Annotated in this window: 55 protein-coding genes, 1 tRNA gene and 1 pseudogene (1 of these 57 cut by a window edge); 30 read left to right on the forward strand and 27 right to left on the reverse strand. The window is 72.1% G+C overall.

The window, feature by feature from the left end; all coding sequences use genetic code 11:
- The first annotated feature begins 228 nt into the window (after positions 1 to 228).
- From ABZ272_RS24420 to ABZ272_RS24430, 3 genes are all read left to right on the forward strand, one after another.
- Positions 229 to 600: an SCP2 sterol-binding domain-containing protein gene (locus ABZ272_RS24420; protein ID WP_355052240.1), complete on the forward strand. Its 372-nt coding sequence runs from the start codon at positions 229 to 231 to the stop codon at positions 598 to 600.
- The gene (locus ABZ272_RS24425) at positions 600 to 2,660 is read left to right on the forward strand and encodes a glycogen debranching N-terminal domain-containing protein (RefSeq protein WP_355052241.1); all 2,061 of its coding nucleotides are present in this window, start codon (positions 600 to 602) and stop codon (positions 2,658 to 2,660) included. The genes ABZ272_RS24420 and ABZ272_RS24425 overlap by 1 nt, the downstream gene beginning before the upstream one ends.
- Positions 2,661 to 2,755: 95 nt before the next feature.
- Positions 2,756 to 3,508: a lysophospholipid acyltransferase family protein gene (locus tag ABZ272_RS24430; protein ID WP_355052242.1), complete on the forward strand. Its 753-nt coding sequence runs from the start codon at positions 2,756 to 2,758 to the stop codon at positions 3,506 to 3,508.
- Between the two features lie 368 nt (positions 3,509 to 3,876).
- Here ABZ272_RS24430 and ABZ272_RS24435 read toward each other — a convergent pair whose 3' ends face one another.
- The 5 genes from ABZ272_RS24435 to ABZ272_RS24455 form a co-directional block, all read right to left on the reverse strand.
- Positions 3,877 to 4,584: a hypothetical protein gene (locus tag ABZ272_RS24435; protein WP_355052243.1), complete on the reverse strand. Its 708-nt coding sequence runs from the start codon at positions 4,582 to 4,584 to the stop codon at positions 3,877 to 3,879.
- 71 nt (positions 4,585 to 4,655) lie between these two features.
- Positions 4,656 to 5,369: a response regulator transcription factor gene (locus tag ABZ272_RS24440; RefSeq protein WP_355052244.1), complete on the reverse strand. Its 714-nt coding sequence runs from the start codon at positions 5,367 to 5,369 to the stop codon at positions 4,656 to 4,658.
- On the reverse strand, positions 5,342 to 6,487 hold the full coding sequence (locus tag ABZ272_RS24445; RefSeq protein WP_355052315.1) for a hypothetical protein: 1,146 nt from the start codon (positions 6,485 to 6,487) through the stop codon (positions 5,342 to 5,344). Before ABZ272_RS24445 ends, ABZ272_RS24440 begins: the two co-directional genes overlap by 28 nt.
- Positions 6,488 to 6,530: 43 nt before the next feature.
- The gene (locus ABZ272_RS24450) at positions 6,531 to 7,709 is read right to left on the reverse strand and encodes an ATP-binding protein (protein WP_355052245.1); all 1,179 of its coding nucleotides are present in this window, start codon (positions 7,707 to 7,709) and stop codon (positions 6,531 to 6,533) included.
- Between the two features lie 119 nt (positions 7,710 to 7,828).
- Complete coding sequence (locus tag ABZ272_RS24455; RefSeq protein WP_355052246.1) at positions 7,829 to 8,224, reverse strand: VOC family protein; 396 nt, start codon at positions 8,222 to 8,224, stop codon at positions 7,829 to 7,831.
- Positions 8,225 to 8,349: 125 nt separating this feature from the next.
- On the opposite strand from ABZ272_RS24455, the gene ABZ272_RS24460 reads away from it, so the two are divergent.
- Positions 8,350 to 9,381 carry a hypothetical protein gene (locus tag ABZ272_RS24460; protein WP_355052247.1) on the forward strand — a complete coding sequence of 344 codons (1,032 nt, stop codon included), beginning with the start codon at positions 8,350 to 8,352 and terminating at the stop codon, positions 9,379 to 9,381.
- 6 nt (positions 9,382 to 9,387) lie between these two features.
- Here ABZ272_RS24460 and ABZ272_RS24465 read toward each other — a convergent pair whose 3' ends face one another.
- The 4 genes from ABZ272_RS24465 to ABZ272_RS24480 form a co-directional block, all read right to left on the reverse strand.
- Positions 9,388 to 10,281, reverse strand: a complete 894-nt coding sequence (locus ABZ272_RS24465) for a septum formation family protein (RefSeq protein ID WP_355052248.1) — start codon at positions 10,279 to 10,281, stop codon at positions 9,388 to 9,390.
- Between the two features lie 108 nt (positions 10,282 to 10,389).
- A complete protein-coding gene (locus tag ABZ272_RS24470) occupies positions 10,390 to 11,412 on the reverse strand; it encodes a hypothetical protein (RefSeq protein WP_355052249.1) in 1,023 nt (340 codons plus the stop codon).
- A complete protein-coding gene (locus tag ABZ272_RS24475) occupies positions 11,412 to 11,909 on the reverse strand; it encodes a SigE family RNA polymerase sigma factor (protein WP_355052250.1) in 498 nt (165 codons plus the stop codon). The genes ABZ272_RS24470 and ABZ272_RS24475 overlap by 1 nt, the downstream gene beginning before the upstream one ends.
- Positions 11,910 to 11,956: 47 nt before the next feature.
- On the reverse strand, positions 11,957 to 12,187 hold the full coding sequence (locus ABZ272_RS24480) for a GntR family transcriptional regulator (protein ID WP_355052251.1): 231 nt from the start codon (positions 12,185 to 12,187) through the stop codon (positions 11,957 to 11,959).
- A gap of 509 nt (positions 12,188 to 12,696) precedes the next feature.
- Here ABZ272_RS24480 and ABZ272_RS24485 point away from each other — a divergent pair.
- The 5 genes from ABZ272_RS24485 (at position 12,697) to ABZ272_RS24505 (ending at position 15,325) form a co-directional block, all read left to right on the forward strand.
- Positions 12,697 to 13,002 carry a hypothetical protein gene (locus tag ABZ272_RS24485; protein WP_355052252.1) on the forward strand — a complete coding sequence of 102 codons (306 nt, stop codon included), beginning with the start codon at positions 12,697 to 12,699 and terminating at the stop codon, positions 13,000 to 13,002.
- Between the two features lie 818 nt (positions 13,003 to 13,820).
- A complete protein-coding gene (locus ABZ272_RS24490; protein ID WP_355052253.1) occupies positions 13,821 to 14,141 on the forward strand; it encodes a hypothetical protein in 321 nt (106 codons plus the stop codon).
- Between the two features lie 442 nt (positions 14,142 to 14,583).
- A complete protein-coding gene (locus ABZ272_RS24495; RefSeq protein WP_355052316.1) occupies positions 14,584 to 14,685 on the forward strand; it encodes a hypothetical protein in 102 nt (33 codons plus the stop codon).
- A 68-nt stretch (positions 14,686 to 14,753) separates the two neighbouring features.
- A complete protein-coding gene (locus ABZ272_RS24500) occupies positions 14,754 to 15,047 on the forward strand; it encodes a contact-dependent growth inhibition system immunity protein (protein WP_355052254.1) in 294 nt (97 codons plus the stop codon).
- The gene (locus ABZ272_RS24505) at positions 14,993 to 15,325 is read left to right on the forward strand and encodes a hypothetical protein (RefSeq protein WP_355052255.1); all 333 of its coding nucleotides are present in this window, start codon (positions 14,993 to 14,995) and stop codon (positions 15,323 to 15,325) included. The genes ABZ272_RS24500 and ABZ272_RS24505 overlap by 55 nt, the downstream gene beginning before the upstream one ends.
- A 20-nt stretch (positions 15,326 to 15,345) precedes the next feature.
- Here ABZ272_RS24505 and ABZ272_RS24510 read toward each other — a convergent pair whose 3' ends face one another.
- Positions 15,346 to 15,909, reverse strand: coding sequence for a dihydrofolate reductase family protein (locus ABZ272_RS24510; protein WP_355052256.1), 564 nt, complete (start codon positions 15,907 to 15,909; stop codon positions 15,346 to 15,348).
- 96 nt (positions 15,910 to 16,005) lie between these two features.
- On the opposite strand from ABZ272_RS24510, the gene ABZ272_RS24515 reads away from it, so the two are divergent.
- Positions 16,006 to 16,266, forward strand: a complete 261-nt coding sequence (locus tag ABZ272_RS24515; RefSeq protein WP_355052257.1) for a hypothetical protein — start codon at positions 16,006 to 16,008, stop codon at positions 16,264 to 16,266.
- A gap of 34 nt (positions 16,267 to 16,300) precedes the next feature.
- Here the strand turns inward: ABZ272_RS24515 and ABZ272_RS24520 are convergent, their stop codons facing one another.
- Together ABZ272_RS24520 and ABZ272_RS24525 are read right to left on the reverse strand one after the other, a co-directional pair.
- Positions 16,301 to 16,681, reverse strand: coding sequence for a VOC family protein (locus ABZ272_RS24520; protein ID WP_355052317.1), 381 nt, complete (start codon positions 16,679 to 16,681; stop codon positions 16,301 to 16,303).
- An 86-nt stretch (positions 16,682 to 16,767) separates the two neighbouring features.
- Entirely contained in the window at positions 16,768 to 17,136 is a 369-nt protein-coding gene (locus ABZ272_RS24525; RefSeq protein WP_355052258.1) for a hypothetical protein, read from the reverse strand.
- Between the two features lie 135 nt (positions 17,137 to 17,271).
- Here ABZ272_RS24525 and ABZ272_RS24530 point away from each other — a divergent pair, with 135 nt between their 5' ends.
- The gene (locus ABZ272_RS24530) at positions 17,272 to 17,853 is read left to right on the forward strand and encodes a DUF4240 domain-containing protein (protein WP_355052318.1); all 582 of its coding nucleotides are present in this window, start codon (positions 17,272 to 17,274) and stop codon (positions 17,851 to 17,853) included.
- 90 nt (positions 17,854 to 17,943) lie between these two features.
- On the opposite strand, the gene ABZ272_RS24535 is transcribed toward ABZ272_RS24530, so the two are convergent.
- A complete protein-coding gene (locus ABZ272_RS24535) occupies positions 17,944 to 18,315 on the reverse strand; it encodes a hypothetical protein (protein WP_355052259.1) in 372 nt (123 codons plus the stop codon).
- 177 nt (positions 18,316 to 18,492) lie between these two features.
- A tRNA-Arg gene (locus ABZ272_RS24540) sits at positions 18,493 to 18,568 on the reverse strand.
- A 157-nt stretch (positions 18,569 to 18,725) separates the two neighbouring features.
- On the opposite strand from ABZ272_RS24540, the gene ABZ272_RS24545 reads away from it, so the two are divergent.
- A complete protein-coding gene (locus ABZ272_RS24545; RefSeq protein WP_355052260.1) occupies positions 18,726 to 19,421 on the forward strand; it encodes a hypothetical protein in 696 nt (231 codons plus the stop codon).
- A 60-nt stretch (positions 19,422 to 19,481) separates the two neighbouring features.
- On the opposite strand, the gene ABZ272_RS24550 is transcribed toward ABZ272_RS24545, so the two are convergent.
- Both ABZ272_RS24550 and ABZ272_RS24555 read right to left on the reverse strand, forming a co-directional pair.
- Positions 19,482 to 20,534 (reverse strand): alpha/beta hydrolase, encoded by a 1,053-nt coding sequence (locus ABZ272_RS24550; protein ID WP_355052261.1) that lies wholly within the window; start codon positions 20,532 to 20,534, stop codon positions 19,482 to 19,484.
- Positions 20,535 to 20,743: 209 nt separating this feature from the next.
- A complete protein-coding gene (locus ABZ272_RS24555) occupies positions 20,744 to 21,163 on the reverse strand; it encodes an HPF/RaiA family ribosome-associated protein (RefSeq protein ID WP_355052262.1) in 420 nt (139 codons plus the stop codon).
- Between the two features lie 305 nt (positions 21,164 to 21,468).
- On the opposite strand from ABZ272_RS24555, the gene ABZ272_RS24560 reads away from it, so the two are divergent.
- The 3 genes from ABZ272_RS24560 to ABZ272_RS24570 all read left to right on the forward strand — a co-directional run bounded on the left by ABZ272_RS24560 (position 21,469) and on the right by ABZ272_RS24570 (position 25,081).
- Complete coding sequence (locus ABZ272_RS24560) at positions 21,469 to 22,185, forward strand: single-stranded DNA-binding protein (protein WP_355052263.1); 717 nt, start codon at positions 21,469 to 21,471, stop codon at positions 22,183 to 22,185.
- A 200-nt stretch (positions 22,186 to 22,385) separates the two neighbouring features.
- Positions 22,386 to 23,543 (forward strand): cobalamin biosynthesis protein, encoded by a 1,158-nt coding sequence (locus ABZ272_RS24565; protein WP_355052264.1) that lies wholly within the window; start codon positions 22,386 to 22,388, stop codon positions 23,541 to 23,543.
- Complete coding sequence (locus ABZ272_RS24570) at positions 23,540 to 25,081, forward strand: cobyric acid synthase (RefSeq protein WP_355052265.1); 1,542 nt, start codon at positions 23,540 to 23,542, stop codon at positions 25,079 to 25,081. Before ABZ272_RS24565 ends, ABZ272_RS24570 begins: the two co-directional genes overlap by 4 nt.
- Before the next feature lie 210 nt (positions 25,082 to 25,291).
- On the opposite strand, the gene ABZ272_RS24575 is transcribed toward ABZ272_RS24570, so the two are convergent.
- On the reverse strand, positions 25,292 to 25,693 hold the full coding sequence (locus ABZ272_RS24575; RefSeq protein ID WP_355052319.1) for a rhodanese-like domain-containing protein: 402 nt from the start codon (positions 25,691 to 25,693) through the stop codon (positions 25,292 to 25,294).
- A gap of 318 nt (positions 25,694 to 26,011) precedes the next feature.
- Here ABZ272_RS24575 and ABZ272_RS24580 point away from each other — a divergent pair.
- The 4 genes and pseudogenes from ABZ272_RS24580 to ABZ272_RS24595 form a co-directional block, all read left to right on the forward strand.
- Positions 26,012 to 26,820: pseudogene (locus ABZ272_RS24580) on the forward strand (hypothetical protein); the annotation flags it as partial.
- On the forward strand, positions 26,813 to 28,156 hold the full coding sequence (locus tag ABZ272_RS24585; protein WP_355052320.1) for a dipeptidase: 1,344 nt from the start codon (positions 26,813 to 26,815) through the stop codon (positions 28,154 to 28,156). The pseudogene ABZ272_RS24580 and the gene ABZ272_RS24585, both read left to right, overlap by 8 nt.
- 71 nt (positions 28,157 to 28,227) lie before the next feature.
- On the forward strand, positions 28,228 to 28,434 hold the full coding sequence (locus ABZ272_RS24590) for a hypothetical protein (protein WP_030333429.1): 207 nt from the start codon (positions 28,228 to 28,230) through the stop codon (positions 28,432 to 28,434).
- Positions 28,435 to 28,543: 109 nt separating this feature from the next.
- On the forward strand, positions 28,544 to 30,136 hold the full coding sequence (locus ABZ272_RS24595) for an ATP-dependent DNA ligase (RefSeq protein WP_355052266.1): 1,593 nt from the start codon (positions 28,544 to 28,546) through the stop codon (positions 30,134 to 30,136).
- Positions 30,137 to 30,162: 26 nt separating this feature from the next.
- Here ABZ272_RS24595 and ABZ272_RS24600 read toward each other — a convergent pair whose 3' ends face one another.
- Positions 30,163 to 30,984 carry an SURF1 family protein gene (locus ABZ272_RS24600; RefSeq protein WP_355052267.1) on the reverse strand — a complete coding sequence of 274 codons (822 nt, stop codon included), beginning with the start codon at positions 30,982 to 30,984 and terminating at the stop codon, positions 30,163 to 30,165.
- A 173-nt stretch (positions 30,985 to 31,157) separates the two neighbouring features.
- Here ABZ272_RS24600 and ABZ272_RS24605 point away from each other — a divergent pair, with 173 nt between their 5' ends.
- Both ABZ272_RS24605 and ABZ272_RS24610 read left to right on the forward strand, forming a co-directional pair.
- Complete coding sequence (locus ABZ272_RS24605; protein ID WP_355052268.1) at positions 31,158 to 32,555, forward strand: cobyrinate a,c-diamide synthase; 1,398 nt, start codon at positions 31,158 to 31,160, stop codon at positions 32,553 to 32,555.
- Positions 32,552 to 33,121, forward strand: a complete 570-nt coding sequence (locus tag ABZ272_RS24610; protein ID WP_355052269.1) for a GNAT family protein — start codon at positions 32,552 to 32,554, stop codon at positions 33,119 to 33,121. Before ABZ272_RS24605 ends, ABZ272_RS24610 begins: the two co-directional genes overlap by 4 nt.
- 66 nt (positions 33,122 to 33,187) lie before the next feature.
- On the opposite strand, the gene ABZ272_RS24615 is transcribed toward ABZ272_RS24610, so the two are convergent.
- On the reverse strand, positions 33,188 to 35,320 hold the full coding sequence (locus ABZ272_RS24615) for a transglycosylase domain-containing protein (protein WP_355052270.1): 2,133 nt from the start codon (positions 35,318 to 35,320) through the stop codon (positions 33,188 to 33,190).
- Positions 35,321 to 35,442: 122 nt separating this feature from the next.
- Between ABZ272_RS24615 and cobC the strand changes: the two genes are divergently transcribed.
- Genes cobC through cobA form a run of 3 tightly spaced genes read left to right on the forward strand, consistent with a single transcriptional unit; the run spans position 35,443 to position 38,871 of the window.
- A complete protein-coding gene (gene cobC / locus ABZ272_RS24620) occupies positions 35,443 to 36,525 on the forward strand; it encodes an Rv2231c family pyridoxal phosphate-dependent protein CobC (RefSeq protein WP_355052321.1) in 1,083 nt (360 codons plus the stop codon).
- Complete coding sequence (gene cobT / locus ABZ272_RS24625) at positions 36,525 to 37,592, forward strand: nicotinate-nucleotide--dimethylbenzimidazole phosphoribosyltransferase (RefSeq protein ID WP_355052322.1); 1,068 nt, start codon at positions 36,525 to 36,527, stop codon at positions 37,590 to 37,592. The genes cobC and cobT overlap by 1 nt, the downstream gene beginning before the upstream one ends.
- 31 nt (positions 37,593 to 37,623) lie before the next feature.
- A complete protein-coding gene (gene cobA, locus ABZ272_RS24630; RefSeq protein ID WP_355052271.1) occupies positions 37,624 to 38,871 on the forward strand; it encodes a uroporphyrinogen-III C-methyltransferase in 1,248 nt (415 codons plus the stop codon).
- 299 nt (positions 38,872 to 39,170) lie between these two features.
- Here cobA and otsB read toward each other — a convergent pair whose 3' ends face one another.
- Together otsB and ABZ272_RS24640 are read right to left on the reverse strand one after the other, a co-directional pair.
- Positions 39,171 to 41,732: a trehalose-phosphatase gene (gene otsB, locus ABZ272_RS24635; protein ID WP_355052323.1), complete on the reverse strand. Its 2,562-nt coding sequence runs from the start codon at positions 41,730 to 41,732 to the stop codon at positions 39,171 to 39,173.
- A 41-nt stretch (positions 41,733 to 41,773) separates the two neighbouring features.
- Positions 41,774 to 43,174: a trehalose-6-phosphate synthase gene (locus tag ABZ272_RS24640; RefSeq protein WP_355052272.1), complete on the reverse strand. Its 1,401-nt coding sequence runs from the start codon at positions 43,172 to 43,174 to the stop codon at positions 41,774 to 41,776.
- A gap of 329 nt (positions 43,175 to 43,503) precedes the next feature.
- On the opposite strand from ABZ272_RS24640, the gene ettA reads away from it, so the two are divergent.
- The 4 genes from ettA to ABZ272_RS24660 all read left to right on the forward strand — a co-directional run bounded on the left by ettA (position 43,504) and on the right by ABZ272_RS24660 (position 47,049).
- Positions 43,504 to 45,180, forward strand: coding sequence for an energy-dependent translational throttle protein EttA (gene ettA, locus ABZ272_RS24645; protein WP_355052273.1), 1,677 nt, complete (start codon positions 43,504 to 43,506; stop codon positions 45,178 to 45,180).
- Positions 45,173 to 45,619 carry a thioesterase family protein gene (locus ABZ272_RS24650; RefSeq protein WP_355052274.1) on the forward strand — a complete coding sequence of 149 codons (447 nt, stop codon included), beginning with the start codon at positions 45,173 to 45,175 and terminating at the stop codon, positions 45,617 to 45,619. The genes ettA and ABZ272_RS24650 overlap by 8 nt, the downstream gene beginning before the upstream one ends.
- The gene (locus tag ABZ272_RS24655; protein ID WP_355052275.1) at positions 45,616 to 46,332 is read left to right on the forward strand and encodes a hypothetical protein; all 717 of its coding nucleotides are present in this window, start codon (positions 45,616 to 45,618) and stop codon (positions 46,330 to 46,332) included. The genes ABZ272_RS24650 and ABZ272_RS24655 overlap by 4 nt, the downstream gene beginning before the upstream one ends.
- Positions 46,333 to 46,464: 132 nt before the next feature.
- Positions 46,465 to 47,049: a YbjN domain-containing protein gene (locus tag ABZ272_RS24660; RefSeq protein ID WP_355052276.1), complete on the forward strand. Its 585-nt coding sequence runs from the start codon at positions 46,465 to 46,467 to the stop codon at positions 47,047 to 47,049.
- A gap of 27 nt (positions 47,050 to 47,076) precedes the next feature.
- Here the strand turns inward: ABZ272_RS24660 and ABZ272_RS24665 are convergent, their stop codons facing one another.
- The 3 genes from ABZ272_RS24665 to ABZ272_RS24675 form a co-directional block, all read right to left on the reverse strand.
- A complete protein-coding gene (locus ABZ272_RS24665) occupies positions 47,077 to 47,508 on the reverse strand; it encodes a globin (protein WP_355052277.1) in 432 nt (143 codons plus the stop codon).
- A 66-nt stretch (positions 47,509 to 47,574) separates the two neighbouring features.
- Positions 47,575 to 48,951: an MFS transporter gene (locus ABZ272_RS24670; RefSeq protein ID WP_355052278.1), complete on the reverse strand. Its 1,377-nt coding sequence runs from the start codon at positions 48,949 to 48,951 to the stop codon at positions 47,575 to 47,577.
- A 237-nt stretch (positions 48,952 to 49,188) separates the two neighbouring features.
- Complete coding sequence (locus tag ABZ272_RS24675; protein ID WP_355052279.1) at positions 49,189 to 50,355, reverse strand: mechanosensitive ion channel family protein; 1,167 nt, start codon at positions 50,353 to 50,355, stop codon at positions 49,189 to 49,191.
- A gap of 159 nt (positions 50,356 to 50,514) precedes the next feature.
- On the opposite strand from ABZ272_RS24675, the gene ABZ272_RS24680 reads away from it, so the two are divergent.
- Complete coding sequence (locus tag ABZ272_RS24680) at positions 50,515 to 51,051, forward strand: HNH endonuclease (RefSeq protein ID WP_074313833.1); 537 nt, start codon at positions 50,515 to 50,517, stop codon at positions 51,049 to 51,051.
- 105 nt (positions 51,052 to 51,156) lie between these two features.
- Here the strand turns inward: ABZ272_RS24680 and ABZ272_RS24685 are convergent, their stop codons facing one another.
- On the reverse strand, positions 51,157 to 52,743 hold the full coding sequence (locus ABZ272_RS24685; protein WP_355052280.1) for a DUF6194 family protein: 1,587 nt from the start codon (positions 52,741 to 52,743) through the stop codon (positions 51,157 to 51,159).
- Positions 52,744 to 52,797: 54 nt separating this feature from the next.
- On the opposite strand from ABZ272_RS24685, the gene ABZ272_RS24690 reads away from it, so the two are divergent.
- Entirely contained in the window at positions 52,798 to 53,577 is a 780-nt protein-coding gene (locus ABZ272_RS24690; protein ID WP_355052281.1) for a TioE family transcriptional regulator, read from the forward strand.
- On the opposite strand, the gene ABZ272_RS24695 is transcribed toward ABZ272_RS24690, so the two are convergent.
- Positions 53,523 to 54,299, reverse strand: a complete 777-nt coding sequence (locus tag ABZ272_RS24695) for a class F sortase (RefSeq protein ID WP_355052324.1) — start codon at positions 54,297 to 54,299, stop codon at positions 53,523 to 53,525. The genes ABZ272_RS24690 and ABZ272_RS24695 overlap by 55 nt on opposite strands.
- Before the next feature lie 156 nt (positions 54,300 to 54,455).
- Positions 54,456 to 54,554: the 3' end of a hypothetical protein gene (locus ABZ272_RS24700; RefSeq protein WP_355052325.1), read on the reverse strand. Its footprint extends 375 nt past the window's final position; the window shows 99 of its 474 coding nt (coding positions 376-474); the start codon falls outside the window, past its right edge; the stop codon is at positions 54,456 to 54,458.

Genomic DNA, 54,554 nt, shown 5'->3' on the forward strand with positions numbered 1-54,554 from the left:
AAGAGGTTCGCGTCACGACACGCCGAGAGCGGTGACGCGAACCTCTTGATCACCGGGGCAGAGGGGGTGGGATGGAGGGGGAGGGGTGAGGGGCGGGAGGCGGGTCACCCCATTTGGGCGAGGTTGGGGTCCTGGGGTCGGGGGACCCGTGCGGGGACGTGCATCGCGGGACGCGTGGCGCGTCGGGTGTGATCGCCGGGGCCCGGCCGACTGGGAGGAGTGGACCCGATGGTGGACGCGACCACGAGGTTCTTCGAGGAGCTGGACCGGCGGGGGTACGAGCCTCTGCTGGCGAAGACCTCCGGGACACTGCGGATCGACCTGCACGAGGGGGCGCAGACCCGGCACTGGCTGCTGAAGATCGACCGTGGGCGGCTCAACGTGAGCCAGGAGGACAGCGAGGCCGACACGGTGATCGGTGCCAGCCCGATGCTGTTCGACGAGATAGCGGCCGGCCGTGAGCACGGCCTGGCGGCGCTGTTGCGCGGGGACATGACGGTGTCGGGGGACGCCCGGCTGGTGGTGCAGGTGGAGCGGATCTTCCCCGGGTCGCCGGACGCCCGTGGGCCGCGTCGCCGATTCGCTGGGGAGGTGCGGTGATGGGGCAGAGCAACACGATTCGGATCCTGGACGGCAGCACGTTCGTCGTCTGCGAGGACACCGGTGACATCGAGGCGACGCCGAGCGAACCAACCGGGCTCTTCTCCCTCGACACCCGGTTCCTGTCGACGTGGGTGCTGAGCGTCAACGGAGAACGCCTCAACTCGCTCTCGTACGACGACCTGCAGTACTTCGAGTCCCGGTTCTTCCTCGTGCCGGGGATGGCCACCCACTACGTGGACGCGAAGTTGTCGATCATCCGCGAGCGCGCGGTCGGCGGCAGCTTCTGTGAACAGCTCACCATCCTCAACCACGACGAGAAGGCGGTCGATCTGGAAATTCGGATGGACGCCGCGGCCGACTTCGCAGACCTGTTCCAGGTCAAGGACGAGATCCTGAACAAGAAGGGCGAGATCTATACCGAGGTCGAGGCCGACAAGCTGCGCCTGGGCTACCGCCGGGGCAACTTCCGGCGCGAAACGATCATTTCCTCGTCGATGTCGCCGCGCTACGACAACCGGGGTTTCACGTACACCATCCGCCTGGAACCGAATGAGCAGTGGGAGGCGCAGATCGACGTGCAGACGCGCGCGGTCGGCCCAGGGGACCGGGACCTGCGGATGGGTCTGCGCGTGCACGGCGGGGAGCGGCTGGCCCTGCAACACGACCTGGAGCAGTGGATCGCGGACGCGCCGAAGGTCAACAGTCAGTACGGACGGGTCGCCAGCACGTACCGGCGCAGTCTCATCGACCTCGCGGCGCTGCGCTTCTCGCCGCTGTCGCTCGGGGGCGCCACCCTGCCCGCGGCCGGTCTGCCCTGGTTCATGACCATGTTCGGCCGGGACAGCATCCTCACCTGCCTCCAGACGCTGCCGTTCACGCCGCAGTTGTCGAAGACGACGCTGCGCATCCTCGCGTCCCTGCAGGGCAGTCGGTTCGACGACTTCCGGGACGAGGACCCGGGGCGGATCCTGCACGAGATGCGGTACGGCGAGACCGCCGCCTTCGAGGAGCAGCCGCACTCGCCGTACTACGGGTCGGTGGACGCGACTCCGCTGTTCCTCGTGCTGCTCGACGAGTACGAGCGGTGGAGCGGGGACGTGGCGCTGGTCAAGGAGTTGGAGCAGGAGTCCCGGGCCGCGCTCAAGTGGATCGACAGTTACGCCGACCTGGTCGGCAACGGCTACATCTGGTACGAGCGCCGCAACACCGAGACCGGCCTGGAGAACCAGTGCTGGAAGGACTCCTGGGATTCGATCTCCTACTCCGACGGCACCCTGCCGCCGTTTCCCCGGGCCACCTGCGAGGTGCAGGGGTACGCGTACGACGCGAAGGTCCGCGCGGCGCGGATGGCCCGCTTGTTCTGGGACGACCCGGAGTTCGCCGACCAGTTGGAGCGGGAGGCGGCGGAGCTGAAGGAGCGGTTCAACCGGGACTGGTGGGTGGACGACGGCGAGTACTACGCGCTGGCCCTGGATCCGGACGGTCGCCAGTGCGACATCCTCAGCTCCAACATCGGTCACCTGCTGTGGAGCGGGATCGTCGATCCGGCGCGGGCCGAGAAGCTGGCGGCGCACCTGGTCGGGCCGCGACTGTTCTCCGGCTGGGGGGTGCGCACGCTCGCCGAGGGGGAGGCCCGGTACAACCCCATCGGTTACCACAACGGCACGATCTGGCCGTTCGACAACTCGTTCATCGCCTGGGGCCTGCGTCGCTACGGGTTCGCCGAGGAGGCCGCCACCATCGCCAACGGCATCCTCGACGCGGCCACCTACTTCGACGGGCGGCTACCGGAGGCGTTCGGCGGCTACCCGCGGGAGCTGACCAAGTTCCCGGTCGAGTACCCCACGGCGTGTAGCCCGCAGGCCTGGTCGACGGGTACGCCGCTGCTGCTGTTGCGCACCATGCTCGGTCTCGAACCGCACGACGGGCACCTGGCGGTCGAGCCGCGTCTCCCGGTCGGGATGGGCCGGATCGAGGTCCTGGACATTCCGGGCCGTTGGGGGCGGGTGGACGCCTTCGCCCGAGGTCGGCTCGATCTGCACAGTCTCGCCGACTGAGCCGCGCGCGAGGCACACCGGCGGCGGCGCGCCACCCGCGTCGCCGCCGGGCCGCCACCCAGGCGATGCCCAGCCGGGCACGGTAGATTCTGCGGATGCCGGAGCTCGTGTACCCGCCCGTTATCGCCGCTGCCAAGACGTTGTTCCGGGTCCTCGACCTGAAGATCACCATCGAGGGCGCCCACCATGTGCCTCGCACGGGCGGGGCGGTGCTGGCCAGCAACCACGTCAGCTACCTCGACTTCATCTTCGCCGGGTTGGGCGCGAACGCCTCGGGTCGGCTCGTCCGGTTCATGGCCAAGCAGTCGGTGTTCGCGCACCGGATCTCCGGCCCGCTGATGCGCGGCATGCGCCACATCCCGGTGGACCGGCAGGCCGGCGCGGCCTCGTTCCGTACGGCCGTCGACGCGCTCAAGCGCGGGGAGGTGGTGGGCGTCTTTCCCGAGGCCACCATCAGCCGGTCGTTCACCGTCAAGGAACTCAAGAGCGGCACCGTCCGGATGGCGCGTTCGGCGAAGGTGCCGGTCCTGCCGGTCGCGCTGTGGGGCACCCAGCGACTCTGGACCAAGGGCCGTCCCCGCACCCTCACCCGTCGGCACACGCCCATCACGATCCTCATCGGCGAGCCGATCCTGCCGGCGGACTTTCCGGACCCGAACGTGCTGGCCGCCGAGTTGACCACCCGGCTGAGCGCGCTCGTGGAGCGGGCCCAGCGCGAGTACCCGGATGCGCCGGCCGGCCCGGAGGACACCTGGTGGCTGCCGGCCCACCTGGGCGGGAGCGCGCCGACGCCCGAGGAGGCCGCCGCGCTGGACGCCGCCGGGGAGGAACGCGCCCCCAGCGTCTGACGACGCTCCGCCGCCCCGGCTGACGGTCCTCCGCGCGTCTCACGTGCCGGCGGTGGGGGCGCGCTCTGCTGTTTGGTGGTCGGGAGCGGATGCCGCAGTGAGCGTGATGCCTCACAGTCATCTTGATGCCTCACAGTCATCACGCTCACTGCGTACCCAACCCGGCGCCGAGCTCACCCGCAGTAGCGATCAACGAGGTGTCGGTGACGCGCCGCTACGGGGCGGGCGAGATGAGCGAGCATCGTCGCCCGCTCTGCGGCAGGCCACGCCCGGCGCACGGTCGGGGCAACGCCCGAGGGCTGCCACCGACGCCGGAGGGACCGGCTCGCCGAGGCCCGGCCTGCGCGGCCGTCGAAGCGGAGTCGGCGTCAGTGTCGTCCGGACGTGCCGTCGGCGAAGCCGTCCCAGGAGCTGGGTTCCGGCCCCGAGCGGTAGTAGTCGTCGCGGGAGCGGAACTCCACCGGTAGCGAGCCGGGCAGGGTGATCCGGGTGTCCCCGGCGAGCAGCGCGGGGCCGGCCCGCAGCAGCAGGACGTCGCGCTCCTGGGCGGAGAGGTCCACCAGTTGCGGGCGGGTGAGGCGGAACATGGCCACCGCCCGGCGGACCTGCTGGGCCAGCGCGACGACCTCGCCCGGTGACCCGCCCAGGGCCAGCGCCGGCTGCTGGATCGTCCGCAACGCGTCGCAGACGATCATCAGTTGTGGCGGCTCGGCGGGCAGTTCCAGCCGGGACGGCCACTGCCAGCGGATCTGGCCGGTCATCAGGCCGGTCACGCGGCCGGTGGGCCGGGGCCGGGGCGTGTCGTCGGCGACCAGCGAGAGCTGCGAACCGGTGCCGACCCAGCAGATCCGCTGGTCGGTGACGGTCACCGAGACCGGCCCGGGGAGCTGCCAGGCGCATCGTGTCTCCGTCGGCCCGAGCAGGTAGCCCGCCACGAGCAGCCGGTGCCGCCCGAGCACCTTCTCGCCCGGCAGCGGGCGCATGTCGTACCGCCGGTCGAGGGTGGGGCCGGCGTCGTCGTCCGGCGCGTCGAACCGGTGCGGGCCGATGAAGAAGGGGGACGCGTCGGCGTGCATCGTCACGACCTCCCGGTGAACTGGCTGTGCGTTGAGCTTCGCCGATTCGTCGGCCACTGTCATGACGCCCGTTAGGGGGTCGGCCGGTCGTGCGTCGCCTGTGACCGGTAGATGCCGATCTCCTCCGGGCGGACGAGGCCGTCCTCGATCGCACGGGCGAGCAGCGCCGCCTTTGTGGCTGCCGGCCGCCCCGCGCGGGTGTACTTGATCCGCGCGCGGTCGACGTACTGCTTCACGGTGTGCTCGCTGATCTGCATGCGACGCGCCACCGACGCCTTGGACATCGACTGGAACCAGAGCAGCAGGGCCTCCCGCTCCTTGTCGGACAGTGCCGGTCGGTCCGGTCTCGGGTCGCCGACCATCGCGCCGGCCAGCGCCGGAGGCACGTACGGGCGGTCACTCGCCGCGGCCAGCACGGTCGCCACGCAGTGTTCGCGGCCCTCGTGCTTGGCCAGGAATGCCACGGCCCCGGCGTCCAGCGCGGCGAGCATGGTCTCCGGGTCGGTGTGCTCCGAGTAGACCACCACCCGCCGCCCGGTGGCGCTCAACTCGGCCAGCTTGTCCAGCGCCATCCGGCCGTGCAGCCGCAGATCGAGCAGGACGACGTCGGCGTCCGGCGCGGCGCGCAGCACCTCGTCCGGGTCGTCCCCGGTGGCCAGCACGGTCAGTCGCGGTTCGCTGGCGAGCCAGGCGCGTACCCCGTCGACGACCACCGGATGGTCGTCCACGATCGCCACCCCGACCGGCCGGTCACCGGTCACCCCGACCACCGGGTCTGCGCCCATCTGATGTCCCCGTCCCGTTCGTAAAGGTGCTGCACCGGCCCGTCCAGGTGTTCGGTGGGCGGGCCGGTCGCGTCCGGCCCCTCCCGATCCGGCGTGACGAGGCTGACCACCACCTCGTCCGGGCCGGACACCACGGTCAGGCGGGCCCACCCCCCGGCGTCGGCGAGCAGGCTGGTGAGCGGGTCGGCCAGCCGGCGACGGATCTCCACCGGCAGCGGCGGCGGGTTGCCGATGGCGACCAGGTCGATCGGCAGCCCGTTGCGTTCGGCCAGGTCCACGGCGGCCCGTAGCTCGTGCAGGAGCGGGTCGGGCACGTCGTCGGATTCGGCGATCAGGCGACGCAGCCGGGCCGCGGCCAGTACACACCGGCGCTGCACCTCCGGGTCGGCCGGGTCCGCCTCCCCGTCGGCCAGCTCGCCGAGCACCCGCCCGGCCGCCGCGCCCACCAGGGCGAGCCGGTCACGGCGTTCCTGCCGGCCCTGCTCGGCGGCGGCCCGCTCGGCGGCGATCGTGTGCATCGCCGCGGCTGCGGCGGCCCGGTCCCGGGCCAGGCCGACGATCACCGCGCTGCCGGCGAAGACCGCCACCGGCAGCGTGAAGGTGCCGTAGACGTACATGGTGTAGCGGGCCAGGTCGGCCGCGCTCGGCGCGTACGCGAGGACGGCGGCGAGCGCGATCGTCGCGTGGGTGGTCAGCAGCGCGACGAGACCGCCGACCCGCCGCCCCCACATGGCGAGCACGAAGAACCAGCCGAGCGTGCCCCACACCCAGTTGGCGGCGGTGAACAGGTGTCGTTCGCCGACCGCCGCGAAGACCGCCGCGTCGACGGCGATCAGCAGCCCGGCGAGCGGCCACGGCGGCAGTGGCGTGCCGCGCAGCAGCCGGACGCCGGCCACCGCCCCGGCCACGGCGACCAGCACCCAGCCGCCGAGCACGACCGTCGGTGCGGAGAACTGCGCGCGGGTCGCCAGCACCGCGGGCAGTCCGATCGCGACGTGCCAGGCCAGCGCGATGGCGACGGAGACGATCCGGGCACCCCGGTCGGAGGCCTGGGCCACGGCGGCGGGCGCGGCGAGCACCGCCTGCTCGGGCCCGTCGACCGGGCCGGGTCGAGGCACCGGTAGGGCACGAATGCCGGCCCGGTCCGCCGTCGCGCCGAGGTCAGCCGCCACCGGGCCACTCCAGTCGAATCCGGGTGCCGGCGCCGGGCGCGGAACACACCTCGGCCCGCCCGCCGACCGCCGCCATCCGCCCCTGGATCGACTCGCGCAGACCGTACCGGTGCGTGGGGACGGTGGCCGGGTCGAAGCCGGGGCCGTCGTCGACCACCTCGGCCACGACGGCGACCGCGCCGCGGCTCAGCCGCAGTGTGGTCCGTGCGCCCGGGGCATGTCGGACCACGTTGGACAGCGCCGCGTAGGCGCTCTCGGTGATCGCGTCGGCCACCCCGGCGGGCACCGCGCAGGCGGTCAGCTCCAGGCTCACCGGCAGCTCGGGCAACCGGTCGGGGACCGTGCGCAGCCGCTCGTCGAGCGGCACCGGGCCGTCGCCGGGCGTCGGGCCGCGGTCGGTCAACGCGACGAGGGTACGCAGGTCGGTGGCGCACCGCTCGCGGAACGTGGCCGACGGGCCGGGCACCGCGCCCAGTCCCACCATGGTCAGGGTGCCGAGCACCGTGTCGTGCAGGTCCCGGTTCTGCTGGCGCTCCGCCTCCCGGGCGGTCCGGGCGACCAGCGCCTCCCGGGTCAGCCGCTGGTGCTCGGCGAAGGCGTGGTCGGCCCGACCGATCCGGCGGCGCATGACCCCCGTCATCATCGCGGTGCAGGCCGTCTGTACGAGCAGGGTGGCGGCGTGTGCCCGGGCCTCGGTGACGTCGCCGGCCGCCTGCGCGCCCGCCACGTAGGCGGCGGTGACCAGCAGCCCGGCCGGGATCGACCAGCGGGCCCTGGCGGTGGCCTGCGCGTTGATCACCGTGGTGCTGGCGAGCACCGCGATCCAACTGCCCTCGCCGGGCAACACCTCGGGCGCCACCAGGCGGGGGATGAGCAGGCAGGCCACCGCGGTGATCGCGACGTCACCGGCGACCAGCACCGGCGTGATCCCGTGGCGCAGCGCGCGGACCGCGTACCAGAGCGACCACCCGGTCAGCGCGGCCACGCCGGGCAGCAGCAGGGCCGCGTCCACCGGTGGGGTACGCACCGACAACGCCACAGCGGCGCCGACCAGCCCGCACGTCAGCCGCAGCAGGGCCGGCAGGGTGGTGAAGATGAAACTGAACGCCCCGCCGGCGGGATTGTCCAGGGTGGGCGGTGGCACGGTCGGGGCGGCAGTCGCCGGCATCGGGAGGTGTCCTTCCGACAACGACCCGGTCCCGGGTCCGCACGGCGGAGATCGACATCGGAGAATAGCATGGCGGATGCCGAGCGTTCACCCATCGTGCGCGTGGTGTCGCCTTGTCGTCACTCTGCGCTGCGGGGCTGGATCAGGTCCCAGCGGTTGCCGTACAGGTCGACGAAGACCGCCACCGACCCGTACGCCTCGTGTCGCGGCTCCTCCAGGAACCGCACGCCGGCCCCGACCATGCGGGCGTGAGCTGCGGCGAAGTCCTCGGTGTGCAGGAACAGGCCGACCCGGCCGCCGGTCTGGTCGCCCACCCGTGCCCGCTGTTCGGCGTTGCCCGCCCGGGCCAGCAGCAGGGCCGTCTCCCGAGCCCCGGGAGGCCGGACGACCACCCAGCGTGAGCCGTCCGGGCGAGGCGTGTCCTCCACCAACTCGAAGCCGAGCCCGCCGACGTAGAAGTCGATCGCCTCGTCGTACTCGTTCACAAGCAGCGCGACCAGTCCCAGATGTGCCATCCGGCCATTCTGCCGACGGGCGCTCCGGCCCCGGCGGGCAGCGTCGCCCATGGTCGGCGGCGTCACGCTGGAACCGCGCCGGGTTCCCACTCGTCTGATCCGACGGCAGAGAGGTGGTGAGCGGGATGCGCTCAGGCGGAACGACACTGGTGGCGACGCTGCTCGGCCTGGGGCTGTGCGGCCTGGTGCTGGCCGGCTGCGCGGGCCCGGCCGACACCGGGGGCTCGGGCACCACGTCGAAGGATCCTGGCCCGGCCGAGATCGCCGAGAAGTGGACCTCGTGCGCCAAGATCGCGCCGCAGGCGGGCGCCGTGCTGCCCGTACCCCCGGGGGCGGGCGGGTCGGCGACGCCGGCCGGGGTCGAGCCGCGCGTCGGACGGATCGACGGGGATTTCGTCCCGGCCACCGCCGTGCTCTGCGGCCGTGACGTCGTGCCGAAGGCCGGTGGTGGCCGCGAGCAGGTGGCCACCGAACGCCGCGCCGACGACATCGGCCCGCTCGTCGCCGCGCTGGGCCTGGCCGACCAGGAACGGGGTCGGGGGGAGGTCGCCTGCACCGCCGACATGCTCGTCCCACCCTGGCTGGCGCTGCTCGACGACCGGGGTCGGTGGCTGCGGCCGTACCTGCCGACGGATGCCTGTGGCAAGCCTCGCCCGGAGGTCCGCGCGGCGCTGGACGGGCTGCGGCTGACCACTGTCGACAGCCGTACCCTCGGGGTTGTCGAATCCTCGGAGGCCGAGGCCGCCGGGTGCGCGCAGCGCTGGTCGGACATGGTGTGGGTCGAGGCCACCCTCGGCCGTCCCGGCCGCGTCGCGCCGGGCGCCGGCCCGAAGGCCGGGCCGCTGCGCCTCTGCGTCTACCAGGTGCCACCGTCCGAGCGTGGCAGCGGCAAACCGGGGGGTGACTTCGTGTACGGCCGGCCGCTGCCACCGCAGCGACAGGCGGACGTGCTGCGGGCGCTGGCCGGCACCCGACCGGCGGCCGAATGCGCCACCCCGGCGTCCCGCTTCGCGGTGCTCCGGGCCGTCGACGAGAGCGGGCCCGAGTGGTACGTCGAACTCGACGCCTGCCGGCGCTTCCTGGTCGTGGCACCGCCCGGCGGGTCGCAGCTCGGGCAGGGCGACGCCGCGCTGGCGGCGCTGCTGGGACCGAGCTGACCCGGCTCAGCGGATCGGCAGCGCCTTCGTGCCGCCGCCGGCGATCGATCGCTTGACGTTGGTGCCACCGGACCAGTAGTAGCAGCGCACGCCGCGATCGCCGCGCTCCCACAGCAGGCGGTTCGGGAAGCGGTACGAGGTGCCGGTGCGGTAGATCAGATCGCCGTCCACCGGCACCTTCGCGTAGCGGGCGATGACCTTCCGGCAGGCCGCGTGGATGGAGTCCTCGTCCCGGGTCGCGTCAGCCCACGAGCGGTCCGGCGCCATCCAGGTGCCGGCGTACTCGAACTGATGTCCGGCGGTGCAGGCGACCGGCCGCAGCATCTGCCACTTGTCCTCGTTCATGCACCCGTAGTGCAGCGGGGAGCGGCTGGCCAGGGCGTTGCGCAGCGATCCGCCCCGCTGGATCGCCGCATCGCTCTCGCCGTTCGGGCCGTTGACCTCGTCCAGCTCGAAGATGTCGCACCGGTACCAGCGCGCGCCACCCGACCAGGCGGCCGGCGATGCTGGCGCGACCTGCACCGACAGGCGGGCATCGCGCCAGTCGCCGCCCACGAACTGCTTCGCGCGCTTGTCACAGTCGGCGAAGGTCGACCGCATCGTCGCCGACTCCGTCTTGGGCGGAGCGGTACGGGTAGCCAGAGCGCCGGTGAAGGTGCCGACGTGGAAGGTCTCCACCTTGTGCGTCTTCGCGCAGTCGACGGGGGAGTAGCTGCTCAGGTACGACGTGGCCTCGTCGATGAGGTGGCACTCGTCGGCCTTCGGGACGAACTGCTGCGCCGCCGCCATCGGTTGCCAGTCGTCGAACAGGTCACCGTCCGTGCCGGCCGGCGTGCCGCAGCCCGCCAGCGCCAGCGTGAGGAACGCAGCCGTGAGCGCCGCCCAGCCGTACCGTCGCATGTGTTTCTCCCCGTGCCCCCGTGTCGAACGCGGGCAGCATATGGCACCGCCGCGACGGACCGGCACCGACTTCCGGTGCCTTCTGCTTGGCCGTACCGCCACGTGTGGTCACCAGGTGTCGGGGTGGTCGAGGTCGGGGGCGGGACGGTACCCGCCGAGGATCGTCAGCGCCTCCGCCTCGGTGTAGCCGCTTCCCCAGCCCCTGTGGAACGCCTCGACGAAGCAGGGTTCGACGGTCATCTCCAGGACGTCGCTGCCCTGCCGACGTACCCGGTAGGGGCCCGCGACGAGGTCGGCGGACCTGACCTGGTGGCCCGGAGCGGACTGCGCCCGCACCGTCAGCCAGCGGCCGGCGTCGTCGCCGACGACGAGCGAGCCCTCGGCGAACGCGCCCTTCTCCGACCGGCCGAGGGTGACCGAGCATTCCAGCAACCGTGCGCCGGCCGGCAGCGACTCCAGGCGGAACGGCACCACGCAGCGGCGGGCACCGTCGAACCGCACCCGGCCCGCCGTGCCGGTGGCCTCGTCGCTGGTGGCCGCGTAGGTGTCCAATTGCGCCCAGAGCCCGTCGGCGGGTTGCCAGCGGACGAACCACAGCTTCTGGTCGCCGGACGGATCGAACCAGGCGACCCCTGGCCGGTCGCCGACCCGCACGTCGGTCCGGGGCTGCGGCCGGCCGGACGAGGACAGGGTCTGCGGCAACGCGTCCAGCGCCGCGACGCTGCGCGCCAGCGCGAAACGCGCCGCGCCGTCCGGGCCCCGGAACTCGACGCTCTCGGAGCCGCGCCCCGCCCGCCACGTCGCGTATTCGGCACTGTTCAGCAGCGCGTCCGCCGAGAAGTGCACGGTCGTCGGGTCTGCGCCGACGGCCCGCCCGTTCTGCACGGTTGTCTCCGGCAGCAGGAGCGTTGTGGCTGGCGGCGTCGGGTCGTCGGCGCCGGGGACGGTCAGGCCCACCGCGGCGAGGGCCACACACACCGCCGCCGCGCTCGCGGCGAGCAGCCCACGGCGACGCCGCCGCAGACGACGACCGTTCTGCCGGGCCTGCTCGACGATGGGCGTCGGGTCGATGTCACCACCGGCGCGATGCGCGAGCGTGGCGGCGAGCCGCCGATCGAGGTCGCTGACCATCAGAGGTCTCCTGCCCGTGCGGGGGTTGGTGCTTCCTGCCGTTTCCGCAGCGCCGTCAGGGCGCGCTTCGCGTGGGTGCGTACCGTGCCGGTCGAGCAGGCGAGGATCCCGGCGATCGCCGTGTCGTCGAGATCCTCGTAGTAGCGCAGGACGATCACGGTGCGCTGACGCGCCGGCAGGTCCGACACGAGCCGCCACAGCGCGTCCCGCTCGGCGACGCCGGCGGCCTCGTCCACGTCACCCGCCCGATCGAGTACGGCGGCGACGGTGACCTCCCGGCTGCTACGACGACGCCACCACGAGTGGTGGGCGTTGACCAGCATGCGTCGGACGTAGGCATCCGGCTGATCCGTTCGCGAGATGCGCCCCCAGCGGGCGTACGCCCGGGCCAGGACATCCTGAACCAGGTCCTCGGCCCGATGCTCGTCGCCGGTCAGCAGCCGCGCGAGCCGCACCAGCGCCGATGTGCGGGCGAACGCGTATTCCTCGAACGTCACGCCCTATTAACGCCGGCGGCCGGGCCGCCCGTAGACACCCGCTCCAACTACTTGTCGCTGACGTAGGTCCCGCGCTGCGGCACGGTCATGACCAGTCCGCGCTCGCGCAGCAGGCGCACTGCCGCCCGGACCGTGCCGCGGGCGACGCCGTACTCCTGCTGAAGCGTGGACTCGCTGGGGATCGGTCGCCTGGGTGGCAGCTCGCCGGTCTCGATCCGTTTGGCGATCACGTCTGCGAGCTGCACGTACATCGGCGTCGGAGACAGCGGATCGATCATGAGCGCAACCTAGGGCACGTCCATGGACGTCTAGACCTCTGGTACGTCTATAGACGTACAGATACGTACAGAACTACGGTGGCGGCAGAGAGGTTGACATTCGGTAGGAGGCCGTATGCGAAGGGTTCGTTTCGATGACTACCTGCTGTCGACGGCACTGACCCTCGCGCGCCGTCACCGTCCGGCCTGGAGCTGGGAACGTTGGCGTTACGTGTGTCGCTGTGGTGCGGACCTGCCCTGCCGCTCTCGTCATCGCATCCCCATCAATCGGGGCCACTGGCCGAGCGAGGACCAGTGACGCGGCACGGGCCGACCCTGCCGCTCTGGCTGTGCGTGACGTGCGACCGGCCCTGGCCGTGCGCAGCGCGACGAGAGGAACTGCGGGGCGAGTACGCGGAAGCTTCGTGCGCGCTGAAGCTCTACATGGGCATGTGCCTCGCCTCTGCCCGCCAGGACATGAGCTGGGCGCCACCGGAGGCCCTTCGGCTCCGCTTCCTCGGTTGGGTGCCGTGACCGCGTTCAAGGCCGGTGATGTCGTGCTTATCGGTTCGGAATGTTCGGTGCAGTTCAGCGGGGACAGAACACTCCGCCTCCGGCTCGTGTCGATCGGCGCACCCGACCCGTACCACGGCTGGGTGTGGCTGACCGGCTACGTCCTCGACGCGAAGGGCATGGCCACCGACAAGCGGGAGGTCTATGTCCGCAGCGCCGGCATCACAGCTTGTATCCCGTCGTCACCTGTCGTAGGACCTGCTCGTTCGTCACGCACCCGGCGCAACGATACAGATCGTCCTGTAACGGTCCTCTCTGGATGATCGACGAGTTGTTTCGCTGCAATCTGCCCCTGCTAGAGGCGAATCCAGCAGCAGATGCTTCCTCGCTTCCGTGTGCTCTCGGCCAGGCCACCAAATCCTGCGAGGCGTGCCAGCGTGACCTTCGGCTGCCTGTCGCGCTAGTGAGAAAGTCTTCTAATGTATGACATTGATCGGCCCGGCCTGGCAGGGAACCTCCCGGGGCCCCGCAAGTACTCGCCTAAGTCCACTCAACGACGGGCCACTCAAAGCGAGGGCCAGGCAAAGAAGCGAATCATTCTCGTTTTTGTGGGAGAGTGGCATGCTGCACAAGTTGTGACGCGTCATGGGTCATCACTAGTCGACGTGAAGTCGGCTCATCTTGTGAAGGGCTGGCGAAATACACTATGGGACGTTTTGTGGCATGGGCGAAGCAGCCGGCTGTTGTGGCGGTAGTCAGCGTAATTGCCGGCGTGTGCACTGTTATCGCACTAATTGTTGCAATAGCCTCACTCACTCGAGATGAGATGCGCGACGCCAGTTCCGGAGTGACTTCTACCCACACGCCAACGCCATCCTTCTTTCCCACGCCCCTCTCGGACCCTTCTAGCTCGAATTTCGAAAGTGGCAGCGTGGATGTGCCACCTCCGTCGTCGGCCGAAAGTTCGTCGGAGGGGCCAAGTATCTCAGCTGGCGAGCCCACGGAGATCTCTCCGAGCCCGTCCCTAGGTTCCAAGGACCTGAGCGAGCACCTAGAGGAAACCGACTGCTGTCCTGACCGTAACGGCGGTTTCGAGAAATTTGCCTCGGTGGTGATGGGCGGACAACCCTACCAACAGTCCGTGCAGTTCACCTGTCGAGGCAAGAACACATATTTCGTAATTCCAGTAGGCGGTTTCAAAACTCTTAGTTTCTGGCTTGGCATCGATGACAATACACCTTACGCCTCCGGGCGGGCGGCCGATGTTAGCTTCTATTCCAACGCGGGTCAGCAGATCGGTGCCAAAAGGACCGCGACCCTAGGAAAGCCTGCAGTGGTGGAGGTTAACCTGCAGGGCGTTGTACAACTTAAGATTCGTTGCGCTGGCCGCGATCAGCGAACTAACGAGCAGCGTGACGTCGAACATGTGGCCTTCGGGCAAGCTGTGCTCATCAGTGAATAGGCGGAGTGGCCTCGACGGCCCGCGACGGTGATCGCCAACCAGTTAGGCGAGGGGCAATATTGCCTGCCGTGCGGCTCGGACCGCATGGCCCGACTCGTCGCGCGGATGGCCGGTCACGTGATGTGGTCGTGACGATGGGCGCCGGAGTTGTCACCGAATTCGGCGTGGCGGATTGAAGGGCCTGAGTCAACGTTCCGGATTCGCGTTGTACGCGTGATTTCATGCTGTAACAGTGCCGGGTCCTCGATGAGCTTCTCCGCGAGCGCGAGGAGCCCGGTGCTGTTCTTTCACCAATACAGAATCGTTTGGCCGAAGATCAGTGCCGAGCAATTCCCACGCTCTACCGGCAGTTGGCTGACCTGCTCGCCAAGCAGATCGAGGGAGGGCAAGCTCCACCGGGCAGCCCTTGACGAGCGAATTTCACTTGCAGCAGACGTATGGCGTGGCGTGCGGAAGCGTTCGGATGGCGATGCGGGAGCTGCGCGAGCGCAGCCTAGTCGTTACGGTGCACGCGCGAGGCACCGTCGTCGCCGAGCATGGCTGACCAAGATCGGGCTCGGTCCCGACGCCGGCCGTAGGGGCACCAGGATCGCGCGGACTACGCTGACCGCCGTGACGACGATCGAGGAGCTTGAGCGGGACGTCTGGCCGGATCCCTCTCCGGACGACGCCTTCCTCATCACGCGTTGCACGGAGCTACGCCGTAAGCCGTTGGCGGAGTTCACGGTCGAAGACCTGAGGATCATGCTCGGGCAGGAGATCGGCGTCTCCGCCCTGCTGCCTCGCGCTGTCAACGTGCTGCTCCGCGATCCGCTGGTGTGTGGTCTGGGTGAGCGCGAGGAGGTGGCGGCATGGACCGCTTCGAGGGCCGCTGCTGGCTGGACTGGTGGGCCAACAGCTCGATGATGCTCGGCCCGGTCGAAGTCGCCGTCGTGGTCACCGCCACCGACGCCGGCTGGAACGCTCGCGGCCACCTGGTCAGCGACTCCGACGACGAACGCGACGGCTTCGCGTTCCTGTGCGATCTCGATCCCGTCTTCACGCTGCGCTTCGAGGACGAGAGCACTATCGCGGTCACCGTTCATCCCTCGGAGGATCATCGTCGGTTCATGCTCACCGAGTACACCGGGCCGGTACAGCGCTCAGTCGAGCGCCACGTCGACCTGGCCCAGCACCGCCCCTGACCCGACAGCGGTCGCGCCGTTCAGCTTTTGGTCTCGTACCTGGTCAGGAGCACGCCGCCAGGGAACGTCCGGGTTTCCACCAGGCTCAGGTTCACCCATTTGTCAATGGCGGCGAAGAACGGTTTGCCACCGCCGATCAGGACCGGGTGGGTGACCAGCACGTACTCGTCGATCAACCCCTCCCGCATCGCCGCCGCCGCGAGGGTGGCGCCGGCGATGTCCAACGATCCGCCGTCCCCGTCCTTGAGCCGGGCGATCTCGGTGACCGCGTCGCCGGTGTGCAGGCGGGCGTTCCAGTCGACCGTGCTGATCGTCGAGGAGAAGACCACCTTCGGCATGTCCCGCCAGCGGCCGGCGAATTCGATCGTCGCTGGTGTGGCAGCCGGCTGCTGGTCGGCGGTCGGCCAGTGGGAACTCATCGCCTCCCACAGCCTGCGCCCGTACAGGGCCGTGCCGGTCGCCGCCACCCGGTCGGACCAGAATTGGAACAGCTCGTCGCTCGGCACACCCCACCCGAGGTCGTCACCGGGCGCGGCGACGTAGCCGTCCAGGCTCACGCTCATACCGAAGGTCAGTTTTCGCATCGTGTCAGCCTGCCGTAAGTCATTCCTCGGCGGTTGTACCGGCACAGTGCAAGAAAGAATCCGCGATGGTGGCGGTGGGATGCAGGGGAGGCGGTCATGGCCGAGGACGACAACCGCCCGCTGAAGCGGGTCGACAGCCTGGACGACTTGGTCACCTGGCTGAGGTGGCTAGCTGATGATATCGCTCGCGATCCAGACGCGGTCGAGAACATGACCACAGACCGCTACCTGGAGGCGTGCGCGGCGTTCCTACAGGACCGAAGCCGCCTGCAGAAGCGTGCCGGCCAACCTCTCCCGGCGCAACCGACCTGGCAACTCCTCGCGGACGCCCTGCATGCCGGCTGCTTCTACGAGTAGACGCTAGGCCTTTCGCCGCCGACGACCGGAGTCGTCAGAGCTGCTGGACGATCTGGATCGGGTTGCCGTCCGGGTCGGCCGTCCAAGCGATCAACAGGCGGTCGAGCCACCGGTGCGGTGCGGCCAGGGCGGGGGCGCCGTTCGTCGTGAGGGCCGCGTACGCGCCGGCGGTGTCGTCGGTCCAGAGGATCACCGCCGCCCGCTGACCCTGCGGCACGGGATCGAGTCCGTGGTCCTCGCGCGTGGAGGCCACCGAGGCGATACCGATCTTGTAGCCGTCGAGCGTCAGGTCGATGTGGATCGGCTCGCCCTCGGTCGGCACCCGGAAGGTCTCGGTGAAGCCGAGACCGCCATAGAACTCGGCGGCGCGAGGGACGTCCTCGCTGAACAGAATCACCTGAGGAGTTCGGAACATCGACACGCGGCGACGCTATCAGCGGACCCGCTGCGCGTCCGCCACAGTCGGCCCGAGCAGCGCTGCGGCGTCCAGGATGCCGAGGGTCAGGTTTCGTGAGCGGCAGCGGGTCGCAGGTGTTCCCCCTGCGGGTCGTAGCAGACGAGCCCATGATCGGCTGCCAGTTGCGCTGCTGCCGTTGAGACCTCGTCGGCCCGGTTGAAGGGGATCGTGAAGTAGACCATCGGGCCGGATGCCTCGTCGACGAGTCCGTTCGACAGCGGGTAGAGCCCGGCGTCGTGGCCGTAGAGGTCGGGCCAGCGTTCCGCGACGGCGTCGACGTAGGCGCGGATCCGGGGCGTCGGCGGCAACTCCTCGTACTCGAAGTACTGCTGGTACAGCGCCTCGTACAGCTCGCCGGCCGCATCGTCGTCGGCGGGCACGTCGCCCTCCCACACCGCCAGGTCGTAACTCATGCGGGGAAGTATGCCGGCCACCGGTGGCTCGTTCCGCCCGCGATGGACCCGGCTGTACTTCCACCTCCGAGCCGCAGGCAGGGTAACCAGCGCTAGATGTGGTTCGACAGGGCCGTTAACGTCCCCGAGGTGGACATGGCGGAATTCTGGAGGTTCTTGGAGCGGTCGGCCGAGGAGACGACCGACCCGGCCCGAAGACTGGACTGGTTGGCATACCGGCTCAGCCGTGTGTCCCTTGAGCACATCGTGGACTTCCAGGTCCACCTGAACGCTGCGCGACGCCCGATCGACACCTACGCCATATGGGGCGCAGCCGACCAGATCATGGACGGCCTGTGTAGCGGCGACGCGTTCTGGTACTTCCAACCATGGCTCATCGGCCACGGGCAGCGCTGGTGGCATCACGTCGCCCAGAACCCCGACAACCTCGCCGACCTGCCCGCCGTTCGGGCGCTCGCAGGCCGCAGCCCGCGGGAATGGGCCGACGCGGATTGGCCGCACTGGGAAGATCTCGCCTACGTGGCACGCCGAGCCTACGACTACAGCACCGGACGTGAAGGCGGCCTCGATGAAGCACTGGACGCCCGGGGGCACCGCATGTACTTCGATCCGGAGCCAACCGATCAACCGTGGGACAGCGACAGCCTCGCCGAGATCGAACGGCGTCTACCCCGCCTCGCGCGCTTGTTCCCGCGCCACCATCGCAGGATCGTGTGAGAGCATCGATCGATGCTGCGCTATGACGAAGCGGACCTGACCGCATCCGGACGAGCCCGAGTGCCCTCAACCCGTGGCCCGCAAAACGGACTACAGCTCCTCAGGAGCGGGCCGAAGCAGGCCTAGCTGCGGGTCGAAGCAGACAAGACCGTGCTCAGCCGCAACGCGTGCGGCGCCGGCCGACACTTCCTCACAGCGGCTGTACACCATGGGGAAGTAAATGAACGGTCCCGATGCCTCCGTGATCAGTGGCCCCGTCGACCACGGGCGCCGCTCATCGTCGTCGTCCTCGGTGAGGTCGATCCACCGCTCAAGCAGGGCTTCAACGTAGGTTCGGATACGCGGCGTCGGCGGGATCGAGCCTTTTTCGACGTACCTCTCATAGAGCGCCCTGAAGGTGGTCAGCGCTGCGGCGTTGTCAGCAGGCCTGTCACCTTCCCAGACCGCCAAGTCGTAACTCATGTGCCGGAGTGTGCCAGCCAGCGCTGACATGTCACGCAGTTCGCGTCTCAGGTCGAGCGGGCGGCCGTCAACGAGGCTGCGAAGCAGCTCTTCGGCCGACCTGGCTGCACAAATGGTGGTACGGGCGCCGTTGATCGACTGGACCGGGAGCGACAGGCCGCTGACCTGGGGTGTCGGTGGTGCGCCCGGCAGGATTCGAACCTGCGGCCTTGGGATTAGAAGTCCCCTGCTCTATCCGCTGAGCTACGGGCGCGCGGCGTGGAAGTCGCGCGAGAAGGGTACCGCCGACCCACCGCGCGTCGGGTCGATGGGTGCCGCCTCCACGTTGCCGTGCAGAGTCTCACGAGGCGGCTCCGGTCGGCATCCGGGTTCCCGCGAGGAGGCCGGTCGTCTCCCCGTACCCTCGGCTGGTGTTGCTGGACCCCGACGCCGAGAGCAGCGTCGCCTACGAGCTGTGCCAGGTCGTCGGTCGGGCGATCCTGCCCTACCGGACGGCCGACGCCTACGGCACCGCCTTCTTCTTTCAGGGTGGCGACGACCCGGTGGGGGAGGCGCTGCTGACGGCGGCCGACCTCGTCGGCGCGGCGGGCGGTGAGCTGGGCCTGCGGGCGAGCGTCACCGAGCCGGCCGGCGTCGCGCCGGACGCTGTCGCGCAGGGCGAGATCGTGCCCGGATGGTCCAGCTTCCCGGGTGACGGGGTCGCGGTGCTGCCGACCGCCGGCCTGCACCGCTACGCGGGCGACGGCGGCTGGCGGTGGCGCGTGCAGCCGGTACCGGCGGGGATCGCCGCCGGGCCCGCGGCCGTCGCCGACCTCGGCGCCGACGCCAGTTCCGCTTTCGTGCTGGCCCATGGGGTACGAGAGGACGGCTCCCGCCCCCTGGAGGTGGCGATCGAGCGCGTGGTCCGCGACGGGGACCACGTGCGGATCACCACGGAACTACCACCGGGGTACGTGGGCGCGCCCGTCTTCGTCGTGCAGGCCGACGCGGCCGGTGACGTGTCGCTGTACTGCCTCGGCCTGGTGCTGCCCGGCGTCGGCGGGCACCCGGTGGTGACCTTCGACCGGATCGGCGCGATCCTGTCAGCCGCGCGCGGCGACACCTGAACCCGGTCCGCGCTGACCGTCCTCGCCCCCGGAGCGTCCCGCTCGGCCCAGTCCGGTCGATCAGTCGCCGACCGCCGTTGCCTCGGCGGTGTCGGTCGACGGGCGGCGGCTGTGCGGCAGCGTGGGCGCGTCGGTGTCGGCATCGTCGTCGGCCGGGGCGGTGGGGCCGGCGGCCAGGAACGCCTCGGCCCAGCGGCCGACCTCGTCGAAGACCTTCGCCCGTACGGCCGGGCCGGAGAGCGTGAGGTCGTGCAACCCGCCGTCGAAGCGGGCCAGGGTGACGTGCTGGCCGAGGCGGGGCGCGTACTTCACCATGTGGCCGACGTCCAGCACCGCGTCGGCCAGGGTGGCGTTGTCGTGCCACTTCTTGCCCCGGAAGGAGCGGGTCGAGCAGGCCAGCAGCACTGGCACCGGGATGTCCAGGCCGGCGCGTAGCCGACGCTGGCCGGTGCGGATCGCGTTCAGCCAGCCGGCCCGCACCGGGAACCCGGCCAGCGGCTTCCAGGCCAGGTCATAGGTCCACTCGCCGCGGTGGTCGGCGTGCAGGCTCTCGCCGTACACCGTGCCCAGGCCCAGCGGCAGGATGCGGTGCGGCGCCCTGCGGCCCAGCCGGGCGACGGCGGCCGCGAGGGGTCGACGGACCGCCCAGGGAGCGTTGAGGTCGAAGAAGGGGCTGTTGAGGACCAGGCCGTCGACGAGACCGGCGTCGCGGCGGGCGTCCGCCCAGAGCGAGATGATCAGGCCGCCGGTGGAGTGGCCCATCACCAGCAGGGTTTCGTGCTCGTCCTCACTGCGGATGATCTCGGCGGCGGCGTCCAGCTCGGGGAAGTAGTCACTGATGTCGCGGCAGAAGTTCGGCGTCTGGTGCGCGAGCAGACTACGACCGTACTTGCGCAGGTCGAGCGCGTAGAAGTCCCAACCACGCTCGGCGAAGAAGTCGGCCAGGTGGGTCTGGAAGAAGTAGTCGACGAACCCGTGCACGTAGAGCACCGCCCGCCCGGTGGGGCGCTCGGCCCGCCGCCGGACCAGGGTCGCGACAACGGGACCTTCGTCGTCGGTGCCCAGGTCGATCGTCCGCCGCTCGTAGGGCAGCCCCAACACGTCCGGTTCCACAACCGCGACGCTACGCCGCCCTGCCTACCCAGCGGTAGCCCCGCCCGCGCCCGTCGCTCTCGCCCGGCCCTCGCCCGTGCCCGCCTCGCCTCCGCCCGCGGTCTTGCACTTTCTGTGGCGGCATAACTACTGGAAAGCCGCATATTGGCGTCCGAAAGTGCAAGATCGCGGGCGCGTCGGGCGCGTCGGGCGGGCCGGGCGGGGGTGGGTCAGACCGTTTCCGCGTCGGCGCGGGCCGGGTCCTCGTCGAGCGGGTCGAGGTCGCCCTGGGGCTGCGGGATGTCGCGCAGGTGCTTGTTGTTCCTCGGCTCCTGGCGGGTCTTGGCGTCGTTGAGCTTGCGACGCAGGTCGTCGCGGACGTCGTTGAGGGCGGCGTGCAGGTCCTCCTCGGTGGAGGTGGTGACGATCTTCTGCCGGCCGGCGATCCAGCACTCCAGCGTGACCTTCTGACCCCGCGCCTCCCGGTCCTTCACCGACACCTCAAGCTCGGTGGCGTCGGCGTGGAACCCGGCCAGTCGGGCGTCGAGGGTGGCGAACTGCTCGGCGATCCAGTTGCGGTCGCCCTGGGAGAACCCCGCGCCGACCCGCAGGCACTCGCCCACGGTCGCCGGGTTCGCCACGGCGCTCATCGCCGCACCTCGGAAACGGTCGCGGAGTCGAAAGTAGTGATCGTCATGGTGCTGACCTCTCGTCGACGTGGAGCCTGTCGGTGGTGCGTTGATCAAATCCATACCCAGTTCGGTCGGCTCCGGAACCGCCCTTGGCCGTTCGAGTGGGTCGGCCGTACCACAGCAGGGGCTTGATCAGGGCGTTGTCCACAGGTGGCCCGTTGTCCACAGGTCCGGGTGGCGGCGCTGGCGGTGGCCGTCGACATCGCACAGGCTCGATGCCGAGTCGACTCGAGCTGGCACACCCCCGATCCCCTGGAGGGACGATGTTCGACACGTACGTCACGATCGTCGGCAATATTCTGACGGCGCCCGAGTGGCGTCGGACCAAGGAGAGCAACACGCTGGTGGCCAATTTCAAGGTCGCCTCCACCGCACGCCGCCTCGACCGCGACAGCGGCCGTTGGGTCGACGGGAATTCGCTGCGCGTCCGCGTCAACTGCTGGCGCAAGCTCGCCGAGGGCGTCGCCGCGTCGGTGATGGTCGGCGACCCGGTGGTGGTCTGCGGTCGGCTCTACACCCGCGACTGGATCGACGAGGCCGGCACCCACCGCACCCTCTACGAGTTGGAGGCGGTCGCGGTCGGCCACGACCTGTCCCGGGGGCGCGCCCGCTTCCTGCGTAACCGGCCGACCATGACCACCAGCATCGTCGAGGACGCCGCGACCGAGAGCCGCGTGCACGGCGAGCCCACCGAGCCGGTACCCGCCGAGGAGGCCCCGGCACTGCCCGACGACGGCCCGCTCGACGACGACTTCGAGCTGCCCGAGTACGCCGCACCGCGTACCAGTCCGCTGGGCCACGGTCCGCTCGACGTCGCCCTGCACGACGACGGGCTCACACTCGCGGCGACGGCGGACGACGCCGACCCGGAGGACGACCCCGACGACGAGTTGGGGCCGGTACCCGACGAGGGCCAGCCGGGTGCCCCGTCGTCCGGTCGGGGCCGGCGGGGCCGAGGCCGGGTGCCGCAGCCGGCATGAGTGTCCGGCCCCGAGGCGGCAGCGCGGCCGCCTGAGGCCGACGGCGTACGCGCCGGGGGCACGACGGGGGTGGGGTGGCGGCGCGGCTCGCGTCGTCACCCCGCGTGAGCGGAGCGAGTGGAGGAGAGTCGGGTGGAGTACGGCAGGCGCGGCTGGCTCATGCGGTGCTCGTCTAGGCTGGCCGGCCGGGGGTGGTGAGCGTGCGACGGACAGCACCGGTGGCGAACGCGGTGGGCCTGGTGGCTGGTTACGCCCTGGACCGGTTGCTCGGCGACCCCCGCCGGTGGCACCCGGTCGCCGGGTTCGGCCAGGTGGCCGGCGCTCTGGAGCGTCGCCTGCACCGCCCGGACCGGACCGCCGGGGCGGCGTTCACGGCACTGGCGGTCGGTGGGCCCGTGGCGCTCGGGGTGGCCGCCACGCTGGCCACCCGGCACCGGCCGGTGAGCCGTGCGGTCCTCGTCGCCGCCGGCACCTGGACCGTGCTGGGCGGCCGCACCCTGCGACGTGAGGCCGCGATCATGGGTCGGACGCTGCGCGACGGCGACCTGCCCGCCGCCCGGGAACGCCTCGGCAACCTCTGCGGCCGGGACCCGTCGACCCTGGACGAGTCGGAGTTGGCCCGCGCCACCGTCGAGTCGGTCGCGGAGAACACCTCCGACGCGGTGGTCGCCCCGCTGCTCTGGGGTGCGGTCGCCGGCCTGCCCGGGCTGCTGGGTTACCGCGCCGCGAACACCCTGGACGCGATGGTCGGGCACCGGTCGGAGCGCTACGCGCGGTTCGGCACCCCGTCCGCCCGGCTCGACGACCTGCTCAACCTCGTGCCGTCCCGGCTGACCGGGCTCCTCACCATCGCCGTCGCTCCGGTGGCGCACGGCGACCGGGACCGCGCCTGGCGGGTGTGGCGGCGGGACCGCAACGACCACCCGAGCCCCAACGCCGGCCAGTGCGAGGCGGCGATGGCCGGCGCGCTCGGCGTCCGCCTCGGTGGCCGCAACAGGTACTTCGGGCGCTCCGAGGTCCGCCCGTTCCTGGGCGACGGCCCCCGTCCCGAGGCGCGACACCTCAAGCGGGCCGCGCGTATCTCCAGTGCGGTCGGCCTGGCAGCCCTCGGGCTGGCCGCGGCCTACCCGCTGACCGTCGGTCGTCTCACCGGGGCGGTCGCGCGGCGGGGCGTGCGAGCGGTGACCGGGCGGGGTGCCGGCCCTGTGCCGGCCCGGGGGACGGTTCAACGCGGCCCGTCGACAAACCGCTCGCTGCCCCTCGGGGCAGAGCGTGGCCGATGGGCAGGCCGCCCAGGGCCCGTCGGGGCGGAGCGTGGCCGGGTCGGCCGAATCGCGGGGCGGGGGAGCGGGCGATGAGCGGCGGGCTGCTGGTCGCCGGCACCACCTCGGACGCCGGCAAGAGCGTGCTCACCGCCGGCATCTGCCGCTGGTTGCACCGGCGGGGCGTGAAGGTGGCGCCGTTCAAGGCGCAGAACATGTCGAACAACTCGGCCGTCGTGGTCGGGCCGGACGGGCGGGGTGGGGAGATCGGCCGCGCCCAGGCCATGCAGGCCGCGGCGTGCGGGCTCGCACCGGACCTGCGTTTCAACCCGGTGCTGCTCAAGCCGGGCAGTGACCTCGCCAGTCAGGTGGTACTCCTCGGCGAGGCGGTCGACACGATCACCGCCGGCACCTTCCGGCAGCTGCGACCCCGGCTCGCCGAGACCGCGTACGCGGCGCTGGCTGAGCTGCGCGCGGCGTACGACGTGGTGATCTGCGAGGGCGCGGGCAGCCCGGCGGAGATCAACCTGCGGGCCGGGGACTACGTCAACATGGGGCTCGCCCGGCACGCCAACCTGCCCGCCATCGTGGTCGGGGACATCGACCGGGGCGGCGTCTTCGCGTCGATGTTCGGCACGGTGGCCCTGCTCGACCCGGCCGACCAGGCTCTCGTCGCCGGTTTCGTGATCAACAAGTTCCGGGGCGACCTCGGCCTGCTCCAGCCGGGGTTGGACATGCTGCGTCACGTGACCGGCCGTCCCACGTACGGGGTGCTGCCCTGGTCGCTCGACCTGTGGCTGGACGCGGAGGACTCCCTCGCCTACGGCCGGGTACTCGGCCGTCCCGCCGCCCCACACGGCACCGAATGGCTGGACGTGGCCGTCGTCCGGCTGCCCCGCATCAGCAACGCCACCGACGTGGAGGCGCTCGCCACCGAGCCGGGTGTCCGCGTGCGTCTCACCGTCGAGCCGGCCGAACTGGCCTCCGCCGATGTGATCGTCCTACCCGGCTCGAAGTCGACAGTCGCGGACCTGGCCTGGCTACGCGAGACCGGCCTCGCCGACGCGGTCGCCGCCCACGCGGCAGCTGGTAAGCCGCTGCTCGGCCTCTGTGGCGGATTCCAGATGCTCGGCCGAGCCATCCATGACCCGGTCGAGAGTCGGCAGGGCAGCGTACCCGGGCTCGGTCTGCTGCCCATCGAGATCACTTTCGATCCCCGCAAGACCGTCCGGCAGTCGGTGGGCGCCGGCCCCGGCGACGTGACGGTCCGCGGCTACGAGATCCACCACGGGTACGTGTCGCAGGCCGACCCGGACCTGCCCCCGCTGCTGACCGGGGCCGACGGCGCGGGCGAGGGAGCGGTGCTCGGCGCGGTGCACGGCACGCACTGGCACGGCGCGTTCGAGTCCGACGGTTTCCGCCGCTGGTTCCTCACCGAGGCGGCACGGCTGGCCGGACGTACCGGCTTCCGGGTCGCGCCGGCCACCAGCTTCGCCGCCGCCCGGGAACGCTCGCTCGACCTGCTCGGCGACCTCGTCGAGGAGCACCTCGACACCGACGCCCTCTGGCGTCTCATCGAGACCGGCGCACCCGAGACTCTCCCCTTCATCCCGCCCGGCGCCCCGCCCACCTGAGCGCCACCCCCGCGACGGACCGACCGCCTCCAGCGCCAACACCGCCACCCCCGCGACGGACCGACCGCCTCCAGCGCCAACACCGCCACCGTCGCGACGGACCGACCGCCTCTGGCGTCGATCATGGAGTCGTGGTGCCTGATACGTCGCTGATGGTCCCCTACGTCCGCCACCACAACTTCATGATCGGCGGGGTGGGTAGCGGGCGGGTCAGAGGCGGATGTCGGCGGGGCGGTCGGTGGTCGGTAGGCCGGCGGCCAGCCACGCGTCGACGCCGCCGATCATGTCGGTGGCCCGGCGCAGCCCGAGGGTCTGGAGGCTGGCGGCGGCCAGGCTGGAGCTGTAGCCCTGGCGGCACACCACGATGATCTCCCGGTCGTACGCGGTGGCCTCCGGGATGCGCCAGGCGCTGGCCGGGTCGAGCCGCCACTCCAGCACCGTGCGGTCGATGACCACCGCCCCGGGAAGGTCACCCTGTTCGCGGCGCTGCGTGTCGGTACGGGTGTCGACAAGCAGAGCGCCACCGCGGACCGCCTCGACGGTCTGCTGTGGAGTCAGTCGGTGCAGCCCGGCGCGGGCCTGTTCGAGCAGGGCGTCGATGCCGGGGCTCATCACGTCTCGGAGCACCACCGAATCATGCCGACTCGGGTACCGGCCCGCGCGGCGAACGCACCGCCCGTCACCCCTCGCCACCCCAATTCCCCCGGACGTGAGAATGGCCGCCCCAACAGGCTCAGCCAGACGTGTCATGCGGCCGAGATCGGCGTGATCGACACCGGTTTCCATGATGTCGGGGCGTCCTGACCGGCACGACACCGCGACATCCTTGAAACCGAGTCGATCATCCGCCCGCCCGCCCGCCCGCCCGCCCGCCCGCCCGCCCGACCGACCGACGGGCGCGGGCCGGAGCGGGCCGCGCATACTGCGGTCGTGTACGGACTCGTCGCCAGGGGACCGCTCGGCCGCAAGGGTCCGCCGCTGCGTGGCCCCGGCGCCGGTGGCCACCGACACGACGCCGGCGGTCCGACGGAGCAACCCTTCGTGCCGGTGGCGGTCGTCGAGGCGTACGCCAAGGTCGCGCGCCGGGTGCTCGCGGGCCCGGCGCGGTTGGGGCGGACCCGGCTGGTCGCCGTCGACGGGCCGAGCGGCGCGGGCAAGAGCCGGTTCGCGGCGCACCTCGCGGATGCCCTGGCGGCGCTGCCCGGCGGGCGGCCGCCCGTGGTGCACACCGACGACCTGCTCGACGGCTGGGACGACCAGTTGACCTTCTGGCCCCGGCTCGACGGCGAGGTGCTGGCCCGGCTGCGCCAGGGTGAGCCGGGAGCGTACCGGCGGTACAGCTGGGTACGGCGGTCCTTCCTGCCCCGCCCGGTGCCGGTGCCGGTGACGCCGGTGCTGATCGTGGAGGGGGTCAGCGCCGCGCGTGCCGTCGTCCGGCCGGAGCTGACGCTCGCTGTCTTCGTGACCGCGCCCGCGCCGCTGCGGCTGGCCCGCGCGGTCGAGCGGGACGGGCCGGAGATCCTGCCGGAGCTGCGCCGCTGGCATGCCGGCGAGCGGGCGCACTTCGCCGCCGACGACACCGTCGCGCACGCCGACCTGGTGGTCGACGGCGCGCCGCCGCTGCCGCTCGACGCGTCGCGCTACTTCGTGTGGGTCCCCCCAGCGGGTACGGGCTCCGCCGGCCGGCCTGGGTAAGGCCGGCATACGATGCCGGTCATGACCTCACCGATCATGTCCGAGTCCGAGGTGCGGGCCGCCGTCGAGCGGGAGATGCCCGGCGTCCGGGCCGACCTCGAACGCCTCGTCCGCATCCCCGGCATCGCCTTCGACGGCTTCGACCACTCGCACGTCGAGCGTTCCGCCGAGGCGGTCGCCGAGTTGCTGCGCGGCTGCGGCCTGGACGTCGACATCGTGCGTTCGGGCGGGCAGCCCGCCGTGATCGGCCGGCGCACGGCCCCGCCCGGCGCGCCCACCGTGCTGCTCTACGCCCACCACGACGTGCAGCCGGTCGGCGACCGGTCGCTGTGGGAGTCCGACCCGTTCGAGCCGGTGGAGCGCGACGGCCGCCTGTACGCCAGGGGCGCGGCCGACGACAAGGCCGGCATCATGGCGCACGTCGCGGCCCTGCGGGCGTACGGGGACGCGCTGCCGGTCGGCGTGGTGCTGTTCATCGAGGGCGAGGAGGAGTTCGGCTCCGACTCGTTGGAGCGGCTGCTCGTCGAGCACCGCGACGAGATCGCCTCGGACGTCATTGTGATCGCCGACTCGGGCAACTGGGACATCGGCGTACCGGCGCTGACCACCTCATTGCGCGGCATCGTCAACTGCTTCGTCGAGGTGCGCACGCTGGACCACGCCGTGCACAGCGGCATGTTCGGCGGCGCCGTCCCGGACGCGCTGACCGCGCTGGTCCGGCTGCTGGCGACCCTGCACGACGACGCCGGTGACGTGGCGGTGGACGGCCTCGTGAGTCGCGAGGGCGCGACTGTCGACTACCCGGAGGACCGGGTGCGCGCCGAGTCCGGACTGGCCGAGGGTGTGCGGTTCATCGGCACCGGTCGGATCACCGACCGGATCTGGACCAAGCCGGCGGTGGCCGTGCTCGGTGTCGACGCTCCGGCCACCGGTGAGGCGCCGAACGCCCTGGTGCCGGCCGCGAAGGCCAAGCTCAGCGTCCGCCTCGCCCCGGGCGACGATCCCAAGCGGGCGTACGCGGCGGTGCGCGACCACCTGGAGAAGCACGCGCCGTGGGGGGCGCAGGTGACGGTCACCATCGAGCACGACGGCGACCCGTGCGTGATCGACGCGTCCGGGCCGATGTTCGACGCCGCCCGCTCGGCGTTCCAGGCCGCCTGGGACGGCACCGAGCCGGTGGACATCGGCATCGGCGGTTCGATCCCGTTCATCGCCACGTTCCAGGAGATGTTCCCGCAGGCGGCGATCCTGGTGACCGGGGTGGAGGACCCGCACGCCCGCGCGCACGGTCCGAACGAGAGCCTGCACCTGGGCGAGTTCGCCAAGGTCTGCCTCGCCGAGGCGCTGCTGCTGGGCAAGGTGGCCGCAGCGGCCGAGTGATAACGGCAAGTTTGCGGCTGAACTGCGTGTTTACGGCGTGTCGTCGATGGGATTGTTATAGGCTTTCGAACATGAGTACGAACGAGGTGATGGCCCGGTTGGGGGCCGCCGTCAGCGCACTGGGGGACGTCGACGTCTCCGCGTGGTCCGAGGACACGCTCAACGAACAGCTCGGTGAGCTCTCCGCCGCCCTGGTCGCCCTCGACTCGGTGCTCTCCCGGGTGGCCGGTGAGGTCCGCGCCCGAGGGTTGCGCATCGAGGAGCCCGTCTCCGCCTGATTCCCGCCGCCCCTGCGTGCCTTGAGAAACAGGGCCAGCGGGCTGCGGCACCGCGCCGACACCGCCCGGGCACGGCAATGCCCGGGCGGTGTCGGAGGTGACTGGCAGGATGAGCTTCGTGCGGTTCATCGACCTGGCGGCCACCTCCGCCGCCGTGGGCGCCACCAGCGGCCGACGGGCCAAGGTGGAGCTGCTCGCCGACGCGCTGCGCCGGCTCGATCCGGCCGAGGTGGAGCCCGGCGCCGGCTATCTCGCTGGTGAGCTGCGGCAACGCCAGACCGGTGTGGGCTACGCGAGCCTGCGTGACCTGCCCGCGCCGGCCGCCGAGCCGACGCTGACCGTGGCCGCCGTCGACGCGGCCATCGCCCAGATCGCCGCTGTGCACGGCTCGGGGGCGCAGGCCCGCCGCCGCGCTCTGCTCGGCGCCCTCTACGCGGCGGCCACCGCCGACGAGCAACGGCTGCTGACCGGCCTGTTCGGCGGCGAGCTGCGCCAGGGCGCGCAGGCCGGGCTGCTCGCCGACGCCGTGGCCCGGGCCGCCGAGGTGCCGGTCGCCACCGTCCGCCGTGCCCTGCTGCTCGCCGGTGACCTGCGTGCCGTGGCGGTGGCCGCGCTGCGCGGAGGGGCCGCAGAGCTGGCCGGTTTCGGCCTGCGGGTCGGCCGGCCGCTCGCGCCGATGCTCGCCCAGAGCGCCCCCTCGGTCGACGAGGCGCTGGCCGCGACCGGCACGCCCGCCGTGGTCGACGTGAAACTCGACGGCATCCGCATCCAGGTGCACCGCTCCGGCGCCGACATCGCCGTGTTCACCCGCAGCCTCGACGAGATCACCAGCCGCGTGCCCGAGGTCGTCGCGGCGGTTCGCGCCCTGCCCGGCCGGGAGCTGGTGCTCGACGGCGAGGCGATCGGTCTGGACGAGACGGGCCGCCCGCTGCCGTTCCAGCAGACCTCCAGCCGGGCCGCCCGGCGCACCACACCGAGCACCACCGGCCGTACGCCGGTCGCCCCGGCGGTGCTCGCGGCCGCCGCCAGCACCGGCACGACGGTGCTCACCCCGTACTTCTTCGACCTGCTGCACCTCGACGGTGAGGATCTGATCGACCTGCCCGGCCACCAGCGGTGGGCCGCGCTCGCCGGCGCGGTGGACGCGTCGCTGCTGGTCGGTCGGATGGAGGTCGACGGTCCGGAGCAGGCCGGCGCGGCGTTCGCCGCCGCCCTCGACGCGGGCCAGGAGGGCGTGGTCGTCAAGGCGCTGGACGCCCCCTACGACGCCGGCCGTCGTGGGGCGGCCTGGGTCAAGGTCAAACCCCGACACACCCTCGACCTGGTGGTGCTCGCCGTGGAGTGGGGCAGCGGCCGGCGCAAGGGCTGGCTCTCCAACCTGCACCTCGGCGCCCGTGACCCGCGCACCGGCGACTTCGTGATGCTCGGCAAGACGTTCAAGGGGCTCACCGACGAACTGCTGCGGTGGCAGACCGAGCGCTTCCTCGGCCTCGCCGTCGAGCGCGGCGACTGGGTGGTCCGGGTACGCCCCGAGCAGGTCGTGGAGATCGCGTTCGACGGGGTGCAGACGAGCACCCGCTATCCGGGTGGAATGGCGCTGCGGTTCGCCCGCGTGGTGCGCTACCGGGACGACAAGTCCGCCGCCGAGGCCGACACCATCGACGCCGTCCGCGCCATCCACGCGGGCCGGGCCACCGGCTGACGCCGGTCCAGGCTGGCAGGGCGGGGTCAGGCGGACGCGCTGGGCGTCGGCTCGGCCGCCCGGTCCAGCGGGGCCGGCGCGCCGCCGAGACCGGCGGCCCGGCGTGCCTCGCGGCGGGCCACCCAGCCGTAGCCGAAGATCGCCATCGCGGCGAACAGCCACCACTGCACGACGTAGCCGAAGTTCTGCCAGTTGTTGGTGTGCCCGACCGGAACGGCCTTGAACGCCGGGTCGGCGGCCGGGGTCTGCTCGTCCAGCAGCAGGTAGCCGCCGTAGACCGGGTAGGGCAGCTCGCGGGCCAGCCGCGGTACGGCGATCCGGCGCGTCTCCAGCCGCCCGTCGCGGCGGTCCACCACGCCGGCGCCGCTCTCGGTCTCGTGTACCCGGCCGTTGACCGTGACATCGCCGCCCGGCGGGGTGGGCACCGCCGGCTGGGCGGTCGCGCCGCCCGGCGCGGGCGGGATCCAGCCCCGGTCCACCAGCAGCGCGGTGCCGTCGGCGAGCACGAGCGGAGTGAGCACCTCGAAGCCGACCCGGCTGTCGACCGTCCGGCCCCGCACCAGGACGGTGTTCGACGTGTCGTACCGGCCGGTGGCGGTGACGCGGGTCCAGACCCGGTCCTTCGCGGGAGCCGGACCGGCGGTGCCGGGGCCACCGGCCGGCGGGCGGAACGCGTCGGCAAGGGGCGCCGGGGCCATCCGCTCGCCCGCGTCGATCCGCTCGTTGATCTCGGTACGACCTCGGTAGCGGTCCAGCTGCCAGTTGCCGAGCCACACCATGACGGCGGCGGCGACCAGCGTCAGCGCGAAGGCGCCCAACCAGCGTGGGCTCAGCAGGAACCGGTACACGGCACCGAGGCTACCCGTATGACCGGGGCCACTCACCGCGACCGGGCCGGGACGGTCCGCCGACCCCCGGTTGGCGGTGCTCGCCCGTCGGTGCGGGCGAGTATCGTCACGCCGACGGATCGACCCCCTCGGTTGTCCGTCGCGTACCCGCCGCCGCCCGCGAGGAGTCGATGATGACCGTCGTGCCGCGCCTGGTGCTCAGCGCGCCGTCCTCCGGGCACGGAAAGAACGCGCTGGCGATCGGGCTGCTCGCCGCCCTGGCCGAGCGGGGTGTCGACGTCGCCGGGTTCAAGCTCGGCCCGGACCACGTCGACGCCGCGTACCTCGGTCTCGCCGCCGGCCGACCGGGCCGGGTGATCGATCCCCGGCTGGTCGGCGTCGACCGGCTCGCCCCGCTGGTCGCGCACGGCGCCGCCGGTGCCGGTCTCGCGGTCGTGCAGGGCAGCATGGGCCTGTACGACTCGGTGGGCGGCCGGCCCGAGCAGGAGTCCACGGCCGCCGCCGCGGCGGCGCTGCGCAGCCCGGTGGTGCTGGTGGTCGACGTGGCCGCGATGGGTCAGTCGGTGGCCGCGCTGGTGCACGGTTTCCGCTCGTACGACGAGCAGTTGTGGCTGGGCGGGGTGATCCTCAACCGGGTGGCGTCGTCGCGGCACGAGAGCATGCTGCGCGAGGCGTTGGACGACGTGGGCGTGCCCGTCTACGGCGCGCTGCGCCGCCAGGACCTGCCGGCCGTGCTGCCGTCCCGCCGGCACGGGGTCGCGCCGGTCGTCGACTCCTCGGCCGACGCCGTCCGCGCGGTGCGTCGCCTGGGTGAGGCCGTCGCCGCCACCGTCGACCTGGAACGTCTGCTCGGGCTGGCCCGTTCCGCTCCGCCCCTGCCGGCGGTGGCCTGGTCGCCGGGGGACGCGCTCGGTGAGCTGGTCGTGCCGGCGATGCGTCCGCTGGTCGCGGTGGCGGGCGGTCCGGGTGGCAGCTTCAGCCATCCGGAGACCGCGGAGCTGCTGACGGCGGCCGGGGCAGAGGTGGTCACGGTCGACCCGCTGCGCGACGAGGCGTTGCCCGTCGGCACCCGGGCACTGGTTGTCGGGGGAGCGCTGCCCGAGGCGTACGCCGAGCAGCTGTCGGCCAACCGTCGGCTCTGCATCGCGGTGGCCGAGTTGGCGCGTACCGGCCGGCCGGTGGTCGCCGAGGGCGCCGGTCTGCTCTGGTTGGCCCGGGAGCTGGACGGGCTGCCGATGTGCGGTGTGCTGGACGCGGTCGGCGCGAGCCGCGACGGTCTGGTGGTGGGCTACCGGGAGGCGACCGCCGGGACCGACAGCGTGGTCGCCGAGAGCGGCACGGTGGTCGTCGGGCACAAGGAGCACCGGGCGGTGCTCACCCCGCGCGCCGGTCAGCGCCCGGCGTGGAGCTGGGACGGTGGCACGCCGGAGGGATTCGTCTGGCGCAACGTGCACGCCTCGCAGCTCACCCTGCACTGGGCCGGTCATCCGGCGGCCGCCGCCCGGGTGGTGGCCGCGGCGGTGGGCGAGCCAGCAGCCGAGGTGGTGTCACCGCCGGTGGTCCCGGCGTGATCGGTCAGGTGGCGGTCCGCCGGTTTCCGGCGTTGACCGTCTCCACCCCGCGTACGGAGGTGCGCCGGCTCACCGCGGCCGACGCGGCGGCGGCCGGCGAGATCTTCGCCGACAAGCTGACCCGGCGTTGGCTGCCGTTGCCCGGAGAGTCCGGCCCGATCGACGGGCACGCCTGGTGCACCGACCTGGCCCGGCAGCGACGCGACAGCGGCGAGGGCGACCACTATGCGGTGATCCGCCGGGAGGACGACCAGGTGGTCGGCTCCCTCTGGACCCGGCGTACCGACTGGGGCGCCCGCCTCACCGAGGTCTCCTACGCGATGGCCCCCCACGCCCGGGGCTTCGGCCTGGCCGCCGAGGCCGTGGACGCGGTGGCCATCGCGTTGATCCTGGAGCACGGTTTCCAGCGGGTCGAGCTGCGGGTCGCGCCCGGCAACCTGGCGTCCCGTCGGGTCGCCGAGAAGGCCGGCTTCACCTACGAGGGCCTGTTGCGCAACGCCGGCTTCGTCGGCGGTGGCCGGGTCGACCTCGAAGTCTGGTCGTTCGTGGCGGCGGATCTCCGCTGATCCCCGCCGCCAGGTGGACCTTCCGCCGACCCCCGCCGCCAGGCGGACCTTGGCCGACCCCCGCCGTCACCCGACGATGGCGTCCGAGGGTGGCGTGAACTGGCGGGTCGGTGTGCCCTTGAGGCCGTCGCGCAGTGTCTGTGCCACCGCCGCGATCGGGATCTGGGACTGCCCGTCACCGACCGCGTTGAACGGATTGTCCGGGTCGGAGATGAAGCTCGCCGCAGCCAGTTCCGGTGTGAACCCGACGAACCAGGCGGACCGGGTGCTGTCGGTGGTACCCGTCTTGCCGGCGACCGGGCGGCCGACCGTACCCCGGACGCTGTCGGCCGTCGACCAGCCGCCGCAGCCCCCGCGTGCCGGGGTGTCCCCGGTCGGGCAGCGGGCGGCGTCGGTGGCCGCGCGGGCGGCGTCGGCGCTGACCACCTGGCGGCAGCGGGGCTTCGCCACCTCGCGCTGGATGCCGCCCGGTGTGGCGTACGTGGCCGGCGTGCCGTCCCGGTTCATGATCGCCTGCACGGGTATCGCCTCGCAGTAGCGGCCGTCGGCCGCGATGGCCGCGTAGGCGTTCGCCATCTCCAGCGGGGTGGCGTCGGAGACGCCGAGGGTGAACGCGCCCCACTTGTTGGCCTTGCCCGGTGACGCCTGCTCCCGGTCGACGTCGGTGCGCCAGCGCAGGCCGAGCTGTTCGGCGAGCCGGACCGCCTTCTCCGCGCCCACCTTCTCCTCCAGCCAGACGAAGTACGTGTTGACGGACTTGCCGAAGCCCGACCACATGGTCTGCTGGCCGGTCATCGCGCCGCTGGCGTTCGACGGCGCCCAGCCGTCGTAGACGGACGACTTGTAGCGGTATGGGGCGTTGAACGAGGTGGACAACGTCATCCCGGAGTCCAGCGCGGCCAGCATCGGGAACATCTTGAACGTCGATCCGGCCTGGTAGCCGGGCAGGTCCCCGCCGCCGAGCAGTGGCGCCACCGTGTTCGGGTAGTTGGCCTTGACCTTCGGCCCGGCCTCGGGATTGGAGCTGGGTGGATTGTCGGCCAGGTCCAGGGAGTAGTTCCGGTTCACCGCCATCGCCTTGACCCGCCCGGTGCCCGGTTCGGAGACCACGATGCCGTTGGCGAAGGGGCTGCCGGTGCCCTCCTTCGCGCCGACGTTCTTCTCGGCCGCCTCCTGGACCTTCTGGTCGAGGCTGAGCACGATCCGGTAGCCGCCCCGGCGCAGCTTGTCCATCCGTTCGAGGGGGTTGCTGCCGAACGCCGGTTGCGCGCTCCACCAGTTCTTCACGTAGTCGCAGGCGAAGCCCCAGCTCTGGTACTTCTCGATGATCGAGGCGCAGTCGCTCGGTGGAGTGGTGAGCTTCAGCCGGATCGGCTCGGACTTCGCGGCGGCGGCCGAGTCGGGGGACATGTAACCGAGCTGGCTCATCCGGTCCAGGACGTAGTTGCGCCGCCCGGTGGCCTCCTTCTGGTCGGAGTCGGCCGGGTCGTACTCGGAGGGGGACTTGACGAGCCCGGCGAGGGTGGCGGCCTCGACCGGGGTGAGGTCCTTCGGGGTCTTGGAGAAGAAGATCTCGCTGGCCGCGTAGATGCCGTACGCCCGGTGACCGAAGTACGCCGAGTTCAGGTAGCGCTCCATGATGTCTTCCTTGCTCATTTCCTTCTCCAGGTCCAGCGCCATGCGCATCTCCTTGACCTTGCGCAGGCTGGTCTGCTGGGTGGCCTCCTGGACCTCCTTCGGGGTGGTGGCGCTGTCCCGCAGGGCCATCCGGACGTACTGCATGGTCAGCGTCGACGCGCCCTGGGACACCCCGCTGGAGTGGGCGTTGGCCACGAAGGCGCGGGCCACGCCCTTCGGGTCGACGCCGTGGTGCTGGTAGAAGCGGGAGTCCTCGGCGGCGACGATCGCCTGCTGGATGTTCGGCGACATGTCCGACAGCTTCGTGTACTGCCGGTACTCCTCGTAGAACATGGTCAGCACGGTCTTGCCGTCCGGGGCGTACAGGTAGGAGGTCTCGGCGGGCAGGGCTTTGGTCAGCAGCCGGGTCTTCTGCTCCGTGGCGTGGGCGGTGGCCTTCGCGCCGAGCCCGGTGAGGGCGACCAGCGGGTAGGCGGCGGCAGCGATCACGATGCCGGCGATGAGTCCGGCGCGCAGGAGAGGAACGAGACGACCGGCGGCAGCAAGGGGTCGGTTGCTCACGTCGCAAAGTTATGACATTTCCGATTCGTACATGAGAAGAACTCATAAACCCGCGAGGTGGTGACATGGCTTACGTCGACATCGACTGTCCCGCCGGCCACCTTCCCGGCAGGATCGCGGACATGCGTGATCAGCCGTGGGGGGTGTCGCCGTTCGTCGACGCCGGGCCCGACCTGGCGCACCACGGCGACGCCGAGGCCAGCGCCGGGCTGGTCGACCTCGCCGTCAACGTCCGCCGGGCGCCGCTGCCGGCCTGGCTGGCCGATCCGATCGCCGCCACCCTCACCGACCTGGCCCGCTATCCGGATCCGGCCCCGGCCCGCGCGGCCGTCGCCGCCCGGCACCGGCGTCACCCGGACGAGGTACTGCTCACCGCCGGGGCCGCCGAGGGTTTCGTGCTCATCGCCCAGGCGCTGCGCGGCGTGCGCCGGCCCGTGGTGGTGCACCCGCAGTTCACCGAGCCGGAGGCGGCGCTGCGGGCCGCCGGACACCCGGTCGAGCGGGTCCTGCTGGACCCCGCCGACGGCTTCCGCCTCGACGAATCCCTGGTGCCCGCCGACGCGGACCTGGTCATGATCGGCAACCCGACGAACCCAACCTCGGTGCTGCACCCCGCGCGGACGATCGCCGCGCTCGCCCGTCCCGGCCGGGTGCTGGTCGTCGACGAGGCGTTCGCCGACACCACGGGCGGCGCGCACACCGGCGAACCGGAGTCGCTCGCCGAGCGGCGTGACCTGCCCGGGCTGCTCGTCCTGCGCAGCCTCACCAAGACCTGGGGCCTGGCCGGCCTGCGGATCGGCTACCTGCTCGGCGACGCCGGCCTGCTGTCCCGCCTGGCCGCCGTCCAGCCGCTCTGGGCCGTCTCCACGCCCGCGCTGGCCGCCGCCGAGGCCTGCGCCACGCCCGTCGCGGTCCAGGCCGAACGCGCGATCGCCGCCGAACTCGCCGCCGACCGCGACCACCTGGTCGCCCGCCTGACCGACCTGCCGGGCGTACGCGTCGCCGGCCGCCCCGCCAGCGCGTTCGTCCTGCTGCGCCTGCCCGACGCGACCCGGGTACGGGCCGCCCTGCGCGACCGGGGCTGGGCGGTCCGCCGGGGCGACACCTTCCCCGGGCTCGGCCCGGACTGGCTGCGGGTGGCGGTACGCGACCGAGACACCACCGACTCGTTCATCGCGGTGCTGCGCGAGATCATGGAGGCATGATGCTGGAGACCACGACGTCGGCGATCCGGCCCCCGGACGAGGCGGCGATGGCCGCCGCCCGCGAGCTGCACGGCCGGCTGACCAAGCCGGCGGGCTCGCTGGGCCTGCTGGAGAACCTGTCGGTACGCCTCGCCGGACTGGCCGGGGCCTGCCCGCCGCCGGTGCCCGAGCCCGCCGCCGTGGCGATCTTCGCGGGCGATCACGGAGTGCACGCCCAGGGCGTCACCCCGTGGCCGCAGGAGGTCACCGCGCAGATGATCGGCAACTTCCTGGCCGGTGGCGCGGTCGTCAACGCGTTCGCCCGGCAGGCCGGCGCGTCGGTCACCGTCGTCGACGTCGGGGTGGCCCACCCGCTGCCCGCGCCCGCGTCGGATCTGGGCGCGCCGCGGCTGATCGACGCATCCGTACGCCGCGGTACCCGCGACCTGTCGGTGACCGCCGCGCTCACCCGGGACGAGGCGCTGGCGGCGATCCTGACCGGCGTCCGGGTCGCCGACGAGCTGATCGACGCCGGCGCCGGCATCCTGCTCACCGGGGACATGGGCATCGGCAACACCACCCCGGCCGCCGCGCTGATCGCCGCGTTCACCGGCGTCGACCCGCTCGACTCCACGGGTCGGGGCACCGGAGTGGACGATGCGACGTACGCCCACAAGGTGGCCGTGGTGCGGGCCGCGCTGGCCCGGCACACGCCCGACCCGGCCGACCCGCTGGGTGTCCTGGCCGCCGTCGGTGGCCTGGAGCACGCCGCGCTGGCCGGGCTGATCCTCGGTGCCGCCGCCCGTCGTACGCCGGTCCTGCTGGACGGGGTGATCGCGGTGTCCGCCGCGCTCGCCGCCGCCGCGTTCGCGCCGGACGCGGTCGCCGCCATGGTTGCCGGACACCGCTCGGCGGAGCCCGGCGCGACGGTGGCGTTGCGACACCTCGGCCTCGACCCGCTCATCGATCTGGGGCTGCGCCTCGGCGAGGGCACCGGCGCGCTGCTGGCGCTGCCGGTGGTCACCGGCGCGGTCCGGGTACTGCACGAGGTGGCCACGTTCGACTCGGCCGGCGTGGCCGAGAAGTGACCGCGTCCAACGAGCGGTCCGGTGGTGCCGGATGAGCGCGAACCCGTACCCCCTTGGTCTGCGGCTCGACGGACGGCGGGTGGTCGTGGTGGGTGGCGGCGCGGTCGCCACCCGGCGCGTGCCGGCGCTGCTGGACGCCGGCGCGGATGTCCTGCTGGTGGCACCGGAGCTGACCCCGGCGTTGCAGGCCCGGGTCGACGCGGCCCGGCTGCGCTGGGTGCCGCGCCGGTTCGTGCCCGAGGACCTGGACGGGGCCTGGCTGGTCCAGGTGGCGATCGACGATCCGATCGCGGCGGCGGCGGTCAGCGCCGTCGCGGACGAGCGGCGGATCTTCTGCGTACGCGCCGACGACCGGACGGCCGCCACCGCCTGGACCCCGGCGGTCACCCGGCACGGCCCGGTCACCGTCGCGGTGCTCGGCGGCGGTGACCCCCGCCGGGCGATGACCGTCCGCGACGCCATCCGCGACCTGCTCGCCGTGCGCCTGGCAGCGGGCGAGAGCGTTCCGCCGCAGAACCGGGCCGACGGCGCAACCGGGACGGACAGTGCGACCGGCGGACGCGTGGCTCTTGTCGGCTCCGGGCCGGGTGACCCGGAACTGATCACCGTGAAGGGTTGGCGGCTGCTCGCCGAGGCGGACGTGGTGGTCGCCGACCGGTTGGTGCCCGGCCTGCTCCTGGACGAGCTGCGCCCGGACGTCGAGCTGGTGGACGCCTCGAAGATCCCCTACGGCCCGTCCCGGGCCCAGGAGGAGATCAACCAGATCCTGGTCGACCGGGCGCTGGCCGGCGCTGCCGTGGTGCGGCTCAAGGGCGGCGACCCGTACGTCTTCGGTCGGGGCGGCGAGGAGCTGCTGGCCTGCGCGGCGGCCGGCGTGCCGGTGACCGTCGTGCCGGGGGTGACCAGCTCGATCGCCGCGCCGGCCGCGGCCGGCATCCCGGTCACCCACCGGGGGGTGGCGCACGAGTTCACCGTGGTCTCCGGGCACGTCGCGCCCGACTCGCCGGCCTCGCTGGTGCGCTGGGACGCCCTCGCCGGCCTGCGCGGCACCCTGGTGATCCTGATGGGGCTCAAGAACCTCGCCGCCATCACGGCCACCCTGATCGCGCACGGTCGACCGCCGCAGACGCCGGCCGCCGTCGTCCAGGAGGCCACCACGGGCGCCCAGCGGGTGCTGCGCTCGACGCTCGACGCGGTGGCCGCCGACGTGCACAGTGCCGAGGTCCGGCCGCCGGCCGTGGTCGTGGTGGGCGACGTGGTGGGTGCACTCGACGACTGATCGGCGACCCGGGACCATGCGGCCTCGAGCGGCGCGGGCGGCCTCGAGCGGCGCGGGGCAGCGGAGACCGGCTGGTCCCCGCGCGTCCTTTGCTCTGCTTCAACGGAAGCAACACCGGGCGGCCGTTTGTGTTGCCTGGAGGGAAGCAGAGCAAAGGACGCGCAGGGGTGGGAGCGAGCTGGTGACGGCGGTGCTCGGGCGGCCGGTACCCGTCGGTGCGGTCGGACCGAGCGGGGGCCTGCCGAACTGACGACGGGCCGGAGCAGCGTTGCTCCGGCCGGTCGTCGTACGTGCTGTCGTTACTGCTTGAGCATGTTGTCCAGCAGCAGGGCACAGCGGATCAGCCCGAGGTGGCTGTACGCCTGCGGGTGGTTGCCCAGGCCGCGCTCGGCGAGCGGGTCGTACTGCTCGGGGAGCAGGCCGGTCGGACCGGCGGTCAGCACCATCTGCGCGAACAGCTCCTCCGCGTCGGTGCGGCGGCCGGTGCGCAGGTACGCCTCGATCAGCCACGCCGTGCAGATGTGGAAACCGCCCTCGCGGCCGGGCAGGCCGTCGTCCCAGTGGTACCGGTAGACGACCGGGCCGCTGCGCAGGTCCGCCTCGATCTTCAGGACCGTGGACAGGAAGCGCGGGTCGTCGCCCGGGAGCAGGCCGGAGAGGCCGATCCACAGCGACGAGGCGTCCATGTCCTCGTCCCCGTACGCGACGCTGTACGCCTCGACGTCGTCGTGCCAGCCGTGCTCCAGCACGTTGGCGCCGATCCGGTCGCGCAGGTCCGTCCACTCGGGCCGGTCCTCGCCGCCGTGCTGACGCATCACGTGCAGCGCCCGGTCGACGGTCATCCAGCACATCACCTTGGAGAAGACGTGGTGCCGGGGTGGCAGCCGCGCCTCCCAGATGCCGTGGTCGGGCTCGTGCCAGCGGCGGCGGACCGCCTCGACCATGTTCTCCAGGACCCGCCACTCGTCGTCGCGGACCGAGCCGCGTGCGTCGGCGACGGCCGCGATCAGGTCGGCGATGGGGCCGAACACGTCGAGCTGGAGCTGGTGGTTGGCGAGGTTGCCGACCCGGACCGGACGGGAGCCGGCGTACCCGGGCAGCGTGTCGATGACCGCCTCGGCGCCCAACTCGTACCCGTCGATGGTGTAGAGCGGATGCAGCCGTTCCGGGTGGCCGCCGGTGCGCTCGATGCAGCCGTCCACCCAGCGCAGGAACGCCTCGGCCTCGTCGATGGAGCCGAGGTCGACGAGCGCGCGGGCGGTCAGCGCGGCGTCGCGCAGCCAGCAGTAGCGGTAGTCCCAGTTGCGGACGCCGCCCAGCTCCTCCGGCAGGGAGGTGGTGGCCGCGGCGAGGATCGAGCCGGTCGTCTCGTGGCAGAGCCCGCGCAGGGTGAGGGCGCTGCGCGCGACCAGGTCACGGGAGGTGGACGGCAGCCGCAGCGAGGCCACCCAGTCCTTCCACGGCTGCTCGGCCGCGGCCTGCCGCTCGTGGATCGGCACCCGGTGGTGCTCCAGGCTGTGCGTGCCGAAGCGCAGCTCCAGCACGACCTGCCCACCAGCGGCGGAGAGGTCGACGACCGCCTTGGCGGTCTCGTACCCACCGTCGTTGTTGACCTGCCACTCCACCCCGGGGGAGTAGAGGGCGACCGGTTCGTTCGAGCCGAGCACCAGCAGGCCGTCGCCGACGGGTTGCAACTGCACGGCCACCTGGCCGAACTCGGGGCGCGGCGCGAACTCCACCCGGACCCGGCCGTTGCCGCTGAGGACCCGGACCAGGGTCGAGTCGCCGGTGACCACGGCGGGACCGTCCGGCGTCGTCTCGCGGGCCGGCTTGTCCAGCCAGTCGGTGACGGTGAGCCCGGACCACCGGGTCTCGACGGTCATCGTTCCGGAGCGGTAGCGCTGGCCCAGCGGGATGCCGCCACGCTCCGGGGCGATGCTGAAGTGACCGGCCGGGCTGCCGCCGACCAGGTCGGCGAAGATCGCCGCCGAGTCCGGCTTGGGGTGGCAGAGCCAGCTCACCTTCGCCTCGGGGGTGAGCAGGGCGACGGTACGACCGTTGGCCAGCATCGAGTGCCGCTCGATGGGCACCGCCCGCTCGCCGAACAGCCAGTGCCGGCGGGTCTCCAGCAGCAGCCCGAGCGCGCGGGCGGCCTCGATCGGCTCGGCCACCCGGAAGCTCGCCTTGGTGTCGCCTGGGCCGATCTTGATACCGAGGTCCGGCCCGTGCAGGTTGCCGAAGGCGTTCTCGTCGGTGACGTCGTCGCCGATGAAGAGCACCGCGCTCGCCGAGAGCTGGGTCCGTAGCTGGTCGACGGCCGTGCCCTTGTGGGTGGCCACCACGGACAGCTCGATGACCTCCTTGCCCTGCGTCACGGTGACGCCGTCGAAGGCGGCCGGGCCGTTCCGGACGGCCTCGATGGCGGCGGCGGCGACCTGCGGGTCGACGCCCCGGGTGTGCACCGCGACGCTGGCCGGCTTGCGTTCGAGCCGGATGCCCGGGTGTTCGGCGGCGATCTCGCGCAGCGCGTTGCGCACCTGGGTGCGGACCGCGACCAGCTCGGGGGAGAGGCGCTCGACGAAGCCGATGTCGAATTCGGAGCCGTGGCTGCCGACGAGGTGTACCTCGCTGGGCAGCCGGGAGAGCGCGGCCAGGTCGCGCAGGGCGCGGCCGGAGACCACGGCCACGCTCGTCTGCGGCAGCGCCGCGAGCGCGCGGATCGCGGCCACCGACTCGGGCAGCGGTACGGCGGTGCTGGGATCCTCCACGATCGGCGCGAGTGTGCCGTCGTAGTCGCAGGCGATCAGGAGCTGCGGAACCCGGGCGATCCGGCCGATGGCGGATCGCAGCTCGGGGTCCATCACCCCGGTGGCGATCGCCGTTCCGTCGTTGACGGCCGTGTTCACGCGGCCTCCGCCTCGGAAACTCCCAGTTCGGAGAGGAAAGACTTGGCCCAGTGCCCCACGTCGTGGGTACGCAGGTGACGTTGCATTGTCCGCATCCGGCGGCGTGCCTCGGTTTTCTCCACGTGCACGGCCCGGAGCAGGGCGTCCTTCACCGCGTCCGGGTCGTGCGGGTTACATAGGAATGCCTGGCGCAGCTCCGTTGCGGCGCCAGCGAACTCGCTGAGCACGAGCGCACCGCCCTGGTCGGCACGGGATGCGACGTACTCCTTGGCCACGAGGTTCATGCCGTCTCGCAGCGGGGTCACCATCATCACGTCCGCAGCAACGTACATCGCGGCCAGTTCACTGCGACTGTACGACTGATGGAGGTAATGCACGGCAGGCACGCCGACTCGGCCGAATTCGCCATTAATCCGACCAACCTCGCGCTCGACCTTGACCCGAAGTGCCTGGTAGTGCTCGACGCGCTCGCGGCTCGGCGTGGCCACCTGCACCATAACGGCGTCCGGAACTGTCAACTTTCCGTCAGCAAGCAACTCGCGGAACGCCTTCAGGCGCAACTCGATGCCCTTGGTGTAGTCGAGCCGGTCCACGCCCAGGATTATCGTCTTCGGGTCGCCCAGCTCGGCGCGGATCTGCTTGGCCCGCGCCTGGATCGCCGGGTCGGCCGCCATCCGCTCCATCTCCTGCGTGTCGATGGAGATGGGGAAGGCGCCCGCCTTCACCTGCCGACCGTCGACCTGGATCATCTGACCCTCGTACCGGAGCCCGAGCAGGTGCCGGGCCAGCCGGACGAAGTTCTGCGCGGCCAACCGCTGCTGGAAGCCCACCAGGTCCGCGCCGAGTAGACCGCGCAGCAGCTCGGTACGGAACGGCATCTGCATGAACAGCTCGATCGGCGGGAACGGGATGTGCAGGAAGAAGCCGATCCGCAGGTCCGGGCGCAGCTCGCGGAGCATGGCCGGCACCAGCTGGAGCTGGTAGTCCTGCACCCAGACCGTCGCGCCCTCGGCCGCGACGTCGGCAGCGGCCTCCGCGAACCGGGCGTTGACCAGCCGGTACGCCTCACGCCAGCGACGCTTGTACGCCGGTGTCTCCACCGCGTCGTGGTAGAGGGGCCAGATCGTCGCGTTGGACTGGCCCTCGTAGTAGCGCTCCAACTCCTCGGCGCTCAGCGGGACCGGGTGCAGCCGGATGCCCTCCAGGTCGAACGGCTCGGGGGCGGCGCCGGTGCCGCCGGCCCAGCCGACCCAGGTGCCCTGGTGCTCGGCGAGTACGGGATGCAGCGCGGTGACGAGCCCACCGGGGCTGCGTCGCCACTGCCGTCCCTCGGGTGTGCTCACCTCGTCGACCGGCAGACGGTTCGCCACTACGACAAAGGAGCTACGGACGGTCACGATCGGCCACCTCCGGGTACTGACGGGTCCACCGCGATGAGCGTACTGAGCGTAGCTGCGGTGTCTGGGCCCCCGTGCCGGAGTCTCCTACCCGCCCAGTGTGCGGTGAATCCTGAAGGTGATCTTGTCGACAGCCCGACGATCGGAGGCGGCGCGGCTCGCCGGCGTACTCCTGGGGCGGGGTGATGTGGGCGAAGCGCGCCGTACCTGTCAGGATTGACGATGGCGTGCGCGTGGCCGGCTCCCGGCCGGCGGCGGCGGGCGGAGGTGTCAGCTCGCGCCGCGCCGCCCACTCAGGCGACAGCAAACCGACGGAGGTAGCCCGCACCGTGGCCCAGTTCATCTACGTCCTGGAAAAGGCGCGCAAGGCGCACGGCGACAAGGTCGTGCTGGACAACGTGACGCTGAACTTCCTGCCGGGCGCCAAGATCGGTGTGGTCGGCCCGAACGGCGCCGGTAAGTCCAGCCTCCTCAAGATCATGGCAGGCATGGACAAGCCGAGCAACGGCGAGGCCCGGCTCATGCCCGGCTACACCGTCGGCATGCTCGCGCAGGAGCCCCCGCTCAACGACGCCAAGACGGTCCTCGGCAACGTCGAGGAGGCGGTCGCCGAGACCAAGGCCAAGCTGGAGCGGTTCAACAAGATCGCCGAGCAGATGGCGACCGACTACTCCGACGAGCTGATGGAGGAGATGGGCAAGCTCCAGGAGGAGCTGGACCACCTCGACGCGTGGGACGTCGACTCCAAGCTCGAACTGGCGATGGACGCCCTGCGGTGCCCGCCGCCGGACGCCGACGTGACCCAGCTCTCCGGTGGTGAGCGGCGCCGGGTCGCGCTCTGCAAGCTGCTGCTGGAGGCGCCCGACCTGCTGCTGCTCGACGAGCCCACCAACCACCTGGACGCGGAGAGCGTCTCCTGGCTGGAGCAGCACCTGGCCAAGTACGCCGGCACGGTCATGGCGATCACGCACGACCGGTACTTCCTCGACAACGTGGCCAACTGGATCCTCGAGCTGGACCGCGGCCGGACCTACCCGTACGAGGGCAACTACTCCACCTACCTGGAGAAGAAGGCCGCCCGGCTGGCCGTCGAGGGCCGCCGCGACGCCAAGATGAAGAAGCGCCTCACCGAGGAGCTGGAGTGGGTCCGCTCCAACGCCAAGGCGCGGCAGACCAAGTCCAAGGCCCGCCTCGACCGGTACGACGAGATGGCCGCCGAGGCGGAGAAGACCCGCAAGCTGGACTTCGAGGAGATCCAGATCCCGCCGGGTCCGCGGCTGGGCGGCACGGTCATCGAGGCGAACAACCTCAGCAAGGGCTTCGGTGACCGGCTGCTCATCGACAACCTGTCGTTCTCGCTGCCGCGCAACGGCATCGTCGGCATCATCGGCCCGAACGGCGTCGGCAAGACCACCCTGTTCAAGACCATCGTCGGGCTGGAGGAGCCGACCGGCGGCGAGGTGCGGGTCGGTCCGACCGTCTCGCTGTCGTACGTCGACCAGAACCGCGAGGGCCTCAACGGCGACAAGACCGTCTGGGAGGTCGTCTCGGACGGTCTGGACTACCTGATGGTGGGCAAGGTCGAGATGCCGTCGCGGGCGTACATCGCGGCGTTCGGCTTCAAGGGCCCGGACCAGCAGAAGCCGACGAAGGTGCTCTCCGGCGGTGAGCGCAACCGGCTCAACCTGGCGCTGACCCTGAAGATCGGCGGCAACGTCATCCTGCTCGACGAGCCGACGAACGACCTGGACGTGGAGACGCTGTCCAGCCTGGAGAACGCCCTGCTGGAGTTCCCCGGCTGCGCCGTGGTCATCTCCCACGACCGGATGTTCCTGGACCGGGTCGCCACGCACATCCTGGCCTGGGAGGGCGACGACCAGGACCCGGCCAAGTGGTTCTGGTTCGAGGGCAACTTCGACGCGTACGAGAAGAACAAGATCGACCGCCTCGGCGCGGAGGCCGCCCGACCGCACCGGGTGACCTACCGCAAGCTGACCCGTGACTGACCGGTTCGTCTACCACTGCACGCTGCGCTGGTCCGACCTGGACGCGTACGGACACGTCAACAACTCGCGCTTCCTCACGCTGTACGAGGAGGCGCGGGTGGCGTTGATGTTCGCCGGTGGCCGGGCCTGGGGAGTGGGCTCGTTCGCCGACGGGGTGGTGATCCGCCGGCACGAGGTCGACTACCTGCGCCCGGTCGACTACGCGCTCGGACGGGCCACCGCAGAGTCCGCGCCGACGGTCCGCATCGAGCTGTGGGTGGAGGAGATCAAGGCGTCCCGGTTCACCGTCGCCTACGAGCTGTACGACGGTGAGGTGCTGGCCAGTCGCGCCCGCTCGGTGCTGGTGCCGTTCGACCTGACGCGTCAGGTGCCCCGGCGGATCACCGTCGAGGAGCGGGACTTCCTGCTGACATACGCCCCGCAGGGCGGCGGCTCGTGACGCGGCCGGAACGGGTGGCGGCGTCGCCGTCCGGCCACGGCCTGGCCGGCGTGGCCGACGCGGGCGCCTTCCTGGCCCGGCTGGTCCGGCTGGACCCGGCGGCGCCGGTGCGGCTGCGGCCGGCCGGCGCTCCCGGGCGGGTCGTCCTGTGGGCCCGGCTGCCGTGGCAGGTGCTGGTCGCCTCCACGGTGGCCGGCGACGCCGCCGGGGACGTCACCGTGGGCGCGGCCGACCTGCTGGCCGAGCTGGGACGCGGCGGTACCGCGTTGCCGGCGCGCCGGGACGCGCAGTGGCGCTGGCCCCTGCCGCCCGCGCGCAGCGAGCCGGTCGAGGTGCTGCCCGGCGTCGAGATGCGCCGGATCGCGGACGCGGCGGCGGGCACCCTGCGTACGGCGAGTGCCGAGGGGGTGGCGGGCCGAGCGGTGGGTCAGCGGGCCCTGCGCGACGCGCTGCTCGACCACGTGGCCGTGGTGGTCACGCCGGACGATCCGCCGGGCCCACCGGTCGAGGTGCCGCAGCGACTGGTGCAGGGACTGGTCCGGATGGGCTTCCTCGGCGCGGTCGACGAGCCGGCTGCCCCTTCGGCGAGCGCCGGCGTGCGGGTGAGGGTCGCCGGACGTTGGGTGGGCCTGGTGGGACCGTACGGAGCGGCCTGGTTGCAGAAGGCTACCGATCTCGCCGTGACTCCCCTCTCTACTCGTCCGAACGGATGACCCCCATTCATTCTTCTGGGCCGGTGGGGTCGTTGGGGGGGTGCTTCAACCCGGCTGTCCGGGTACCGTCCATCCTCGGATCCAACGCACCGTAGGCGTCTGGATCCGCTGGGGAGTGAGGTGCGACGAGCGATGCCGTGGTGGTCATGGCGCCCCGGTCCCGCCGACGGCGGTGATCCGGAAACCCGAAGCGGGATCACAGTGGAGAGCGCGGTCCGGGTCGGGCCGCCGAGTCCTCGCCAGCCGGGGGACGACTGCCCGGGCAGCGACCGACCCGTACTGGCCGAGATGGCGGCCACCATCGAGCCGGTGAGCCTGCGCCGGGTCTGTGACGCACTCGACCTTCTCGACGTGCGTTACCTGGCCGACGGTGACGGCAACCTGCTGGCCATGTGGGAGCGCCACGCCGTGCTGGTCACCCTCGAGGGCCCGGAGGACGAGATCCTGGTGATGCGGGCCCGCCCGCACGCCACGGTCCCGCCGGACTGGGCCGACCGGGCCTACCGGGTGGTCAACGAGTGGAACCACACCCGCCGCTTCTGCAAGGCGTACATCGGCGATCCGACCGAGCGCGGTCAGCTACCGATCTACGCCGAGCTTCAGGTCCCCCTCGGCGCCGGTACGCACGACGCGCTGCTGGTCGAGATGCTCGACTGCGGCGCGGCCGTGGCCACCAGCTTCGTGGACTGGCTGCACGACGAGGGCGCCCTGCTCTGAGACGGCCCGTACGCCCGGTGCGCGCCGTCAGGCGCGCTCGGCCGGGTCCTCCATGGCGTTGACCATGAAGTACGCGGCCCGCTCCAGGTAGTCCCAGAGGGCGACGGCGAGCGGCGGTTCCAGGTCGAGCCGGTCCACCGCCTGGCGCATGTGCCGCAGCCAGGCGTCCCGCTCGGCCACACCGATCCGGAACGGGGCGTGCCGCATCCGCAGTCGCGGGTGACCGCGCTGCGCGGAGTACGTGTTCGGCCCACCCCAGTACTGCATCAGGAACAGGGTCAACCGGTCGGCCGCCGGGCCCAGGTCCTCCTCCGGGTACATGGGTCGCAGCAGCGGGTCGCTGGCGACGCCGACGTAGAACTCGTCCACCAGCCTGCGGAAGGTGGGTTCGCCGCCGACCGCTTCGAAGAGCGTCATCGACGCGTCGGGACGGTCGGATTCACCTGCGGGGTTCACCATTCCATCCTGCCAGGTGCGCCGGCTGCGGACCCGACCCGGAGGCCGTGCGTCGGCTCACCCTGTGGATCACGTGACCGCGTGCCGGCGGTGGCCTCCGGTTGCCCGAGGGTCGGTGAGCGCCGTCGTCCCGTTGACGGCGACGTCGCCCACCGCGCGGGCCCGCGCGACGTTGGCGGCCGTGGCTGCCGCCACCGCCTCCTCCACCGTCTGCCGGCTCGGCCAGCGCAGGGTGGCGACAGCCATCAGCAGCACCCCGGCGGCGCTCCAGACGCCGACCACCACCGGGAGGGGGAACCGTTCGGCGAGCAACCCGGTGACCAGCACGGCGACGCCCTGGATGACCTGCACGCCGGTGGCCATCACGCCGAACGCGCGAGCCCGGAACCCGTCCGGCAGGGCCCGGACGAACAGCCCGTTGGCCATCGGGAGCATGCCGGCGACCGCGAAGCCGCACAGGGCGGCCAGCAGCGCCACCACCAGCGGTGGCGGATCGAACAGCGCGGGCACCAGCGCCAGCGGGGCGAGCACCGCGAGCGGGCGCATCATGGCCAACCGGCGGGCCGGGCCGCACAACCGGCTCACCAGCAGCCCGCCGAGGATGAAGCCCACCGGACTGGCGACCATGATGACGGCCTGCGCGGTACCGGCGGCCATGCCGCTCCGGGCGTCCTCGTTGGCCCAGGCGGCGGCCAGCCCCTCGGGGACGATCGAGAAGAGCATCGCGCTGAACACCAGCACCGCGATGGCCCGCAACACCGGCGTACGGAAGACGATCCCGAAGCCCTCGGCGGTCTCCCGCAGCAGGTGGCCGCGGTGGGCGGTGGACATCGCGGCGTGATTCCGGACGCCGAAGCGCAGCAGCAGCGCCGAGAGGCCGAAGGTCGCGGCGTTGAACAGCAGCGCGACGGTCGGGTCGATCGAGGCGACGGCGGCGCCGAACAGGTACCCGACGACCTGTGCGGCCTGCCCGACGCTGCTGTTCAACGAGAGTCCGACCACCAGCCGGTCTCCGGTGAGGATCCGCGCCATCAGCGCCGACTTCGCCGCCTGGCTGGGCGGGTTGGCGAGCGTGGTGGCGAAGAGGAGCACCAGCACCAGCGGGACCGGCAGACCAGGGAGGGCGATGAGCACCATCAGCACCATCCGGATGACGTCACACGCCACCATCACCCGCCGGTACGGGTGCCGCTCGGCCAGCGCGGCGAGCAGCGGACCACCGAGCAGCCACGGCAGGTAGCTCACCGCGAACGCGGCCGCGGAGAGCGCGACGGACCTGGTCTGCTGGTAGACGAGGAGGGTCACGGCGGCCTTGGCGACGTAGTCACCGACCCAGGACAGCGACCCGGCGGTGAAGACAGCCCGGAACTCACGTTGGGCAAACACTTCGCGAAAAGTGGCCGGACCTTCCGCGGAAGGTCGCTCGTCGGGCACCGTCGCCTCCATCGGGCCCCCGGGCACGGCCGCTTGTGGCCGCCGGGCCGGGAACACTCGTCAGATCTGTCGGATCAGCGAGGACGTGACCGCGCTCCAGCGGGAACGCGTGCTTCGGGATTCTGCCCGATCGTCCGACGACTAGCTAGGGCGAACGGATCGTTCGTCGCATCCCCGACTGAACGAACGGACGATACTCCAGGGGCCGGGTGGACCGCGACCCCTGGATTGCCGGCCAGTGCCACCGGGTCAGGTGGCGCCACCCTGACCGGTCTCACCCTCCGGCAGGGGCCGGCTCGGCACACCGGGATAGATGCGGGCGGCGGCGATCTGCGCGGTGATCCCCGAGTTCTCCAACGCCTCCGCCAGCCTGCGCCGCAGTTCCCGGGCCACCGCGAACTGGCCGTCGGCAGTCGTCTTGACCACCGTGCGGATCACGGCGCCGTCCACCGTCATCTGCTCGACGCCCAGCACCTCCGGCGCCTCCACGATCTCCGGCGACAGGTCCGGGTCCACCGCCACCGACGCGGCGGCCGTACGCAGCACCGCGCTGGCCTCCTCCGTACCGCTGAAGCCGATCGGCAGGTCCACCACCACCAGCGCCCAGCCCTGGCTCTTGTTGCCCACCCGGATGATCTCGCCGTTGCGGATGTACCAGAGCACGCCACGTCCGTCCCGGACCGTGGTGACGCGTAGCCCGACCGACTCCACGACGCCCGTCGCCTCGCCGAGGTCGACGTTGTCGCCCACGCCGTACTGGTCCTCGATGAGCATGAAGAGACCGGCGATCAGGTCCTTGACCAGGCTCTGCGCGCCGAAGCCCAGCGCCACGCCGGCGATGCCGGCGCTGGCCAGCAGCGGCGCTAGGTCGAAGCTGAACTCGCGCAGGATCATCAACAGCGCGATGCCGAAGACGAACGCCGTGGTCAGGCTGCGCAGCACCGAGCCGATCGCCTCGGCCCGCTGCCGCCGCCGCTCCGGCACGAACTCGGCTGGGTCGACCGCCGCCGTGGGCACCCGCTCGCGCAGCGGCCGCAGCATCGTCGGCACCGCGCCGTCGGTGGTCGTCCGGACCAGCCGGTCGATCGTCCGGTGCAGCGCCCAGCGCGCCACCATCGCCAGCGCCAGGATCAGCAGGACCCGCAGTGGCTTGAGCAGGATCCAGTAGCTGCCCTCGGCGAACCATTCCGACCTGGTCATGCGGTAGAGGAACTCACAGGAGGAACTGCCCTGACAGTTCACCGAGACGACGTCGGGCAGGGCAAGGGGCGTCACGCTGGCGGCACTCACCCTGTCTTCGTACCGCAACACCTCCGACCGGCCGCCGCCGACCCACCAGCCGGGTGAGATGCGCCGGAGCGCCGGATCGGACCGGGGCGAACCGGCCATCGTGACAGGTGCGGAAAAGAGCTTCACATCCGACCCTGGATTAGTACGTGCAATCCGGGGTCCGATCAGGGACTATTGGCGCAACGGACGTCGGTGATCGAACGGGCGTCGACGGTGCGGGCCATCGTGCCCAACTCCGGTCGGCGGCGGGTTCGCAGCAGCCGCTGAACCGGGAGGGTGATCGCGATGCCTGACATACGACCCACGGTGGGCTCCGGCGCGCTGGTTCTCAACGCCACCTACGAGCCGCTGTGTGTCGTGTCGGTGCGTCGCGCCGCGATCCTCGTCCTCTCGGCCAAGGCCGTCTGCGTCGCCGACGGCGACGGCATCCTGCACAGCGCCCGGGACGCGCTGCCGGTGCCGTCGGTCGTGCGGCTGACCCGCTTCGTCCGGGTGCCCTACCGCACCCACGTCGGGCTGTCCCGCCGGGCGATCTTCGCCCGGGACGGTTGGCGGTGCGCCTACTGCCGGGGCCCGGCCGAGACCATCGACCACGTCTTCCCCCGTAGCCGGGGCGGCCGGCACGCCTGGGAGAACGTGGTCGCCGCGTGCGCGCGGTGCAACCACACCAAGGGCGACAAGACCCCGGCCGAGCTGGGTTGGCGGCTGCACGCCCTGCCGGCCGCCCCGAAGGGCACCGCGTGGCGGGTCCTCGGGCACCGCGCTCCGGACCCGCGCTGGGCCGACTGGCTCGACCTGCGCGAGCCCGAAGCGGCAGCCTGACCCGTACCCGTGCGGGCCCGGCCGCACCCGCGCGCCCCGCGGCCCAGGACGGCCGTCCGGGGGGCCGGCGTCGGGCGCTCGGTGTCTGGTTCGAGCGGCGCGGGCTCAGTCCTGCTGGCCGGCGGCCCGGCGCGTCGCGCGCTCGTGCCGGTCGACCGCCCGCCGGTGCGCGATCGCGAGGAGCCGGTCGACCTCGGGCAGCATCTGCGGACCGGGCATCACGATGCTGGCGAAGCCGTACAGCGCGTAGCCCGGGTGCGGCGTGAGGGTGTCCAGCCGGGCGTAGTCGAAGTCGTCCCGGTGCTCCTCGAAGGCCGCCGGCGCGAAGCCGAACACCCTTTCGAACTCGGTCCGGCCCAGCTCCAGGTTCAGCCGGAAGACGCCGGGGCGGTCGAGCTGTCCGGCCTCGTCGAAGTCGGGCACGTCGTGTTCGACGATGGTGGCGAACGGTTGGCGGCGGTCCGGCCCGACGTGGAAGAAGCGGTCACCCCACGCGGCCTCCGGTGACCCGTTCTCCGCGCTCGCCACCACCTGTTCGACGCCGGGCAGCGCGCCGATCCGCTCGGCGAGCACGGCCGCGTCGACGCCGGTCGGGATGTGCAGCACCGCGTCGGCGTTGTCGATGGTCGCCCGGTCCAGCGGGACGTAGCGGTAGTCGTGCGTCCTGCGCTCGGCCGGCGCGATGTCGGCCGTCGGGACGTACCCGGGGAGGTTGCCCCGCTGCTGGAGCCGACCCTCGTAGGTCGACGCGGCGGGCGCGTCGATGCCGAGCGCGGGACTCGCGCCGAGGGCGCCGACCACCACCGCGTACCGCTCGCCCAGCAGCGCCCCGACGATCGCGCCGGCACCGGCCCACGACACCGTCGCGCCACCGATCGTCATGGTGGCCGGATGGCGTTGCAGGTGCGTGTTGTGCGCGAAGACCAGCGTCGGTCCCCGGTCGGCCTCGACCGCCCGGATCGCGAGCAGGTTCTCGGCCATCAGTGCGTCCCGGACCCCGGCCAGGCGCGCGAACCGTTCCTCCGGCGCGAGGTCGGCCGCCGCGGCGGCGTGGTACCGCAGCAACGTGACCGCGGACGTGGCGTGCACGTGGGCCGCCTGCCAGCCCGCGGACCGGCGGTGCGCCTGGAGAAACAGCTCGGTCAGCAGGTCGTCGGCGAGAACCCGCAGCCGCTGGGCGTCCGTCGAGCGTCCGACGGACCGGCCCGGCTCCCACACGGCGGCCGTGTCACTCCACCGGGCCTCGTCCCCGACCAGGTCGTCGATCTCCGCCGACCGGTCCAGGCCGAGAAAGTCGCACACGAACGTCAGGTGTCGGCGCGGGCTCGGGGCGCCCTCGATCTCCAGCGGCGCGTCGAAACCGTGGAACCGCAGGCGCTGCCCGGTGGGTCGTCCGTCGTTCCACGCCTGCATGCGCAGCAGCAGGTCACGGTTGGCCGGGGCGGCGCCGAAGCCGTGACTGAATCCCTCGGCGAGCGCGCGGTCCAGCGGCACGCCTCCGCCGTCCACGAACTCGTCGGCGAGGAGCCCGGCGGCCCGGTCGCTCTCCACGGCGATGGAGCGGTAGCCGTGCTCGGCCAGCGTCAGGAAGGTGTCGTTGCGGATCTGGAGGAAGGCGGATTCACCATGCGTCGGCTCGCCGATCGCGAGCAGGGTCGGTGAGCCGCCGAGCAGGTCGAGAAGAGTGGTCATTGCATCGACCGTATCGTTGAACCACCGGTTGAGACTTCAGAGTGAGGGAGCACGGTGGTCACCCCAAAACCCTCAAACCACGGGGTACGCCGACCGATCGACCTCGCGCGGCGGCACGGGCTGTCGGCGCAGGCCGTCCGCAACTACGAACGCGACGGTGTGCTGCCGCCGGCCGAGCGCACCGCCAGCGGGTACCGCCGGTTCACCGAGACGCACGCCCGGGCACTTGACGCCTACCTAGCCCTCGTCGCGGGCCACGGTCACGCGGCCGGCGGCGACATCATGCGCGCCGTCAACCGGGGCGAGCTCGACACCGCGTTGCGGGCGATCGATGACGGCCACGGCCTGCTACGGCGCGACCGGGAGACCCTGGACGCGGTCGAGGTGGCGGTCAGCACGCTCACCGCCACGAAGCCCGCGCCGCAGACCCGGCGGGCCGTACCGATCAGCGCGCTCGCGCACCGGCTCGGCGTACGACCGGCGACGCTGCGCAAGTGGGAGTCGGCCGGAATCCTGCGACCGGAGCGTGACCGGGTCACCCGCCATCGCGTCTACTCGCCCGACGACGTCCGGGACGCCGAACTCGCCCACCTGCTGCGCCGGGGCGGGTACCGGCTGAGCCACATCGCCGACGTGCTGCGTCACGTACGGGACGCCGGCGGTGCCGAACCACTGGCCGCGTCGCTGGCCCAATGGCGCGGACGGCTCACCGAGCGCGGCCGGGCCATGCTCACCGGGGCCGCCCGCCTCGCCGCCTACCTGGACGGCGACGCGGGAGGTCACCCGCCACGGGCCTCGACCAGCGAGGCGAAGACCACCAGGTTGTCCGAGTAACCGGTCTCGCCACCCACCCACCGGCCGCCGCAGGTGATCAGTCGCAGGCTGGGCCGGCTGAAGTCGCCGTACACCTCGTCCACCGGTAGCCGTTCCTTGCTGAACCGCTCCACCGAATCCACCTCGAAGACCGCCACCCGACCGTCGGCGCGGGTGATGTCGACCCGGTCGCCGGAGCGCAGTTCCCGGAGCCGGTGGAACACGGCCGGGCCCGTGGTCGTGTCCACGTGCCCGACGACCACCGCCGGCCCGTACTGCCCCGGGGTGGGTCCCTGGTCGTACCAGCCGGCCTCCTGGGCGCGGGCCACGTCGGGCACGGCGATGGTGCCGTCCGGGGCGATGCCCACGTCGTGCAGCGGCGCCCGCAGGTCGATCGTGTCGATGGCGAGGGCGGTCGGCGGGCTGGCCGGCAGCACCGGGAACTTCTTCGGCGGCGGCCGCAGGCCCGCGCTGATCCGGTCCGGCAGCAGACTCACCCCGGTCACCCGTTCGACGCCGAGCATCGCCACGATCAGCACCATCAGCGTGGCGATGACCAGGACCGGCAACCCCGGCCCGTCGCCGCCCAGCCGACGGCGGGCTAACGGTGGCCCGCCCGGACGGCGTGGCGGCAGCGGGCGCGCGTCCGGGTCGGTGGTGGCGACACTGGCGGAGACCGCCTGCCCGGCGACCCGCCGCAGCCGGCCCGAGGCCCGGGCCACCAGCCGACCGGTGGCGCGCAGCGTCCTCGCGGCCCGAACGCGGGCCGAACGGTCCGACCGCGTCGAGCGGGCCGAGCGGTCCGACCGCGTGGAGCGGGCAGGGCCGTCCGACCGCGTCGAGCGGGCAGGGCCGTCCGGCCGCGTACGCGCGGATCTGCGGGTCATGGCAGCTCCGGGTCAGGAGCCGGCTCCGGGCCGACGCCGACCGCCCATCATGCCGAGCGCGACCGCGGCGGCCACCAGTGCCACGCCACCGAGGACCAGGACCGAGCCGGT

Source organism: Micromonospora sp. NPDC005979 (assembly GCF_040614415.1).
GTDB lineage: Bacteria > Actinomycetota > Actinomycetes > Mycobacteriales > Micromonosporaceae > Micromonospora.

What these genes read in the sequence shown, in the direction of transcription:
- ABZ272_RS24430 (WP_355052242.1), top strand. Translation starts at nt 2,756, where the DNA reads ATGCCGGAGCTCGTGTACCCGCCCGTTATCGCCGCTGCCAAGACGTTG.
- cobT (WP_355052322.1), top strand. Translation starts at nt 36,525, where the DNA reads ATGCTGGAGACCACGACGTCGGCGATCCGGCCCCCGGACGAGGCGGCG.
- ABZ272_RS24465 (WP_355052248.1), bottom strand. Translation starts at nt 10,281, where the DNA reads ATGCGACGGTACGGCTGGGCGGCGCTCACGGCTGCGTTCCTCACGCTG.
- ABZ272_RS24595 (WP_355052266.1), top strand. Translation starts at nt 28,544, where the DNA reads ATGAGCTTCGTGCGGTTCATCGACCTGGCGGCCACCTCCGCCGCCGTG.
- ABZ272_RS24470 (WP_355052249.1), bottom strand. Translation starts at nt 11,412, where the DNA reads ATGGTCAGCGACCTCGATCGGCGGCTCGCCGCCACGCTCGCGCATCGC.
- ABZ272_RS24515 (WP_355052257.1), top strand. Translation starts at nt 16,006, where the DNA reads ATGGCCGAGGACGACAACCGCCCGCTGAAGCGGGTCGACAGCCTGGAC.
- ABZ272_RS24505 (WP_355052255.1), top strand. Translation starts at nt 14,993, where the DNA reads ATGGACCGCTTCGAGGGCCGCTGCTGGCTGGACTGGTGGGCCAACAGC.
- ABZ272_RS24570 (WP_355052265.1), top strand. Translation starts at nt 23,540, where the DNA reads ATGAGCGGCGGGCTGCTGGTCGCCGGCACCACCTCGGACGCCGGCAAG.
- ABZ272_RS24605 (WP_355052268.1), top strand. Translation starts at nt 31,158, where the DNA reads ATGACCGTCGTGCCGCGCCTGGTGCTCAGCGCGCCGTCCTCCGGGCAC.
- ABZ272_RS24510 (WP_355052256.1), bottom strand. Translation starts at nt 15,909, where the DNA reads ATGCGAAAACTGACCTTCGGTATGAGCGTGAGCCTGGACGGCTACGTC.
- ABZ272_RS24420 (WP_355052240.1), top strand. Translation starts at nt 229, where the DNA reads ATGGTGGACGCGACCACGAGGTTCTTCGAGGAGCTGGACCGGCGGGGG.
- ABZ272_RS24590 (WP_030333429.1), top strand. Translation starts at nt 28,228, where the DNA reads ATGAGTACGAACGAGGTGATGGCCCGGTTGGGGGCCGCCGTCAGCGCA.
- ABZ272_RS24480 (WP_355052251.1), bottom strand. Translation starts at nt 12,187, where the DNA reads ATGATCGATCCGCTGTCTCCGACGCCGATGTACGTGCAGCTCGCAGAC.
- ABZ272_RS24460 (WP_355052247.1), top strand. Translation starts at nt 8,350, where the DNA reads ATGCGCTCAGGCGGAACGACACTGGTGGCGACGCTGCTCGGCCTGGGG.
- cobC (WP_355052321.1), top strand. Translation starts at nt 35,443, where the DNA reads ATGCGTGATCAGCCGTGGGGGGTGTCGCCGTTCGTCGACGCCGGGCCC.
- ABZ272_RS24585 (WP_355052320.1), top strand. Translation starts at nt 26,813, where the DNA reads ATGTCCGAGTCCGAGGTGCGGGCCGCCGTCGAGCGGGAGATGCCCGGC.
- ABZ272_RS24555 (WP_355052262.1), bottom strand. Translation starts at nt 21,163, where the DNA reads ATGAGCGCCGTGGCGAACCCGGCGACCGTGGGCGAGTGCCTGCGGGTC.
- cobA (WP_355052271.1), top strand. Translation starts at nt 37,624, where the DNA reads ATGAGCGCGAACCCGTACCCCCTTGGTCTGCGGCTCGACGGACGGCGG.
- ABZ272_RS24665 (WP_355052277.1), bottom strand. Translation starts at nt 47,508, where the DNA reads ATGGTGAACCCCGCAGGTGAATCCGACCGTCCCGACGCGTCGATGACG.
- ABZ272_RS24440 (WP_355052244.1), bottom strand. Translation starts at nt 5,369, where the DNA reads ATGGGCGCAGACCCGGTGGTCGGGGTGACCGGTGACCGGCCGGTCGGG.
- ABZ272_RS24575 (WP_355052319.1), bottom strand. Translation starts at nt 25,693, where the DNA reads ATGAGCCCCGGCATCGACGCCCTGCTCGAACAGGCCCGCGCCGGGCTG.
- otsB (WP_355052323.1), bottom strand. Translation starts at nt 41,732, where the DNA reads ATGGACCCCGAGCTGCGATCCGCCATCGGCCGGATCGCCCGGGTTCCG.
- ABZ272_RS24660 (WP_355052276.1), top strand. Translation starts at nt 46,465, where the DNA reads ATGCCGTGGTGGTCATGGCGCCCCGGTCCCGCCGACGGCGGTGATCCG.
- ABZ272_RS24685 (WP_355052280.1), bottom strand. Translation starts at nt 52,743, where the DNA reads ATGACCACTCTTCTCGACCTGCTCGGCGGCTCACCGACCCTGCTCGCG.
- ABZ272_RS24670 (WP_355052278.1), bottom strand. Translation starts at nt 48,951, where the DNA reads ATGGAGGCGACGGTGCCCGACGAGCGACCTTCCGCGGAAGGTCCGGCC.
- ABZ272_RS24525 (WP_355052258.1), bottom strand. Translation starts at nt 17,136, where the DNA reads ATGAGTTACGACCTGGCGGTGTGGGAGGGCGACGTGCCCGCCGACGAC.
- ABZ272_RS24560 (WP_355052263.1), top strand. Translation starts at nt 21,469, where the DNA reads ATGTTCGACACGTACGTCACGATCGTCGGCAATATTCTGACGGCGCCC.
- ABZ272_RS24535 (WP_355052259.1), bottom strand. Translation starts at nt 18,315, where the DNA reads ATGAGTTACGACTTGGCGGTCTGGGAAGGTGACAGGCCTGCTGACAAC.
- ABZ272_RS24520 (WP_355052317.1), bottom strand. Translation starts at nt 16,681, where the DNA reads ATGTTCCGAACTCCTCAGGTGATTCTGTTCAGCGAGGACGTCCCTCGC.
- ABZ272_RS24450 (WP_355052245.1), bottom strand. Translation starts at nt 7,709, where the DNA reads ATGCCGGCGACTGCCGCCCCGACCGTGCCACCGCCCACCCTGGACAAT.
- ABZ272_RS24680 (WP_074313833.1), top strand. Translation starts at nt 50,515, where the DNA reads ATGCCTGACATACGACCCACGGTGGGCTCCGGCGCGCTGGTTCTCAAC.
- ABZ272_RS24455 (WP_355052246.1), bottom strand. Translation starts at nt 8,224, where the DNA reads ATGGCACATCTGGGACTGGTCGCGCTGCTTGTGAACGAGTACGACGAG.
- ABZ272_RS24425 (WP_355052241.1), top strand. Translation starts at nt 600, where the DNA reads ATGGGGCAGAGCAACACGATTCGGATCCTGGACGGCAGCACGTTCGTC.
- ABZ272_RS24530 (WP_355052318.1), top strand. Translation starts at nt 17,272, where the DNA reads ATGGCGGAATTCTGGAGGTTCTTGGAGCGGTCGGCCGAGGAGACGACC.
- ABZ272_RS24435 (WP_355052243.1), bottom strand. Translation starts at nt 4,584, where the DNA reads ATGCACGCCGACGCGTCCCCCTTCTTCATCGGCCCGCACCGGTTCGAC.